Source organism: Dokdonia pacifica (assembly GCF_900188275.1).
In the GTDB taxonomy this organism is placed as follows: Bacteria; Bacteroidota; Bacteroidia; order Flavobacteriales; family Flavobacteriaceae; genus Dokdonia; species Dokdonia pacifica.
The window spans coordinates 1-57,671 of the sequence record NZ_FZNY01000002.1; the positions used below are offsets into that span (position 1 = coordinate 1).

At 32.6% G+C, this 57,671-nt stretch carries 53 protein-coding genes (1 of these 53 running past the window's edge); 24 read left to right on the plus strand and 29 right to left on the minus strand.

The window, feature by feature from the left end:
- Positions 1 to 186, plus strand: a 186-nt coding sequence (locus CHB80_RS07260; protein ID WP_143337069.1) for a T9SS type B sorting domain-containing protein, incomplete at its 5' end; no start/stop codon positions are given.
- Between the two features lie 69 nt (positions 187 to 255).
- Here the strand turns inward: CHB80_RS07260 and CHB80_RS07265 are convergent.
- From CHB80_RS07265 to CHB80_RS07285, 5 genes are all read right to left on the minus strand, one after another.
- On the minus strand, positions 256 to 1,446 hold the full coding sequence (locus tag CHB80_RS07265) for a THUMP-like domain-containing protein (RefSeq protein ID WP_089370793.1): 1,191 nt from the start codon (positions 1,444 to 1,446) through the stop codon (positions 256 to 258).
- Positions 1,446 to 2,534: an AI-2E family transporter gene (locus CHB80_RS07270; RefSeq protein WP_089370794.1), complete on the minus strand. Its 1,089-nt coding sequence runs from the start codon at positions 2,532 to 2,534 to the stop codon at positions 1,446 to 1,448. The genes CHB80_RS07265 and CHB80_RS07270 overlap by 1 nt, the downstream gene beginning before the upstream one ends.
- A 64-nt stretch (positions 2,535 to 2,598) precedes the next feature.
- Positions 2,599 to 3,102 (minus strand): TrmH family RNA methyltransferase, encoded by a 504-nt coding sequence (locus tag CHB80_RS07275; RefSeq protein WP_089370795.1) that lies wholly within the window; start codon positions 3,100 to 3,102, stop codon positions 2,599 to 2,601.
- Entirely contained in the window at positions 3,095 to 3,448 is a 354-nt protein-coding gene (locus CHB80_RS07280; protein ID WP_089370796.1) for a hypothetical protein, read from the minus strand. Before CHB80_RS07280 ends, CHB80_RS07275 begins: the two co-directional genes overlap by 8 nt.
- A gap of 2 nt (positions 3,449 to 3,450) precedes the next feature.
- Positions 3,451 to 4,095, minus strand: coding sequence for a DUF4159 domain-containing protein (locus CHB80_RS07285; protein ID WP_089370797.1), 645 nt, complete (start codon positions 4,093 to 4,095; stop codon positions 3,451 to 3,453).
- A gap of 201 nt (positions 4,096 to 4,296) precedes the next feature.
- Between CHB80_RS07285 and CHB80_RS07290 the strand changes: the two genes are divergently transcribed.
- From CHB80_RS07290 to CHB80_RS07305, 4 genes are all read left to right on the plus strand, one after another.
- Complete coding sequence (locus tag CHB80_RS07290) at positions 4,297 to 5,619, plus strand: M16 family metallopeptidase (RefSeq protein WP_089370798.1); 1,323 nt, start codon at positions 4,297 to 4,299, stop codon at positions 5,617 to 5,619.
- Positions 5,620 to 7,689, plus strand: a complete 2,070-nt coding sequence (locus CHB80_RS07295; RefSeq protein WP_089370799.1) for a M16 family metallopeptidase — start codon at positions 5,620 to 5,622, stop codon at positions 7,687 to 7,689.
- A gap of 184 nt (positions 7,690 to 7,873) precedes the next feature.
- A complete protein-coding gene (locus CHB80_RS07300) occupies positions 7,874 to 8,242 on the plus strand; it encodes a hypothetical protein (RefSeq protein WP_089370800.1) in 369 nt (122 codons plus the stop codon).
- Between the two features lie 106 nt (positions 8,243 to 8,348).
- Positions 8,349 to 9,074, plus strand: a complete 726-nt coding sequence (locus CHB80_RS07305; RefSeq protein WP_089370801.1) for a DUF1223 domain-containing protein — start codon at positions 8,349 to 8,351, stop codon at positions 9,072 to 9,074.
- 2 nt (positions 9,075 to 9,076) lie between these two features.
- Here CHB80_RS07305 and CHB80_RS07310 read toward each other — a convergent pair whose 3' ends face one another.
- Positions 9,077 to 9,589, minus strand: coding sequence for a YceI family protein (locus CHB80_RS07310; protein ID WP_089370802.1), 513 nt, complete (start codon positions 9,587 to 9,589; stop codon positions 9,077 to 9,079).
- Between the two features lie 67 nt (positions 9,590 to 9,656).
- Between CHB80_RS07310 and CHB80_RS07315 the strand changes: the two genes are divergently transcribed.
- Genes CHB80_RS07315 through CHB80_RS07325 form a run of 3 tightly spaced genes read left to right on the plus strand, consistent with a single transcriptional unit; the run spans position 9,657 to position 11,623 of the window.
- Positions 9,657 to 10,058 carry a Dabb family protein gene (locus tag CHB80_RS07315; protein ID WP_089370803.1) on the plus strand — a complete coding sequence of 134 codons (402 nt, stop codon included), beginning with the start codon at positions 9,657 to 9,659 and terminating at the stop codon, positions 10,056 to 10,058.
- A 9-nt stretch (positions 10,059 to 10,067) separates the two neighbouring features.
- Positions 10,068 to 11,393 carry a hypothetical protein gene (locus CHB80_RS07320; protein WP_089370804.1) on the plus strand — a complete coding sequence of 442 codons (1,326 nt, stop codon included), beginning with the start codon at positions 10,068 to 10,070 and terminating at the stop codon, positions 11,391 to 11,393.
- A 2-nt stretch (positions 11,394 to 11,395) separates the two neighbouring features.
- Complete coding sequence (locus tag CHB80_RS07325; protein ID WP_089370805.1) at positions 11,396 to 11,623, plus strand: hypothetical protein; 228 nt, start codon at positions 11,396 to 11,398, stop codon at positions 11,621 to 11,623.
- Here the strand turns inward: CHB80_RS07325 and CHB80_RS07330 are convergent.
- Complete coding sequence (locus CHB80_RS07330) at positions 11,618 to 12,835, minus strand: multidrug effflux MFS transporter (protein ID WP_089370806.1); 1,218 nt, start codon at positions 12,833 to 12,835, stop codon at positions 11,618 to 11,620. The two genes, CHB80_RS07325 and CHB80_RS07330, sit on opposite strands and share 6 nt — an antisense overlap.
- A gap of 211 nt (positions 12,836 to 13,046) precedes the next feature.
- Here CHB80_RS07330 and CHB80_RS07335 point away from each other — a divergent pair, with 211 nt between their 5' ends.
- From CHB80_RS07335 to CHB80_RS07375, 9 genes are all read left to right on the plus strand, one after another.
- Positions 13,047 to 14,039, plus strand: a complete 993-nt coding sequence (locus tag CHB80_RS07335) for a hypothetical protein (protein ID WP_089370807.1) — start codon at positions 13,047 to 13,049, stop codon at positions 14,037 to 14,039.
- 301 nt (positions 14,040 to 14,340) lie between these two features.
- Positions 14,341 to 15,999: a tol-pal system YbgF family protein gene (locus CHB80_RS07340; RefSeq protein WP_089370808.1), complete on the plus strand. Its 1,659-nt coding sequence runs from the start codon at positions 14,341 to 14,343 to the stop codon at positions 15,997 to 15,999.
- A 257-nt stretch (positions 16,000 to 16,256) separates the two neighbouring features.
- Positions 16,257 to 17,639, plus strand: coding sequence for a CotH kinase family protein (locus CHB80_RS07345; protein ID WP_229746870.1), 1,383 nt, complete (start codon positions 16,257 to 16,259; stop codon positions 17,637 to 17,639).
- Between the two features lie 152 nt (positions 17,640 to 17,791).
- Positions 17,792 to 18,478 carry a DUF6090 family protein gene (locus CHB80_RS07350; protein WP_089370810.1) on the plus strand — a complete coding sequence of 229 codons (687 nt, stop codon included), beginning with the start codon at positions 17,792 to 17,794 and terminating at the stop codon, positions 18,476 to 18,478.
- Between the two features lie 578 nt (positions 18,479 to 19,056).
- Complete coding sequence (locus CHB80_RS07355; protein ID WP_089370811.1) at positions 19,057 to 19,290, plus strand: hypothetical protein; 234 nt, start codon at positions 19,057 to 19,059, stop codon at positions 19,288 to 19,290.
- A gap of 57 nt (positions 19,291 to 19,347) precedes the next feature.
- Complete coding sequence (locus CHB80_RS07360; protein ID WP_089370812.1) at positions 19,348 to 20,358, plus strand: radical SAM protein; 1,011 nt, start codon at positions 19,348 to 19,350, stop codon at positions 20,356 to 20,358.
- Positions 20,359 to 20,394: 36 nt separating this feature from the next.
- A complete protein-coding gene (locus tag CHB80_RS07365; RefSeq protein ID WP_089370813.1) occupies positions 20,395 to 22,308 on the plus strand; it encodes a radical SAM protein in 1,914 nt (637 codons plus the stop codon).
- Between the two features lie 38 nt (positions 22,309 to 22,346).
- Positions 22,347 to 23,228: a Rossmann-like domain-containing protein gene (locus tag CHB80_RS07370; protein ID WP_089370814.1), complete on the plus strand. Its 882-nt coding sequence runs from the start codon at positions 22,347 to 22,349 to the stop codon at positions 23,226 to 23,228.
- Positions 23,229 to 23,243: 15 nt separating this feature from the next.
- Positions 23,244 to 24,407, plus strand: coding sequence for a type III PLP-dependent enzyme domain-containing protein (locus CHB80_RS07375; protein WP_089370815.1), 1,164 nt, complete (start codon positions 23,244 to 23,246; stop codon positions 24,405 to 24,407).
- A 368-nt stretch (positions 24,408 to 24,775) separates the two neighbouring features.
- Here CHB80_RS07375 and CHB80_RS07380 read toward each other — a convergent pair whose 3' ends face one another.
- The 12 genes from CHB80_RS07380 to CHB80_RS07435 form a co-directional block, all read right to left on the minus strand.
- Positions 24,776 to 26,398 carry a nuclear transport factor 2 family protein gene (locus tag CHB80_RS07380; RefSeq protein WP_229746869.1) on the minus strand — a complete coding sequence of 541 codons (1,623 nt, stop codon included), beginning with the start codon at positions 26,396 to 26,398 and terminating at the stop codon, positions 24,776 to 24,778.
- A gap of 288 nt (positions 26,399 to 26,686) precedes the next feature.
- Positions 26,687 to 27,739 (minus strand): helix-turn-helix domain-containing protein, encoded by a 1,053-nt coding sequence (locus CHB80_RS07385; protein ID WP_089370816.1) that lies wholly within the window; start codon positions 27,737 to 27,739, stop codon positions 26,687 to 26,689.
- A 316-nt stretch (positions 27,740 to 28,055) separates the two neighbouring features.
- Positions 28,056 to 28,619 (minus strand): DinB family protein, encoded by a 564-nt coding sequence (locus tag CHB80_RS07390; protein ID WP_089371311.1) that lies wholly within the window; start codon positions 28,617 to 28,619, stop codon positions 28,056 to 28,058.
- 206 nt (positions 28,620 to 28,825) lie between these two features.
- The gene (locus CHB80_RS07395) at positions 28,826 to 29,878 is read right to left on the minus strand and encodes a serine hydrolase domain-containing protein (RefSeq protein WP_089370817.1); all 1,053 of its coding nucleotides are present in this window, start codon (positions 29,876 to 29,878) and stop codon (positions 28,826 to 28,828) included.
- 274 nt (positions 29,879 to 30,152) lie between these two features.
- Positions 30,153 to 30,911: a DUF4097 family beta strand repeat-containing protein gene (locus CHB80_RS07400; protein ID WP_089370818.1), complete on the minus strand. Its 759-nt coding sequence runs from the start codon at positions 30,909 to 30,911 to the stop codon at positions 30,153 to 30,155.
- Positions 30,912 to 31,064: 153 nt separating this feature from the next.
- Positions 31,065 to 31,829: a LytR/AlgR family response regulator transcription factor gene (locus tag CHB80_RS07405; RefSeq protein WP_089370819.1), complete on the minus strand. Its 765-nt coding sequence runs from the start codon at positions 31,827 to 31,829 to the stop codon at positions 31,065 to 31,067.
- Positions 31,830 to 31,832: 3 nt separating this feature from the next.
- On the minus strand, positions 31,833 to 32,942 hold the full coding sequence (locus CHB80_RS07410; RefSeq protein ID WP_089370820.1) for a sensor histidine kinase: 1,110 nt from the start codon (positions 32,940 to 32,942) through the stop codon (positions 31,833 to 31,835).
- Positions 32,943 to 33,268: 326 nt separating this feature from the next.
- Positions 33,269 to 34,582, minus strand: coding sequence for a DoxX family protein (locus tag CHB80_RS07415; RefSeq protein WP_143337070.1), 1,314 nt, complete (start codon positions 34,580 to 34,582; stop codon positions 33,269 to 33,271).
- Positions 34,583 to 34,831: 249 nt separating this feature from the next.
- Positions 34,832 to 36,166 (minus strand): DUF6734 family protein, encoded by a 1,335-nt coding sequence (locus CHB80_RS07420; RefSeq protein WP_089370822.1) that lies wholly within the window; start codon positions 36,164 to 36,166, stop codon positions 34,832 to 34,834.
- A 9-nt stretch (positions 36,167 to 36,175) separates the two neighbouring features.
- Positions 36,176 to 37,756: a thioredoxin domain-containing protein gene (locus CHB80_RS07425; protein ID WP_089370823.1), complete on the minus strand. Its 1,581-nt coding sequence runs from the start codon at positions 37,754 to 37,756 to the stop codon at positions 36,176 to 36,178.
- A gap of 892 nt (positions 37,757 to 38,648) precedes the next feature.
- Positions 38,649 to 39,503 carry a LamG-like jellyroll fold domain-containing protein gene (locus CHB80_RS07430; RefSeq protein ID WP_089370824.1) on the minus strand — a complete coding sequence of 285 codons (855 nt, stop codon included), beginning with the start codon at positions 39,501 to 39,503 and terminating at the stop codon, positions 38,649 to 38,651.
- A 66-nt stretch (positions 39,504 to 39,569) separates the two neighbouring features.
- Positions 39,570 to 40,265, minus strand: coding sequence for an aspartate/glutamate racemase family protein (locus tag CHB80_RS07435; RefSeq protein WP_089370825.1), 696 nt, complete (start codon positions 40,263 to 40,265; stop codon positions 39,570 to 39,572).
- A 136-nt stretch (positions 40,266 to 40,401) separates the two neighbouring features.
- Here CHB80_RS07435 and CHB80_RS07440 point away from each other — a divergent pair, with 136 nt between their 5' ends.
- Positions 40,402 to 41,289: a LysR family transcriptional regulator gene (locus tag CHB80_RS07440; RefSeq protein WP_089370826.1), complete on the plus strand. Its 888-nt coding sequence runs from the start codon at positions 40,402 to 40,404 to the stop codon at positions 41,287 to 41,289.
- Positions 41,290 to 41,370: 81 nt separating this feature from the next.
- Here CHB80_RS07440 and CHB80_RS07445 read toward each other — a convergent pair whose 3' ends face one another.
- Positions 41,371 to 42,003 (minus strand): hypothetical protein, encoded by a 633-nt coding sequence (locus CHB80_RS07445; protein ID WP_089370827.1) that lies wholly within the window; start codon positions 42,001 to 42,003, stop codon positions 41,371 to 41,373.
- Between the two features lie 252 nt (positions 42,004 to 42,255).
- Between CHB80_RS07445 and CHB80_RS07450 the strand changes: the two genes are divergently transcribed.
- A complete protein-coding gene (locus tag CHB80_RS07450; protein WP_089370828.1) occupies positions 42,256 to 42,948 on the plus strand; it encodes a hypothetical protein in 693 nt (230 codons plus the stop codon).
- A 218-nt stretch (positions 42,949 to 43,166) separates the two neighbouring features.
- Here CHB80_RS07450 and CHB80_RS07455 read toward each other — a convergent pair whose 3' ends face one another.
- The 7 genes from CHB80_RS07455 to CHB80_RS07485 all read right to left on the minus strand — a co-directional run bounded on the left by CHB80_RS07455 (position 43,167) and on the right by CHB80_RS07485 (position 50,961).
- Entirely contained in the window at positions 43,167 to 44,045 is an 879-nt protein-coding gene (locus CHB80_RS07455) for an alpha/beta hydrolase (protein WP_089370829.1), read from the minus strand.
- A gap of 72 nt (positions 44,046 to 44,117) precedes the next feature.
- The gene (locus CHB80_RS07460; RefSeq protein WP_089370830.1) at positions 44,118 to 44,969 is read right to left on the minus strand and encodes a hypothetical protein; all 852 of its coding nucleotides are present in this window, start codon (positions 44,967 to 44,969) and stop codon (positions 44,118 to 44,120) included.
- Positions 44,970 to 45,101: 132 nt separating this feature from the next.
- Positions 45,102 to 46,355 (minus strand): serine hydrolase domain-containing protein, encoded by a 1,254-nt coding sequence (locus CHB80_RS07465; RefSeq protein WP_089370831.1) that lies wholly within the window; start codon positions 46,353 to 46,355, stop codon positions 45,102 to 45,104.
- A 21-nt stretch (positions 46,356 to 46,376) separates the two neighbouring features.
- Entirely contained in the window at positions 46,377 to 47,276 is a 900-nt protein-coding gene (locus tag CHB80_RS07470) for a TolB family protein (RefSeq protein WP_218823082.1), read from the minus strand.
- A 4-nt stretch (positions 47,277 to 47,280) separates the two neighbouring features.
- Positions 47,281 to 48,198 (minus strand): DUF5050 domain-containing protein, encoded by a 918-nt coding sequence (locus CHB80_RS07475; RefSeq protein WP_089370833.1) that lies wholly within the window; start codon positions 48,196 to 48,198, stop codon positions 47,281 to 47,283.
- Between the two features lies 1 nt (position 48,199).
- A complete protein-coding gene (locus CHB80_RS07480) occupies positions 48,200 to 49,990 on the minus strand; it encodes a serine hydrolase (protein WP_089370834.1) in 1,791 nt (596 codons plus the stop codon).
- Positions 49,991 to 50,028: 38 nt separating this feature from the next.
- Entirely contained in the window at positions 50,029 to 50,961 is a 933-nt protein-coding gene (locus tag CHB80_RS07485) for a TolB family protein (protein WP_089370835.1), read from the minus strand.
- A gap of 155 nt (positions 50,962 to 51,116) precedes the next feature.
- Here CHB80_RS07485 and CHB80_RS07490 point away from each other — a divergent pair, with 155 nt between their 5' ends.
- The 4 genes from CHB80_RS07490 (at position 51,117) to CHB80_RS07505 (ending at position 55,708) form a co-directional block, all read left to right on the plus strand.
- The gene (locus tag CHB80_RS07490; protein WP_089370836.1) at positions 51,117 to 52,799 is read left to right on the plus strand and encodes a histidine kinase; all 1,683 of its coding nucleotides are present in this window, start codon (positions 51,117 to 51,119) and stop codon (positions 52,797 to 52,799) included.
- Between the two features lie 4 nt (positions 52,800 to 52,803).
- Complete coding sequence (locus CHB80_RS07495) at positions 52,804 to 53,502, plus strand: LytR/AlgR family response regulator transcription factor (RefSeq protein ID WP_089370837.1); 699 nt, start codon at positions 52,804 to 52,806, stop codon at positions 53,500 to 53,502.
- A 133-nt stretch (positions 53,503 to 53,635) separates the two neighbouring features.
- Positions 53,636 to 54,556, plus strand: a complete 921-nt coding sequence (locus tag CHB80_RS07500; RefSeq protein ID WP_089370838.1) for an ABC transporter ATP-binding protein — start codon at positions 53,636 to 53,638, stop codon at positions 54,554 to 54,556.
- Positions 54,557 to 54,592: 36 nt separating this feature from the next.
- Positions 54,593 to 55,708 (plus strand): ABC transporter permease, encoded by a 1,116-nt coding sequence (locus CHB80_RS07505; protein ID WP_089370839.1) that lies wholly within the window; start codon positions 54,593 to 54,595, stop codon positions 55,706 to 55,708.
- A 26-nt stretch (positions 55,709 to 55,734) separates the two neighbouring features.
- Here CHB80_RS07505 and CHB80_RS07510 read toward each other — a convergent pair whose 3' ends face one another.
- Both CHB80_RS07510 and CHB80_RS07515 read right to left on the minus strand, forming a co-directional pair.
- Positions 55,735 to 56,433, minus strand: a complete 699-nt coding sequence (locus CHB80_RS07510) for a LytR/AlgR family response regulator transcription factor (RefSeq protein WP_089371312.1) — start codon at positions 56,431 to 56,433, stop codon at positions 55,735 to 55,737.
- Between the two features lies 1 nt (position 56,434).
- The gene (locus tag CHB80_RS07515; protein ID WP_089370840.1) at positions 56,435 to 57,415 is read right to left on the minus strand and encodes a sensor histidine kinase; all 981 of its coding nucleotides are present in this window, start codon (positions 57,413 to 57,415) and stop codon (positions 56,435 to 56,437) included.
- 215 nt (positions 57,416 to 57,630) lie between these two features.
- Here CHB80_RS07515 and CHB80_RS07520 point away from each other — a divergent pair, with 215 nt between their 5' ends.
- On the plus strand, positions 57,631 to 57,671 hold the 5' portion of the coding sequence (locus CHB80_RS07520; RefSeq protein WP_089370841.1) for a hypothetical protein. It continues 361 nt past the right edge of the window; the window shows 41 of its 402 coding nt (coding positions 1-41); it begins with the start codon at positions 57,631 to 57,633; its stop codon lies beyond the right edge, outside the window.

Here is a 57,671-nt window from a genome sequence, read left to right on the forward strand (position 1 = left end):
ATTTACATCTTTGATAGATTTGGGAAGTTATTAAAACAGATCAGTCCAACCAGTGAAGGATGGGATGGTACTTTTAATGGTCAACCAATGATTTCGGATGATTACTGGTTTAGAGTGAACTATACAGAACCAGACGGACTTGGAACACAAAGAGAGTTTGTAGGACACTTTACACTGAAAAGGTAAAAGGAAACCTATAACAAAACATATCTAATAATTCATAAAAAAACTCCTAGTTATATACTAGGAGTTTTTTTATGAATTATTAGATACCTTATGGCAGACTAAAACTACTTTTTTTTCATCTAGCAAGGTGGTGAAGAATAAATACATTTCACCTCCATCTTTAATTTTAAATTTCTTTCTAAGATTGATTACAGATTCTTTAAAATTACGTGTAGTAATATGTGCTTTGTCTGTATTTAATGCCTTTTTAAGTTGTTTGTTATAAGGAAGTACCTTTTCTATAGTAAAAGATCTTCCAGGGAAAGAAATCAAAGTGTTACTAGTATATAATTGAGTATGTGGATGTAATTTATCTAGCTCATAATGTTTACTAATCCAGTTGAATCCTCCAGACTTTAGTAATGAACTATTAGGCTCATATAAATAGGTTTTTGGGAAATCAAAAGTTGCTTCAGCATTACATAGCTCTTCATAGGTAAAAGAAGTAGAAATGATGGTCTCTCCAATGCTATTTGCAGTATGAATGGTACAATTGTTAGTTGCCTCTTGTTCAATGCGCCATAACAATTCTTTTACTTCGTTTTTTACAGCAACAATATGTATTTCAGATACATTTTTGAGTTCTCTTAAACCTGCAGTAATATCTAATAATGGAGCTGTCTTTATCCATAAAGTAGTACATTTTGATAATAGAAGATCTATATGTTCAGGTACATTAGGCAAGCAATCTTTAAGCATAAATACTTTGCCTTTAGCATCGGTACGTCTTCCTGGATCAATATACATAGTATCATAACGCACATCATTATTGAGTAAAAAATCGATAGAATCTCCGGTGATATGTGTTACGTTAGAAACCTCTAAAGCTTCTAAGTTTGCTTTCGCGAAAGCGGACAAAGCTTCATCCATTTCAATATGGGTTACTTGAGAAGCAACTTGTGAAAAATAATAACTATCTACGCCTAGACCACCCGTAATATCGACAATTGTATTGCTTTTTAATAGCTGTGCTTTGTATTGAGCAGTAGCTTCTGATGATGTTTGCTCTAAATTAATTTTAGGAGGAAAAAGAATACCATCTGTTGTGTACCAAAGCGGCAGTTTGTTTTTTACACGGCGTTTTCCATCTAATTGCTGTGCTAATTCCTGTGGTGTAATATCTTGAAAAGGGCTTCCTTTTAAAATAAAATGGGCAATAGGAGTATGCGCATGCGCTGCCAAATATTCTTGAACATCAGGTCGTAATAAGGCTACATTCATTATAAGTCTTTCGTAAGCTTTTGTACAATTTTTATGTCAGGAATAAACTCCTTTGCAATTACTTTTAATGCTGTATATACAGGAATAGCCACAATCATTCCTACTACTCCAAATAAGAGCCCGGCAATGATGATAATTAAAAAAATCTCTAATGGATGTGACTTTACACTATTGCTAAATATAAAAGGCTGACTAATAAAATTATCAATAAGTTGCGCGACAAGATAACATACCATTACTTTAATAGTCGTAGGAAGTATAACGGCTTGAAAATCTGCCCCCAAATTACTAGACATAGATAGCACCATCATGATTACACCACCTATAAGTGGTCCTACATATGGAATGAGATTAAGCAATGCACATAAAAAAGCAATGACAATCGCATTTTCAATATGGAATACTAATAAGATAATCGTGTAGAGTATAAATAACACTAAAATTTGAAGTAAAAGCCCTAAGAAATATCTTGATAATAAATCTTTGATCTTATTGAAAGACTGTGTAGCTCTGTATTCATTCTGATCTTTTACAAATGTCATAATCCCCTGATGGAGTAGGGCACTATCTTTTAAGAAAAAGAAGGTGATAAAAATGACAGAGAATAATCCAATACTTAAGGAACCTAAAGCTCCTAAAACACTATTTAAGAGATTAGGAATAGCACCAAAACTAAATGTAGAGCCTAAATCGATACTCTCTAATGTCTTAAATAAATCAATATCTCTATCTGAAAAATAAGTGTTTACTTGATTAAATAAAGATGATAAGTCGTCTTTTAAACTATCAAGGTTTAATAAAGATAAATTTTGTCCTTGCTCTGCTATCAGTGGAATAAACATAGCCATGATGCCAAATAAAACTCCAAAAATAATGAGCATAGTAACCCCAACAGCAAGTCCGTTTTTAAATTTCAGACGTCGTCTTAGAAAACGAATAATAGGTCTACCAATAAGTGAGATAATAGCAGCTATGATTATGTATGTCAATACACTACGTATTGCATATAAGAAGTAAAGTAGTATAAATACACCAGCTAAAATACCAATAGCTCGTAATATTCCGTATGTAATTGTGTTTGATTTCATTTCTATAAATATAGCAATTTGATTGATGTGATACTGGTTTGACGTGTCCTAGAATGATTTGTTACTATGATCGTAAGGCATATAAAGCAATTGCAGTGGCTTGTGCGACATTCATACTACTATTATCGCCATACATAGGAATATGAAGTGTATGATGTGCTATTTCTAAAATAGTATCGGAAATGCCATAATTTTCATGCCCAATAATCAGCACTAGTTTATTAGCGATAGTGGTATCAAACTCTTGTATTGGGATACTTTTAGACGTTATTTCAAGGGCAATACTCGTATATGATTTGTCGTGCAGTTCTTGGATGGTATTCTTTAGATTTTCGCTTTCGCGAAAGCGTATAAAACGTTGTGTATTTCGTGCTGTTTTTTTGAGTCTATGGCTTGTAAGATCTATCTCTGAACCAAAAAATATAATTTCTGACACTTGGAAAGCATCTGCGAGTCTAAAAATAGCGCCTATATTTGATGGTGCCTTTATATGGTCACAAGCAAGAATAATTTCGGTAGTTACGGGCTTGTTGATATGTTGATCATGTGTAAGTTGATTATTATCCATCAGATACCATCACTTTATTAAAGGCGCTCGCTTTTTTATCTTCTGCTCTCCATGCAATAAATGGAATTCCAAAAACTGCAGGAATTATAAAAACAGTTATAAATAAGGGTAAAAAGAATATAAGCATTAGTGCAATAAAAGTACCTCCAAGACCTCCAATGATAAGTAACCACTTATTAGGTTTGGCATGCACTCTATTAATACGTCTTTTTACAACAGTACCACAATTTCTACAACGTTCATTGATAAAGTTGCCACGTTCTTTTTGGAGATCAAAACGATCTTTAGCTTTTGTTTTAAAACTATTTTCTTCTTGGCATGAACTACAATAGAAATATAATCTCATACTTAGTGTTCAAAGGCGTATTTAATAATATTTGCACCCATTTGAAGTGCTTTTTGTCTCACGGATTCAGGATCATTATGAACTTCGGTATCTTCCCAACCATCACCTAAATCACTTTCGGTAGTAAATAATACCACTAGTCTGTTGTCTGAATATAATCCTAATGCCTGCGGGCGTTTACCATCGTGCTCATGAATTTTCGGGAGCCCTTGAGGAAACTTAAAGGCAATACTAAAAAGCGGATGAGAAGCAGGAATTTCTACCAATTCCTGATTGGGAAATATCTTTTTGAGTTCCTTGGGTAAGTATTCTGACATCCCATAATTATCATCTATATGTAAAAAACCACCACTTTGAAGATAGTTACGAAGATTTTCAGCCTCCTCATCGGTAAAAAATACATTACCGTGACCCGTCATATGAATAAGTGGGTACTGAAATATATCAATACTGCCAGGATCTACCGTATCGGGATTATCATTCATAGCTGTATTGATGTTTTCATTACAGAATGCAATCAGATTGGGTAGGGAAGTGGGGTTTGAATACCAATCGCCACCACCTTTATATTTTAAAACAGCTAGATTTTGTGCTTTTGTAGTTGCAAATGCTACACACAAAACCATACATAAAAAGACGTTTCTCATAGAAAATAATTTTCAGTACTAAAATACATATAATACCAAGATGTAAGCTAGTATTTTTATATAGTAATGATGTGTTAAAATTTTTATAATTCTATTAAAAATAGTTCCCCTCGATCATGGACGAATTATTTTTACAGAGATATGTAACATTTTGTAAAAAAAGCTACCTATCACACTAATTATAATTATAACAAAAAAACTATGAAAAAAACTGTATTTGCAGTTACTTCTCTATTGCTTATGGGAGCATCTATGCAAGCCCAAAAAGTGACGTATGAGGAGTATGATTTAGACAATGGAATGCATGTGATTTTACATCAGGATAATAGTGCTCCTGTAGTAACCACCTCTGTAATGTACCATGTAGGTGCTAAAGATGAAGACCCTTCAAAAACTGGATTTGCTCACTTTTTTGAACACCTTCTTTTTGAAGGAACTGAAAACATTGAGCGTGGCGAATGGTTTAAGATTGTTACCTCAAATGGAGGACGTAATAATGCAAATACATCGCAAGATAGAACGTATTACTATGAAGTTTTTCCATCAAACAATTTAGAATTAGGACTTTGGTTAGAGTCTGAGCGTTTATTACATCCAATTATTAACCAGATAGGAGTTGACACACAAAAAGAAGTTGTTCAGGAAGAACGCAGATTACGTGTTGATAATGCTCCTTATGGAAGATTTCAAGAAGAAATCGGAAAATTATTATTTACAAAGCATCCATACCGTTGGTCTACCATTGGATCGTTAGAACATTTAGCAAGTGCATCACTTCAAGACTTTAAGAACTTTAGTAATACGTATTATGTTCCTAATAATGCAGTATTAGTAGTTGCTGGAGACTTTGAAACAGAAGCTACAAAAAAAATGATTCAAGAGTATTTTGGCCCTATTCCAAGAGGAAAAGAGATTGCTCGTAATACGTTTGTAGAAGATCCTATTTCTGGAAACATTAGAAAAAAAGTCTATGACTCAAATATTCAAATTCCAGCCATCTTTTTAGGATATAGAACACCAGCACAAACAGAACGTGATGCCTATGTACTTGATATGGTATCTTCTGTTTTAAGCGATGGACCAAGCTCTAGATTGTATAAGAAGCTTGTAGACGACAAGAAGAAAGCATTACAAGTATTTGCATTTAATAATTCTCAAGAAGATTATGGTTCTTACCTTATTGGTGGGCTTCCGTTAGGAGAAACAAGCCTAGATGATCTTATTGCAGAAATGGATCAAGAGATTGAAAAAATGCAGACAGAGCTTATCTCTGAGCGTGATTATCAAAAACTACAAAACAAATTTGAAAATCGTTTTGTAAACTCTAATAGTAGTGTAGAAGGTATCGCTGGTTCTCTCGCTACGTATTATATGTTATTTGATGATACGAGTTTAATCAATAATCAAATAGATATCTACCGTTCTATCACAAGAGAAGAAATTAAGGCAGCAGCTCAAAAATATCTTCAGAAAGAACGTCGTATTATTTTAGAGTATTTACCAGAAACAGCAAAAGAAAACTAAATGAAAAAGATAATCATACTAGGTGCCTTTTTACTACTGGTAACGGCATCATTTGCACAAATAGATCGTAGTAAGCAACCTAAACCAGGACCAGCACCTACCATCAATTTACAAGACCCAAATACATTCTCATTAAAGAATGGATTAAAAGTATTAGTTGTAGAAAATCATAAACTTCCAAGAGTTTCTATCCAGCTTACGATGGATAATCCTTTAATTGTAGAAGGTGACAAAGCTGGAACATCAGATCTAGTGGCAGCTCTTTTAGGAAAGGGATCACAGAATATATCAAAAGATGATTTTAATGAAGAAGTAGATTTTTTAGGGTCTTCTATTAATTTTGGATCGCAAAGTGCTTTTGGAAATGGACTTTCAAAGTATTTCAATCGCATTATAGAGTTAATGGCCGATGCGGGATTAAATCCAAATTTCACACAAGAAGAATTTGATAAAGAACGTGAACGTATCATTGAAGGAATCAAGAGTAATGAAAGTAGTGTTTCTGCCATTGCAGGACGTGTACAAAGTGTACTTGCCTATGGTGCAGATCATCCTTATGGAGAATATACAACAGAAGCGACTATTAATAATGTAACCTTAGCTGATGTAAAGAAATTCCATAATGACTATTTCCGCCCTAATAATGCGTATTTAATTATCATCGGTGATGTTAACTTTAAAGATGTTCAGAAGGCAGTAAAAAAGAATTTTAAAAGCTGGGAAGAAGGGAGTATTCCTCAAACCCCATTTGGAACACCCCAAAACCCTTCTGAAGCCGAGATTGACTTTATATCTATGGACAACGCAGTACAATCAGAAATTGCAGTTCAAAATACGGTATCACTTAAAATGAGTGATCCAGATTATTTCCCAACACTTATTGCAAATAAAATCCTTGGAGGAGGAGGAGAAGCTCGTTTATTTAATAATCTTCGTGAAGATAAAGGATACACGTATGGAGCATACTCTAGTATAGGAAGTAATGAAAAGACTGTGAGTCGTTTTAGAGCTTCTGCAAGTGTGCGTAACGCTGTTACTGATAGTGCTGTTGTAGAGTTTATGAAAGAAATAGAAAAGATTGGAAATCAGTTTGTTTCTGATGAAGAACTTGCGAACGCAAAAGCAAAATATGTAGGCGATTTTGTATTGGCATTAGAGCGCCCTCAAACCATTGCTAATTATGCATACAATATTGAAACAAGAGGGCTTTCTAAAGATTACTATAAAAACTACTTAGCAAACCTTAATAAGGTTTCTAAAGAAGATGTAAAGAATGCGGCGCAAAAATATTTCCAAGGCGATAATGCACAAATTGTTGTAACAGGTAAAGGAAGTGAAGTTGCAGAAAACCTTGAAAATATCGTGATTAATGGAAAAAAACTCACTGTAAATTATTACGATAAGACTGGAGCAAAAACTGCAAGACCAGATTTTAATAAAGCTATTCCTGCAGATATGAATGTTGCTAAAGTGATGGAACGTTACATTGAAGCCATAGGAGGAAAAGCTACCTTATCTAATGTAAACTCTGTATTTATAAAAGCAGAAGCTTCTATACAAGGGCAGACATTAAATCTAGAGCTTAAAAGAACCACCAAAAATCAATTTGTTCAAGATATTATGATGGCTGGTAATTCTATGTCTAAACAAGTTATTGATGGTAATAAGGGATATGTAGTAGCACGCGGACAGCGTAAAGATCTTTCTGATGATGAACTGAAAAAAGCACAAGCTTCATCGTCACCATTTCCAGAAGTAAATTGGATCAATGGAGGAGCTACACTTGAAAAAATAGAAAAAGTACAAGGTGAAGATGCGTATATCATTAGAGTATCTAAAGAAAAAACCATTGCTTACAGCATGAAGTCAGGTCTTAAATTACAAGAAACTACGACTACCGAAGCTGGAGGGCAGACCGTACAACAAACCCTTTCTTATAGTGATTATAAAGATCTAAATGGAATTATGTTTCCATTTACACTATCACAGTCTTTTGGACCACAATCACTTGATTTTAAAGTAACAGAAATCAAAGTTAATGAAGGGATTTCTGATCAAGATTTTGATTAAATACGTATGTATATGTTAATGAAAAGGGGTCGCTTTTAGCGATCCTTTTTTGTTTTATTCACCTTATGATGTGCTAATGTTGTGTATACGCTTTCGCGAAAGCGTATTTAGAAAAATACCCTTAACAAGAGTATTTATAATATTTTACTATATTTACAACACCCAAATTATAAGTACCTACATTATGAAAAAAGTTATTTTATTTGCCATAGCATGTCTGGCATATGTATCTGTTCAAGCACAAAGTGCAGCTTCTCCAGAACAAGTTAAAAAAGTTATTGACACAAAACTTCAAACAATTACTTCTAAAGTTGATTTTTCTGAAACACAAACGGCATTTTTGAAAGATTATGTTGCTTTCAAGGTAAAGTCAAAAACTAGAGGTTTTCAAAAAGAAGCAAAAGCAATGCAAATGAAAGATGTAAATATGGATACATTTTTTACAGAAGAACAACGTGTTGTTATTCAGAAAGAACTCATGAAAATTCCTAGTGTTGCAGTACCATCTAAAACGTTAGTAGTAGAGGAGAATAGCTCTAGTACAAAGTTTTAATTACTACAAAACATAAAATATATCAAAACCTGACGTTTGTCAGGTTTTTTTAATGCATCCCGTAAGGCATTTTAGTTTCTAAAGACTTAAGAAAATAAAAAGAACTATGATGCGTACTTCCTATAAACTGTTATTACTCTTTACCCTTTTACTTCAAGTTACCCTATACGCTCAAAATACACCTACAGTGATAGAGTTATTTACATCACAAGGATGTAGTAGTTGTCCACCTGCAGATGCATTATTAGAAGAGATCAAACAGAAATATGGAGATCAAGTAATTACACTTTCGTATCACGTAGATTATTGGGATTATATAGGCTGGAAAGACCCTTTTGCAACCAAGGGGTTTACACAAAAGCAATATACCTATGCAGAAAAATTTAGATCACGTAGTGTTTATACACCTCAAGCAGTGATTAATGGGCGTTCACATTATACGGGTTCTGATAAAGCGACTATATACAACGTTCTGAATAGTGATAACAAGATAGCCCAGCCTATAGCTTTGACTATTACTAAAACAACTCAAAATGGAAATACGGTTGCCATAGATTATAAAACCAATACAACAACTGACGCTAATGAACTGACGTTTGCTGTCACTATCAATGAAAAAGTAACACAGGTAAAGCGTGGTGAGAATAGAAATAAAACTTTAAAAAACACACATATTGTTGTTGCCGAACAAACATTACAACGCTATGCGTCTAATGGACAGATATTATTACAACTCCCTGATTGGATACAATCTACAGATCAACTCTCTGTAGTTGCTTATGCTACAAAATCAAATGTTGGGATTATTGATGCTGTAACAGCATCGCTATAACGTTACTTGGTGTATGGCAGTATCATTTTAATGGATACTTCATTACGTGCTTTTTCATCATACACTTTAATATTGTAATCATGAGTATTAATAGAAGTGGTTCCAGATAAGTTATTTTCTTGTATTGTAAAATTCCAAATACAATTTTGAGTAATTCCTTTAATGGTGAGTTCTCCGCTTACGCGAAAACCAGCTGTCGTCTTTGTAATTGTCTTGCTTTTAAAATACAAACGCGGATGCTCTTTTGCAGCAAAATATTTCTTACTTCGCAAATGTCTACTTCGTAACCAATTATGAGTATCTAGGCTTTCTGTAGTCACAGATCCAGAAAAAATGGCTGTTGCAATTGTATTTAAATCAATTGCCCCTGTAAATTTAAAACCACTGAGTTCTCCTTCTACATCTTGATCTATAAACGTAAAATAGATTTTTGTAAGTTCCTCATTTATGGTGATTTGCTGTGCATAGCATCCAAAAGAAAGTAGAAAAATAAATGGTAAAAGAGATAATTTCATAGTGATTATGCTATTATTGAAATGATAAATGTACTACATTAGAGGTATGAAATCATAAAAATCAAAAATGAAAAAAATCATTACACTCCTTTTTATTACTTACATAATCTCTAGTTGTTCTAACCAAACTACTACAACTTCTATGCCTATTCAAGGTGATTTTGCTCATACCGTTTATTTCTGGCTTCATCGTCCAGATAACCCAGATGACAGAAAAGCTTTTGAAGCTTCTTTGACTTCATTTATAAATCAATCTCCTTATATAACCACCAAACATATTGGTGTTCCCGCGGCAACTAATAGAGATGTTATTGATAATAGTTATACCTATAGTTTACTACTTACATTTAAAGATAAAGCTGCCCAAGATCAATATCAAGACGAACCAGCCCATAAACAGTTTATAGCAGAATCTTCTCATTTATGGTCTAAAGTATTGGTATATGATAGTGAAGATATACTAGAATAAGGTAGTATTATGGATAAGCATACTCCAGAGCATATTACACAGTATCGTTACCAAAGTTGGCAAATTGAAATGCTTATTGCCGGCGGTATTTTATATGGTCTTTTTACCAGTGATAAAATATTACAAGCCTTTTTTGTAGATAATTACGCAATAACTGATCTTACAACGAATAAGATTATTTTGCTCTTTGGCTCATTTACCATTACTAAAATTTTATTGATAGGATTTGCTGCAAATCTCTTTCTAAGAGCTGTATGGTTAGGGTATTTAGGCATTTCATTTTGGTTTCCGAATGATATCAATTATGATCGTCTCATTGGTACTGATTATTATAAAGAAACATTAAAAACAAAACCTACAGCCTCAGAGCGCTTATTGATATTAGAAAAATGGTGTAACCTTAGTTTCTCCTTTGCTGTTTTATTGGGGTTCTTGTCTATAAGCTTATTTATAACGGTTTCTGCAATCATTTGGACATTAGGATTGTTTTCTACAGGTTATACCATAGCAGATACCCCTACATTTATCTATATACTCGTATTTGTACTTATTTTTATTCAAGTTGGAGTACTAGATAAATTCTTATTACGTAAGAAGAAAGATCGATTTCAATTTATTACAAAATTAAAAAGAGGTATTGTACGCTTTTTCTCAATGATTACATTATCCTATTTTATACAAAGGGAATTCTTAGTATTACGTACCAATACTAACAAATGGTTACTCAGCAGTTTTATTATTGTCTATCTCTCTATAGCTATTTTAGCAGCAGCCAGTTCGATAGGTAGTTTTTATAATAGTGATGCTGCTTTTGATTTTTCTTTTTTTGATGATAGAGAAATGTACGATGTTGCAAGTACTCCTAGAACACTCTATAATAGCTATATGAATAATTTATCTGATGGTAATAAAATATTTTGGGGGGCTATTCAAAGTGATATTATTTCAGATGATTATCTTCAATTATTTGTCGTGTCCTGGAATGATTTTGATTATTATTTAGAAGATCGGTATGCACATTATGATGTAAAACAAAAATACCCTTCATTACCTACTGCAAAAGCAAGAGATTCTTTTAAGCTAGTAAATACCATTAATTGGCAGAAGTCTATGCGAGATTTGCTTAAAGTGAAGATTGATACCACAACCATCCCTAATCTTGATTGGGCCAGATATAGGCATCCTATTACAAAAGAAGAAGGATACATTACGTATATCAATATTTCAAATATTTCGCATGAAAAGCATGATTTAGAGCTTATTGTACATCAAAAATTTAATAATAATGCTGAACGAGATCAGCAATGGTTTAAATTTCCATTTTGGAAACAATAACTATGGAAAAGAAAAGACTTAAAAGACAATGGTGGCTATATGGAACTATAGGAGCTTTGTTTTTGGGAAGTGGTCTTTCATTAATTTCAGAAGCAGGACATTGGAAACATCAAGAGATGATTTGGTATCAATGGATAGGAGGGGGTATTATAGGATTAGCCCTTGCTATAAGTGGTGTGGTATTCTTAATTAATGCAGGAATTCTTAAAGAGCGTATTCGTAAACTATGATTCTGAAGTTACGATCTGCTTATTTTGCATCCAATGTAACCACCCAATAATCCCTAGAGAAATAATTCCAGCAATCGTAAAACCTATAAACAGTGGGAGGGAAGATGTTTTTACAAAGCTTCCTATGTAAATACTAATAGGCACTGCCATCATTGTAGAGATAAATCCCGTAATAGCGGCTGCCATTCCTGCAATATGCCCAAGTGGCTCCATAGCCAGCGCACGTATATTTCCAAATAAAAACCCTATAGCAACAAATTGCGCACAAAAGAAACCTATTAAAACGCCTACTGGAGGATTGATACCTGAAGAAAATAATACAACATATAAAAGCGAAATAAAAAAGAATGCAAACAATGCGGTATTCACTAATCGTTTCATACCCAATCGAAGTACCAATGTACCATTAAGGTATATAGCTGTTCCTATAGAAAAAGCAGTTGCCGCAAAGATATAGGGAAACTCTTCTTTTAACCCATATTGCAATTCAAATATCTGTTGTGATGCACTTAAATATACCAAAAACGAGCCCACAATAAAGCCCGAAATAATGGTGTATGCCATGGTAGATTTTTGTAAAATAACTTCCTTAAAACCTTCAATAAATGATTTTCCAGAAAAAGGAATTTTATTAGCGTTTGTGAGTGTCTCGGGTTGCCTACGCCAAAACCAAATCCCTACGATGATACTAAAAATCACTTGTACGTAAAAAATACCTTGCCAATCATATTGTGTCATAATAAGCTTCCCTAAAGCAGGAGCAATGACGGGTACAAGTATAAATACCACTGTAATAAAAGACATAATTCGAGCCATGTAATCACCACTATACATGTCACGTATAATAGCAATACTGATCGTTCTTGGAGCTGCCAGACCAATACCTTGTAATACACGCCCTATCAACATTACTTCAAGACTTTGCGCATACACACAGATAAAACTGGCAATAATAAATAATGTGAATCCCATATAAACGATAGGCTTCCGTCCTATACTATCTGAGTATGGACCAAAGAAAAGTGGTCCCACGCCTAAACCTAAAAAAATGGCAATTACCAGTAATTGATTATCCACACTTTCTTTAATCCCTATTACAACACCAATCGTATCTAGAGCAGGCAATAAAGCATCTAGAGCTAATGCAGCAATAGACATTAATGATGCCATTAAAGTGACAAATTCAAATTGAGATCTTTTCTGGTTTTGCACGCTGCAAATGTAGCTGTTTAGAAATTGAAAAGAGTATCAATTTTGCTAATAAAGTAGAATATTATACATCTTTATCTACTGATAAAACGAGTGCAAAATGGAACCCTAATTTTCACACAATAGTAAGTGCTTTTTAGAGCTGTTTAGTTAACTATGATCGGTGTACACTTTCATTAAAAAATATGGTGATACCTTAATACAAACAACCAAAATGAAAAAAATATATCTTGTGATGATGCTTCTAGGAAGCGTCATTTCTTGTAGTGATGATACTACGACCAATCTACTTATAGATGATGCCATAAGTAGTGGTGGCTTTATAAGAACCCTTCAGTTTAATAATTCTGATTTAATACTGAATGACACCAACAGTACTTTTAGTGTTGATATAGAAATACAAGATGAGCAACAAGGCGCTCTACTAGACAATGTAGAAGTGTATGCACGCTTTAAGGATCATAATCCAGATAATGGTGATCAATCCTCTTCCGAAGTGTTTGTAAAAAGAGTTGAAGAAACTGTTTTTACTACGGGGGCAAATAACCTACCGACCACTACATTGGAGTTGACATATGCAGAGTTAATTGGAGCTACACAAATTTTGAATGAAAACATACAATGTAAAGATCAATTTTTAGTGCGATTGGTATTGAATTTAACAGATGGAAGATCATTCTCTATTAATGATGGTGCGTCTTCTTCTGTGATTGCTTTTGATACTATTTTTAGTTCTCCGTTTTGTTATACCCTTAATATAGTAACGCCTATCGCTGCCGATAGATTTGTTGGAACTTATCAATACCAATCTACTGTAGATGGACCTATTGGCCCCACTTTTGGCTTACCAAACACAGTAGAAATACGCGTAGGAGAATCACCAAATACGAGAATATTTGAAGCCAATTATATTGTCTCTCGCCTTAATGAACCCGCGCGAACATTTCGATTTGTTGTTAATTGTGATGAAATTATATTTAGAAAAAATCAACTTTCTAGCTTTTTTAGTTGGTGTAGACCAGAGGAAGGAGGTGGTTTTTCTTTTGGAGGTCCGCCTATATTGTTAGGCCCAGATACAGAAAATGCAGTGGTAGATAGTAATGATGATACAACTTTTGAATTACGATTTGTAGAAGGATATCTAGGATGGGACGGAGATTGTGATTTTGGAACGGTAGGCGTTAGTGTGTTATTTACAAAACAATAAACACATACCCTTATAAGAAATTGAAAAGCTATCAGATGTATTCTGATGGCTTTTTTGTTGTATACGCTTTACCATTTCATTCTCCCTTCGGTCGTGAACCAGCCTGCCGGCAGGCTGGTCTCGCGAGCTCGATTTACCGCTTCGCTCTCCCTACGGTCATGAATCTCACGAGCTCGATTTCGCGAAAGCGTATAAAAAACAATTCAAATAGCCATAGTGACAATTCAACGTATTGTGATATGATTATATGTAACAAAACAATTCTTTTGTACTCTAGTTAGTAACAATCAATCAAAAAATCATGAAATCAATCACATTCAAATTAATGGTATGCGCTCTACTAGTGTTCATCAGTACTGGAATTCTTAGAAGCCAAGAGGCATTAACTACGTCACAATGGCAAGAAGATTTAAAATATCTACAAAAAACAGTGCATGAAAACTATCCATTTTTATTTAAAAAAATAGATCGTACTACTTGGGATGCGGAAGTAGAAAAGTTGTATCATCAAATCCCGACATTAGCATCTCATGAAATCAAAGTTAGTCTCACCAGAATGGTCTCTCTTTTTGAATATGGGCATACACAAATACCCTTTAGCACTTTAGCAAAAGAAGCCGTATTACCTATTAATCTATACCATTTTGAAGATGGTGTTTTTGTAGAAGGGGTACAAAAAGAACATCAAAACCTTTTAGGAGCTAAGGTGATCAAAGTAGGGGATATGCCTATAGAAGATGCTTTAAAAGCAGTACGACCTGTTGTTCCTGTAGAAAATGATAGTTACTTTAAAGCTTATGGACTTCGTTTCTTAACGGTTCCTTCTATTTTGCATGCCCAAGGAGTTGTTTCAGAATTTTCAACGAGTATCCCATTAACGTTAGAAAAAGATGGAAAAACCTTTGTATATACACTTACGGCTGTAGCGCTTAAAGAACTCTCTAGAGATTATGGATTTACCATTCCAAATGAATCATGGGTAAGCGTTAGAAAACAAAATACAACCCCTTTATTTTTGAAAGAGTTAAACGAAAAATTTTACTTCTTCGAATATCTAGAAGCATCAAAAACAATGTATGTGCGTCAGAGTTCTGTGTTTAATGATGAAAAAGAAACCTTAGCAGATTTCTATAAGCGTTTGTTTGCTGCTATAGATACTCATGATGTAGAAAAACTTGTCTATGATGTCCGTTTAAATGGAGGCGGAAATAATTACAATAATAAACCACTCATTAAAGGGATTATGGCGCGTCCACATCTCAATAAAAAAGGAGCCTTTTTTTATATCATAGGTCGTAATACGTTTTCTGCTTGTCAGAACCTTACCAATGAGATAGAAAACTACACAGAAGCCATCTTTGTAGGAGAACCCACAGCTGAGAATAAAAACTTTTATGGAGATGCCAGACGTGTGACCTTACCAAATTCAAAAATGAATGCGTATTTATCCTATGCATGGTGGCAAGACATGCCACAATGGGAAAATAAGGATTGGACCATCCCACACATTGCAGTAACGATGACTTCTACAGATTATATACAGAATGAAGACCCTGTTTTACAAGCCGCTTTAAACTATACAGATACAGATTTTATACTAGATCCTACCAAGCATTTAACACAGCTATTTACAGAAGGGAAGATGGAGCAGTTTGAAAAAGACGCATTAAAAATAGCAAAAGACCCTTCTTATAAATATTCAAATTTTGAAAAAGAACTTGGCGAAGCCGGCTATCGTTTATTTTCACAAGGGATGACAGACGCAGGCATCTATATCATGCAAATTGTAACAAAAGCATACCCAGCATCTCCAGGAGCCTGGTACAGCCTGGCAAGTGCGCAAGAGCAAATGCAACAACTGGATCAAGCAAAAAAGAATTACAAGAAGATTTTAACCCTTGACCCGAGTAGTACTTTAGCGACTACGGTGAAGAAACGATTAGCCAAGCTATCTAATTAATATGTTTTTTTATACGCTTTAGCGTTTTACTCTCCCTATGGTTGTGAACCTGCCTACCGGCAGGCAGGTCTCATAAGTACGCTTTCGCGAAAGCGTATACAAGAAATTCTATACAAAAGAGACGATCTGGTAATTGCTAGATCGTCTCTTTTGTAGGAAATTAAAAGTTTAGTAGGCTATTTAAATTGTTAATAATTAGGATTCTATTTCATTAAAAGACAATTATCCTTATTTTTAAGAGTCTAATGACTCATCTTATGAAAATGATGTTGAAACGATTTTATAATACACCATTCTTATTCTTTCTGCTCGTGATTGCCTGTAATGACGATCCAGATGTAATTACAGGAGAAGAAGAAATGATGCCTGAGGTTGCTGTTGAAGATTTGTTACCACAGTTTCTGATCAATACCAATGGCGCTACGATTGTAGACGAACCAAAGATAGATGCCGAATTAGTGATTGTAGAAGCAGGAGTAGAGACACACAGAGGTGCTATAGGCATTGAGATTAGAGGATCATCGTCACAACAATTTCCTAAAAAATCTTTCGGATTTGAAACCCGAGACGAAGCCAATGAAGATCTAGATGTCTCTTTACTAGGGTTTCCCGAAGAGGAAGACTGGATTTTATATGCGCCTTATAGTGATAAGTCATTGATGCGAAATCATTTGATTTATGAATTATCGAATGATATGGGACGTTATGCAAGTAGATCAAAACTCGCTGAGGTTTATATCAATGGGGTTTATAATGGAATGTATGTCTTTATGGAGAAATTGAAACGTGATAGTAATCGTATAGACATCAATAAATTAAAAGATGATGAAAATACGGGAGAAGATCTCACAGGTGGGTATATCCTTAAACTAGATAAAGCTGACGGTACTAACGAAACCCTATATACCGATACAAATTCATTTCCTTCTCAAATAGATCCGCCTAATTCAACAATAGGGCAGGAGATTCATTTTTTATATGATGATCCAGATGATGAAGATATTACTCCTGAACAAAAAGAGTATATTTCTACATACGTAAATGGTTTTGAAACTGCACTTGCTTCAGATACGTTTACCGATCCTGATGTAGGCTATCGTGCTTTTATTGATACCGATAGCTTTATAGATTTCTTCTTGCTGAATGAGTTATCTAATAATGTAGATGGCTATCGTCTCAGTACTTGGATCACCAAAGACAAGAATGAAAAGTTGAAAATGGGACCTATCTGGGATTTTAATTTGGCTTTTGGAAATGCCGACTATTGTAGTGGAGGATCTAATATGGTGTGGGCATATCGTTTTAATGAACGTTGTTCTAATGATACGTGGCAAATTCCGTTTTGGTGGGAACGTCTTTTGGAAGACCCTGCTTTTGTTACTCAATTACAAGAGCGATGGACTACATTACGCGCAAGTACATTTTCTGAGGGATATATCACAGAAAAGATTGATGATTATGTGACAGAAGTACAAACCAGCGGATCTGCGCAAGCCAATTTTTCTAGATGGCCCGTATTAGGTGTCTATGTATGGCCTAATAACTTTGTAGGATCTTCATATGATTCAGAAGTTACCTATCTAAAAGATTGGATTACACAACGTTTAAATTGGTTAGATACAGAGATAGAGAGTCTGTAGTATTGAAATTATTTTAACGATACTACTTTGTTGCTACGCTCTTTCTATGGTTGTGAACCTTTCTGCCGGCAGGCAGGAGTGTATAAAGACATCTTGAAAAATTGATAAAAAGTGTATCTTAGAGACAACATATGAATTGAGTCTATTTGTACATGAAAAAAGGAATTAAAGGGTTTTTACTATACGGCATACGAGAGATTGTCTTTGTAGTGATAGGGATCTTGATAGCCGTGAGTATTAATAATGCTAATGAGTCACGGAAATCCAAGAAAAACCTAGAAGGAATCCTAACCACCTATAAAGAAGATCTTAAAATAGATACGTTAACTATAGGACAAGTCTTAAACGTATTAGAGCAAAAAGAAAAGTTATTTACGCGATTTTTGAGTGATACGGTAACCATTGCATCTTATGAAGAGAAACCAGTAGCATTTGGTCTGGTATTATCATATACGCCATTTCAGTTACAAAAAAAGGGAATCCGGTCACTAGAAGGATTTGAGAGTTCGAGTAAAGAGTCTGATAGTTTGGTGATTCGTATTTTGGCAAATCATAGCATATTTGATCATTTATTGAATACGACACATGAACGTATTGGTGAGGATATTGATGAGAATATGTATTATTTAAAAACAAATCATCCTTGGATAGGAGATTTATTAACAGGTAAAATAGATAATCCAGAGATGCTAGATTATTATATGAGCAAATCCTACAGAGCACGATTAGCAATTCATTACAATCTAGTATATAAAAATTTACAGCCTTATTTACAACAATATCAGATCACAGCAAGAAAAACGCTAGAAGATTTAGATAAGCGATTACAGGAGGAATAGGGTTGTATTGCAATTATTCTATTTGACATAATATAAATTATAGTACAAATATCTCATTTTAGAATTATATAAGATTTTCGCTATTTGATAGCTATAATTAGACATTATGTAAAATTGCCGCTCACAAACGCTCGATTGTTTTATAAAATAAATTGCTCTAGCAATTTATTTTACACACAATTATCCAACCGCATAGCCACCGCCAAACGAACTTGCGTTAAGAAAATGTCCAGTGGACATTTTTAGGAAATTGCGAGATAATGTGGTTGGAAAGCCTTTTAGGTTTGCTTAAAATTCGCGTATATGATAATAATCCTGCAAGATTTTTTTCTACGGCATTCTTGCAAGCTAGTCACAACAGCTTAAAATTTCTCTGTGAGTAAATTTCTAAGCCCTTGTTCTAATTGTGCTATGATTCAACTTTTTTTTATTTGCACTGTTCAATAGTATTTAGAACTTGCTTTAAAACCTGTTATTATCAAGAATATGTAAGAATAATTATTATTTAGTTGAAAAAAAGTGTATATTTAACTAATTGTAAGTCAGTTTTTTAAATTAACCAATTAAATATTTATAACATGAAAATTGAAGTCAACACTGATAATGTAGATGCTTTGAAAGATGCTGCATTAGAATTCTCTTCCCGCGAAACCGTTACAGAATCTCTGTCAAAAAACGCTCAGGAAACTCTTAACAAATTAGGTATTAGCGTAGACGCCGTTACAGCTAAAGCGATCGAATCAAAAGCAAAGTCATTAAAGGCTAGTGATCTTTCGAAATCTGCTGCATCAATTGTACATATTGATCTTTAAAATATTAATAAACAATTTGGTTTTTTTAAAACCAAATTGTTTAAACTATTCGTATTTATGTTTTCTAGAACACTAGATGAACTAGTAGTTCATCTTACGAAGTTTTGTCCACTTGAATGTGATCATTGTAATGTAAGTGCTAGTAAATTATTGAAAGAAGATATTGAATTTAATAAACTTATGTCTATAATAAAAGATGCTAAGGAATTAAATTTCAAAACAATAAGTTTTGCAGGTGGTGAACCTTTTGCTAGGAAAAAATTACTCATTTCGGCTATAGAATATTCAAATTCTCTTAATCTTAAAACAAAAGTAGTTACTAGTGCTTTTTGGGGAATAAATCCAGATCATGCTATAAATTACCTTTCAAAGTTCAAAAATGTGGGGTTACAGGAAATTATATTTTCCTATGATGACCCTCATGCGGCTTATTTAAAAGAGAATATTGTTATAAACGCTGTAAATGCAGCATTACATTTAGGAATTAAGGTTACAATTCAAGTTGCTGTTGAACCAGATTCAGTAATTGATAAAGAATATGTTCAAAAATTGCTTGATGAAAATTGCAAAAATTCTGACCTAGTAGTAATTAGTCAAGCACTTATCAATAGCACCGGTAGAGCGTTAGATAGTTCTGATATTGATCGTCGATTATCAAGGAGAAAAGATCATAGAGCTTTTAAAGGCCCATGTTCCTCTGTAATTAAACAAACTACAGTTCATACAGATGGTTCAATTGTTCCGTGTTGTGGAGTGGTTCCTAACCTTGAAACAATGCAAAAAGGTACTTATGGTAAAAAATCTTTATCCAAAATAATAGAAGATTCTCGAAACGATAATTTATATCGTTGGATAGCCTTACAAGGACCTGTGAGTCTTTTATGTCAAATAACAAAAGATAATGAATCTCCTCTTACCGAAAATGACTTTGACGGTATTTGTGATGCCTGTAATACTTTATTTACCTCCCCTAGCCTATTGAAAAAAGCTAGAGATATGTCAGAGATTATGAGCTCTACTTTTGAACTTCAAGAAAAAATTTATAATGCAATGAACTGGTCTCATTAATTCATTAAAATTTAAAAGGAAAAATAAAATAATAATATGATCGAAGTACGACCGTATGGTGTAAAATGTAATATTCGTTGTAAATATTGTTATCAAGAAAATGAACGAAATTATGAAGGAGCCATACCAAAAATTGACTTAGATTTATTAAAAAATAAATTAATTAATCTAGATCAACCTTTTTCTCTTTTTGGAGGAGAACCTTTATTGATGCCTATAAATGAAATTGAGAAACTATTTAAATGGGGATATAAACGGTTTGGTGTAAACCAAGTTCAAAGTAATGGAATACTAATTAGTGATGAGCATGTAGATTTATTTAAACGTTATAATGTAAAAGTAGGTATTTCTGTTGATGGACCATTAGAACTAAACCATGCAAGATGGGCCGGTAGTTTAGAAAAAACAGATAAAGCATCAATAAAAACCCATCAAGCAATAGAAAAGCTCTGTGATGAAGGGATTTTTACTTCTATTATATTAACATTACATAAAAATAATGCATCTCCCAACCTATTAAATAAATTATCTGATTGGATTTTAAACTTAGAAGAAAAAGGGATTACAATGGTTCGATTACATTTATTAGAGGTCGATTCATTGATAGTACGTGAACAACTTGCTTTAACAGAAAGTGAATCAATTGAAGCATTATTACATTTTCAAAAACTAGAGCAAAATCACCTTAAAACTCTTACGTTTGATATTTTTCAAGAAATTGAAAAATTGCTTCTAGTAGATGATGATAACACAGGTTGTGTATGGCATGCTTGTGACCCACTAACTACTAATGCAGTACAAGGTTTAGAGGGGAATGGATATTTATCAAATTGTGGACGATCTAATAAAGACGGCGTCGGTTTTTTGAAAAACAAAGATATTGGTTATGATCGTTATATTTCACTTTATCAAACTCCACAGGAAGAAAACGGCTGTAAAGATTGTAGATTTTTCTTAATATGTAAGGGGCAATGCCCTGGTACATCAATTAATGGTGATTGGAGAAATAGAAGTGAGCATTGTGAAATTTGGAAAGAAGTATTTGAGGTTATTGAACAAAAGATTCAATTTTCAGGACAACTACCAATATCTCAACATCTGAAAAGAAAAGAATTAGAAAACCTTAATTTATCCCATTGGATGAAACAAAAAAATGTTCTTTTAAAAGACCTTGTAAAGGAATGGAAAGAGCAAGAAAATATAGTGGGAAATATCAACTTGAATGAAGGTTTTATAAACCCAAGTAAATTGAGACTTTCATGGGCAAGTAAAGCCGCACAAGAAAAGTACGAACATGCTCTTTATTCTTTAGTACAAAGAATCAATAACTTTAAAATAAATGCTGTTTACAAAAAAATCCTAGATACTGTATCTATAAGAATTCCACTTGAAAAACTGAATGAATACAGTTCAAAAATAAAAGATCTAGGTTTAAACAGTAATGCTATAGATTTAACAAAGAATTTGTTTTCATCTAAAACTTCAAATGAAACACAACTTGATATTAATCTTCAAGTTTCTAATAGTCAATCAGATAAGAATAGTAATATAGACGATAATTTTAATAAATTACTTTCCCCTAAACAAGAAAAAGTTTTTGATTATGAAAATCAGTTATTTAATATTTTACTAGCTCCAATTGGTCTATCCGTTATTCCTTGGGATTTGACAAACTATAAGGATTCTGATGATACCTCTACAAAATTAATAGAATTCTTTATGATTAATGAAAGTGAAGAAAACATTCAATTTCTTAAATCAATTTTAAGTTGGCCCATTGAGCTTTCTTGTCTTCACGGGATTGCAGAATGTAAAACGCCAATCTTCAAATTTACATTTGGAACAGAATATACCTCTACCCTTATCAAACAAAAACACTACGGTAAGGTATGGCCAGATAAAGGTGCTAACGGACTTAGATTTCCATTTAGAAACACTAGATTTAATTAATTCTATTAAAATCTAAAACTATTTTAATAAAAATAATTATGCATGATCCATTAATTGATAAAACAATTCAATATTTAAATTGTTTAAGAGATGATAATGATATATCAATTAAACATATTGTTTTAGGTTCTTATTTTACGGTCGTTGAACTTTCTGACAATAATGTTGGTGCGGTAATGTCATACTATAATGCGAATCACTTAATTAATGGTGGTTTAATGCATATTATAAATGATGTAATAGCAAACGATCCACAATTACTGACTTCTAAAGACGGCTTCTCCCATTCAATTTTTAATGATTGGAAAAATGATCATCAATTCAGTTTAGCTTGTGCATGCATTCTTTGTGCCCTTACGAGCGCTTTATCTCAACCTTATCTAAGCACAAATAAAACCAACGAATTTATTATACATAAAGAATTTCCTTATCATTCTAAAATTTTTGATAGCAAGTCTGCTTTAGTAATTGGTTTTGGAGGGTATTTACCATTTTTAATTAAAGAAACATCAATAAATAATATTTATGTGTGTGATTTATCTTACAAGACGCGTTATGAAGAAATGAATAGTATGTTGCGTGATTGGCTTATAGATCAGCCTGAAAAAAAGATTACTTTTTTTGATAGTTTTGAAGACCATGCTGATAAAGAATACGACTTATTATCAATTACAGGATCAAGTCTTTGTAATGGCACACTTTCACAAATACTTAATGCACATAAAAATAGTTTTAATATTGTGCAAGGGCAATCTGCTGGTATTTTTCCAAAATTCCTTTTTGAAGCTGGTGTAGACATGGTTTCGACAACTATAAAACCCAGGGCTATTGTCAAAGATGCTCAAAAAGACTTAAGTGGAAAATTTTTAACACAATACTTTGAAGGAGGATTACCTTTTATTTACCTATTACCAAACTAATGTATTATTAATAAAATGCAAAAAAAACTAGAAATTTTACCTTTTATAAATGATTCTGACACTTATTCAGGTGATGTGAATTCAAGATTATTATTGTATTGTTGTTCATATAAAAATCCAGAACCAGCTTTTGTTTTTGACTTAGAACGAATAAGATCAAATTATAAAATCATTCAACAAGCTTTTGAGGGGTGCAATGTTCATTATGCTCTAAAAGCAAATTCAGAAGTAAGAATTTTAAAAACACTAAAAGATAATGGTGCTAGCTTTGAAACAGCTAGTATTGGTGAAGTGAAGAGACTTCTCGAACTAAAAGTTAGCCCTAAAAAAATTATTTTCAGCAACCCCTGTAAAAGCAAAGAAGATATTGTGAATCTTGCTAATATGGGAATTAGATACTTTAGTTTTGAAAATACAAAAGATTTGGATAGGTTAATAAATCTCGTTCCAAAAGGGGTTTTTGTATTACGTCTTAACCTCAATGAAATAGATCCTATTCATATAAATTATGGAGCTACATGGGACTATATAAAAACTAAAATTATACCTAATCCTAGATATGCAAGCGCAATTCAAGGAATTACGTATTATGGTATACATGATATAGGTCTTAAGTCTTGTGAGAAGTTACTTTCAAAAAATAAATTGCCTAATGTTAAATTTATTAATATTGGTGGAGCAATTCAATATGATGGTCTAAAAGAAGATTTGGATGCTGGTTATTATAATGGGGGATTAATTTTTTTTACAGAAAAATTAAGAATTCTAAAAGAGAAATTTAAAATAGATATTATTGTTGAACCTGGTACAGCTGTATTATACAATGCATGTAATGCGATAGGTAGAATAAAATATGTAAACAATCTTTGTACAGGAACTTTGAATTATCATCTAGATTTAGGCCCAACTATAGGGCTTAGAAAACCACCTAGTGTTGCCTATGTTTTAAGGGAAAGCTCTTTAGAAATAATTATGAGTAAAGCAAATATATTAGATGCTGCATGTTCTCAGAGGATTATTGGTAATATAGGAAGTCATGAACGTTTTCATGAAGGAGATCGATTCATTTTCCCAAACGTAGGAATGTATTCTATTATGTATATATGTGATTTTCACCTTTTACAAATTCCTGAAATATTATTTTTGCCATTAAGAAATACTGCTGTAAATAATAATTAAAATTAGTTATTAGATTACACATAATTTGAATACAATCTATGATTTACTTTAAAGTTATCAAGCTTGAATATGAGATTTTTGATAAAAAGAGAGTTAATTATTCAACAGGTAAGAAATAAAGCCATTCCATACACATTTTGCCTCCACGCTCCTACCCTTTTAGCAAAAAGAGTATTTACTCGCATCTCTCCTATTTTAATAAATAAGTGCTCGTGAATCCTAAAGGGTTTCATTACAGTTGTAGAAGAAACTTTTAGAAAGAAAAAAAGAAGAAAATTGGGGTGAAGAAATCCTGCACTCCACCCTACTCCTACTTCTAAGGTCTACTTGATCTTTTTCATTGAGCTGTACAAAAACAAAGACCTAGTCTATTTTTTCATTGCGGCTATTAATTCTATAACTTTTAAAGACACAGGCTTTGAAGATTGAAAATTCTGCCCAGTAACGAGACGTCCATCTACCTCTAAAGTAAATTTTCCTCGTTCGGAAAATTTAAAATCACCGCCTCTTTCTTCAATTGTTTTTTTGATTAAAAAAGGAAATGTTTTAAAATATGGGGCATCTTTATTTTCATAATCATCAGGATACCCACTTACGCTTTTACCATCAACTACATATTTTCCATCTTTTGTCTTTAAATTAACAATACCAGCGGTTCCATGACAAACTGAAGATAAAATTCCATTATATTTTTCATAAATATCCATGGCTATCGTTTGAATTTCTTTATTATCTGGAACCCCAAACATCGCAGCTCCACCTCCAATATATTGGATAGCCTTATATTTTGAAGCATCAATTTCTGAAGGTGACTTTGTATTCTTCAAGGCATTCATAAATTGGGGGTCATATAGATATTTTTTACTCATCTCGTCTGATGTGTTAATATAAGCTAATGGTACCGCACCTCCTTTTGGACTTACAAAATCAATAGTATAATTTGCTTTTTTAAAAACATCATAGGCATTTACAATTTCAGAAAAACTATTACCTGTAGGAATGTCTGAATTTGCATAATAATGAGCGTTAGAAACTACAAATAATACAGCATTCTTAGGAGTTTCATCTACCCTTGTTGCTGTTTTACTACTAATTTTCCACTCATTTTTAAACTTTTTAAGCAAGAACAAATCAATATATACCCATGCCCTATTAGGGCCGGCAATTTCAACTTTGGCCGTTGCTATATCTTTTGTAATGGTAATATCTAGAATTTTAGCGACTCTCCCATTGAATGTGCCTTTTTCATCATTTTTAAAAAAATCGGCATACGCACTTGGTGAATATCTTTTAAAATCCCCATCACGGTTTGTGAGGTATAATGTGGCATTGTCTGCAAAGGCACTAAGGAGCATTTCTCTCTTATTATACGAACTGCCATCCATATACTTCTGAAGTGTTTGTACTACAGCAGGATCATATGATGCTTCTCTATAGGTAGATGGGGCACTTATGGGGTAAAAATCTTCTGTCATTTTTGAAGTAATTTTTCCGTTTTTTCTATCTACTAAAAAAGAACCTCCCCAAACAACGTCGGGATATGCTATAATTTGATTTACCATTTCACCAATAGCAGGAAGTGTACCACTCAATTTTTCAATAGCTTCTTCTTTTGGTGCCCAAATAAATTCCACGTTTTTGTTTGTGGGTAACTCATTAGTCGTAGATCTTGCCACATAAAGTTGCCTGATATAGGTGGTGTTTTTAAAGGCATATTTGTGCGTAAAGACACCTTTAAGGTTGGGTTGAGATATGGAAATACCATATTTAATAGAAAGACTGTCAATTACTTCGTTTATGGTTTGTCTTTTCTTAAATGCAGTATCTATCGTAAGCCAACCAACGGTTGCTTTCTTTAATAAAATGTCCCCATTATCATTCAATATAATTAATCGTATGATGGTGGTATTTACATCTTCATCAATAGTAGATTGGGCATTTATACATTGAATTGTAAGTAGCATAGCTACTACTTGGATATACTTTTTCATCGTGACTGTTTATAAAATTAATAGGCTGTAAATGTCTATGGTATAGACACTACTTCCTACTTAAATCATGATGTTGGCATACAAAATGGGCAGATTTACTATATTTTATAGGATATGTTATATGAAGATTAGTAAGGGATGTGTTATGCTTTCGCGAAATCGAACTTGTGAGATTCACGACTGGAGGGAGAATGAAATGATAAAGCGAACTTCTGAGACTTGCCTACCGACAAGTAGGTTCACGATCATAGGGAGAGCGAAGCGATAAAGCGTAACGTATATATACTATTACTTTTGTTTTGAAGCATTGCGATACTGTACCGCAGTAGTAGAAGTAATACTCTTAAAAGCCGCATTGAAAGAAGATAAACTGTTGAAACCGCTATCGTATGCAATGGCCGAAATCTTTAAATTACGATACTCGTCTGCAACCAATCGTTTTTTAGCTTCAGCGACTCTATAATTTGTAATGAATTTTGAATAATTGATATTTTCAGATTGATTGATGACCTGTGAAAGCCGTTTGGATGAAATACCCATCTTCTTACTTAATTTTACTAACGTCAAATCTGGATCGAGATAGAGGTTTTCTGTAGTCATTAATTGCTTTAAAGTAGCTGATAATTGGGCAATTTCACCTTGCTCTAATGTAGACTGGACATATTTTTGGGCTTCAATTTTAAAAAGAAATGGGTTTTGTAACCACCATATACAAAATGCAATAATCACCGCCGAAAACAGGAATGCCATTCCCATATAATATGGGATTATATTTTGCATAATAAAGAAATAGAGAATTACGACGATTAAGGTCGTGTTTACAAAAAATCGTAGCCAACTATCAATTTTACGTTCTCTATGTGACGTTCCTTTTTTGCCATCTTTAAGTAGCTCATAAAGTGTGTATCCCGAATACGCAATAATATGACCTATGAGTCCATAGTGAATGAATCTAGCTAAAGTGCCTCTATCGTTTGGAATTATCCAACATAAGGCCATAAATAAAAGCATGGGTAGGTAATGCCATAGATATTTTTTGCCAGAAAGTTGCTGTTGTGGATGTTTCCGAAGAGAAACATACAACCATAGCGAAGGCCCAATCGCTAATAGTACTGCTAAAAATACATTTCGAATTACTGGATCTATGGGGAAATAGTTATAAAACATAGATTTTCCAATACGTAAACTAAACGCCAATAAATATATTGATAAGAAGAAATTGGCTTTGTGTCGCTCTGCTCTAGTAACTAATAAGAATATACCAAATAACAGACTAATACTAACACCGATACTGCCTACAAGTAATTCAATATGTTTTAAGATGTCTGCATTTACTTCCATGCCATAAAGAAAATAAAATATTTTCAGCTACTTATGTGTTAGTCAGTTTTAATTTTAATAAACTTGATCCCATTCCATACACATTTTTATCTCTACTCTTCCACCCTAACGTCACGTAAAATAGTATACATATAAATATGATGTATACGCTTTCGCGAAAGCGAACTTGTGAGATTCACGACTGGAGGGAGAATGAAATGATAAAGCGTATAATTGCTTTTAATAAAAATAACAGTAATGCTTTTGTCAAGAATGATGTCACAGCCGTTTTACAACCTAGATATTATTACTGTAAGTTGTAAAATTGGTGCTGGTTTTATTTGGGCAATCGGTTTTTTACGGTTGCAATTTGCCCCATATGATTTGCCGAATGTTCCATCACATGATACCAGACATAATGGTAGTTAAGTCCCTCTTCTATATTGGAAACAAACCAATCATCATCTTTGGTTTTGAGTAGTTTTAGGGTTTTCTCACGGACTTCATCCCATAAATCCAAATAATACGTAATCGGCTTACCTTTAAGTATGTTTTTTACTTCTTCGTTAAGCTCACCAGCAATACCAAATCTCTTTAGTTCATCTTTTGTCCATTCCCGTCCCTCCAATGTCATGGTCTGATAATAGGATTCTGTAGACACCAAATGCATAATCAATGCTCCTATGCTATTGGCATTAGTATCATACATGAAGTCAATTTGTGATTGATCTAGGTCTTTAACTTGTTCCGTAATTCTATCTTTTAAATCTTCTAACATGTATACCATTAAGCCAATCTTTGGTGAATAGCCATCGACTGATTTCAGCTCTCCTTGAGCGTTCAAAAGGATTATGGGTAGTAATAGTAATAAAGAGGTGATTTTTGTTTTAAGCGATTTCATAGTGTCCATTTTAAGATCAAAACCTATACTTAAAGATACTATTTATAATCATCTGTTATTCTTAATAAAAAATTAATAGTGTAAGCTTATCGATCACTTAGAAACCATTATATAGCATTTGTAATATTCCATATTCTATCTCTCGCCTGTGCTGAACTTGTCTAAACATAAAATTGTCGTTGTCTCTTTTACATCTAAATATTTTCTCAGCTTTTTGCTTTACGTAAGATTTTAACGACGCGTGAATGTGTTATTTGTAACAAATTCCATTGATAGCCTTCAAAATCGGTTGTATTCATAAATTGAATAACAACAGCATCTATATCCTTATGGTATTCTGTCATACTTTGGTAACCTGGAGCCAATCCTCCATGATTAAATTCATACATAGAGGTATAGATTTCCATTTCGCTTTCATTAAGTAATGTCCCATCATTTAAAGCTCTTAAAAAAATACCTACATCTTCTGCGGTAGCGATCATCATTCCTTGATTCTCGTTTTTAAAATCTTTCTCAATACCAACATAATAACCACTCATTACATCGTCTAGATTTACGTCATCAAGTGAACCAAAAGTATTGTTGAGCCCAAGCGGTATTAAAATTTCCTTTTTGAAATACTCTTGACGACTCCCTCCTGTAACTTGCTCTATGATTCTTGAAAGCAATAAATAGTTTGTGTTTGAATAGCCATAGTCTTTATTTGGCTCAAAATCTGCGGGTACATCTAGTACATATTCAAGCACATCGATATTTGTGTTAGGTTGGTTTTTCCAAAAATCAGGATTATCTATGAAATTAGGAATGCCACTCCTGTGTTGTACCATCATTCGTAAGGTGATTTTATCTACATTTTCTATTCTTCCTACAAGTTCTGGAAAGTAGTCAGCTACTGTTTTATCTAAAGACACATGATTGTCATGAGCCAATTTAGTGATAGCAACTGCAACATATAGCTTGCTAATGCTTGCAATTTTGAACAATGCATTAGGATTGGCTGGTATTTTAAGTTCTCGGTTATGATAACCTGCTGAATAAAACGCGGGTGGTTTTCCAGCTTCATCTACATATACAATAACTCCATCAAAACCATAACTTAAAGTTTGATCTACTTGAGCCTGAACCGTATCTGGTAATGGCACTATCCATGCTTTTACTAATATCCAAGGTACAAACCATAAAGAAATGAATGTCCCAACAAATAATACAATTCTAAAAATTTGTTTTGCTTTAGTAGTTTTACGTTTGGTCTTTTTCATGATTCCAGATGATCTAGTGGCTACTTTCTTTTATTTACAGGACAAATGTATGTAAGATTGCAATGCAAGTAAATTATAGATAACCGAACTGTAATATAGTATGGATGAATTGATTTTGTTTGTTTAATGGGATATAATCAAAAATGGAGTAATAAGTACAAGCGCCTCACCTCTCTCCTATTTCAAGAGATCTACCAGACCTTTTTCATTCGATTGTATCAAAGCTCAAGTTACATCACACAGCACATAATAGCACATTTGTAATATTCTACAATCATTCATCACTTAAATGAATATCACCAGTAATTGTCGAAAGAATGATAGCATGATTTTCATTACTTAAATTCCTTGTAGCAAAACTTCCTACTATTTTTTCACCAATTATGAGTTTAGGAATTTGTCCTTTTTTAAAAATGTTACCCAGTGTTGTTTTTGCATCTATAGCGTCAGTAGCATCAATTTTTATAGTAATACTCCCACTCACTGTTTTTAATGTCATATCTCCATGATGCGTTCCTACCTGAATAGTTCCACTAATAATATCTGTGACTAAATTCCCATCAAATAATGGTATCGTGACATTAGCTGAATTACTATTAAGTTCTACATTCAAATTTTGTGGGACAAAGATTGTATAAACAGTCTTTATAGAAATACCATTCACACTGTTTTGATTCCCATTTTCTTCATTACCAATTTTGATAATAGTACTCGCATCTTTATTTGATAAAAAACTAAAAAACCCTTTTTCCTTTTTGAATAATTTGCCATAAGAGGCTTCTATGTATAATGTATTTAATCGTTTTTTTACTTCAAATTCAAAATGATCATTAAGCTTACCATCATCAATCGTAACCGTAGCTTTTATATACACTTCATCTTTTGCCCAAGTGTTGATATCAATAAAACTCGCATATGGAAAATCAATAGATATGTTTGTTGCGTTGTCTATTGGGATTTTCTTTTCAATAGATTTCTGTGCATTTAATTGAAAACCTATTACTATGATTACGACTAGAATTATTTTTTTCATTTGAATACTATTTTAAACCGTACGTTAAATATGTAGGTGTTGTTATACGCTACAAATATGAATTCAAATACCAATAGTAAAAAGCAGATCTGAATGAGTTATGGTATAAACACAATGAAACGGGTTAAAATATATGAGAGCGATTCAGAAGAGTTATGAATCTAGCCAAATCCTGAATTTTGCTGTAACACTAGAACTAGTCGTCATTTTTTCTTTACTCCCTCGCATCTGAAGTAAAAGTCTATTCTTGAAGTAATTATCCATACGCACGATATGGCTAATATTAATAATCCGACTTCGGTTAATCCTAAAAAATTGTTTTGGATCAAGAGTTTCATTAAGTGATGTAATGCTTTGAGAAAGCAAATGAGATACTCCCTTATCATCTACCAACTTACAGAATGTTCCTGAAGCTTCTATATAACTAATATCATGTGTAGACAGTAGGTGCATTCCTTTTGGAGTTTTAATAATGAATCGAGATTTATAATGGGTATCCTGAGATAATGCAGAAGTTATATATTTTAAAATGGTATCATTTATTTGATAGTCTGATGTTTTATTAAAAAGGGTATTATATTTATGTAAGGCCTTGCTGATATCTTCCTGAGCATATGGTTTTAAAATATAAGCAATCCCATTACTCTTAAATGCATCCAACAAATATTTATGATATGCAGTACAAAAGATGATAGGGCAATCTATTTTTATTTCCTTAAACAATTCTATAGATATTCCATCTAATAATTCTATATCAGAAAATAGAATATCATACTTATTTTCATGAGTTAGTAGTTCTTTTGCTTCAACTATAGTACGACACCAATCAAAGGTATATGGTTCACTAAAATATATTTCTAAATGCTCAGAGAGTTTTTCATAAGCTGGTATTTCATCTTCTAGAATTAATATATTCATAAGTTAGCTATCATATTTCATAAATGTAATAATCGGAATGGTCACTTTGAATTCTTCTTCATTTTCTTTGATATCTATTGTTTTATCAAAAATTAAAAGATAACGTTCTTTCAAATTTTGAAGTCCAGTTCCAAAGGATATATCACTATTTACGGTATCCGTCTTTGTATTTGTGATCGTTATGTCTTCCTTTTTGACATCAATATTTGTAACAATAGGATTTTCATTTGTTGTTTTATTATGTTTTACAACATTTTCAACAAGTATTTGTAACGCTCCTGTAGGTAGATACTTATTATCCATGTCTACACGTTCCGATATGTTAAACTTATATGTATTTCCAAAGCGTGTTTCAATAAGGTAGAAATAATGTCGAATCATTTCTATCTCTTTTTCTAGACTTACAATTTCTTCATCTTTAGATTCAATTAAATACCTATACAGAGAAGATAAGTTTAGAATGTATTGCTTTGCTTTTTTTGATCTATCATCTATTAAAGCATCTAAGGTATTTAGATTATTGAATAAAAAATGCGGATTTAACTGTGCCTGTAATAATTTCAATTCGCTTTCTTGTTGTTTTTTTTGAATCTGAACAATATGCAACTGACTTTCATAATACTTTTTTGCCAATAATATTCCTAAGGGTAAACCTGCATTTTCAGCACTTAATCCTAATCCATTTAATAATACAGTAAATAATTTAGGATAGATTTCCCAGGGCTTATTTTCTGACCAATGCCATGCTGTGAATGCAATGACTCCAAAGGTTGTAGCAATCAAGATAGCTAATGTGAAAAACAGAAAATAGTTCTTCTTTTTAATTAAAAATTTGGGAATAATCCATAAAAAGAAAAGAAAAACGACTAAAAAGGTTGCTATTAATTCTACGGGTATGGCAATGATATATCCTTTTAGAGGAGGTGATATATTTTGTATCGTACGACCGTCTGAGAAAATATACTTCGTAATATCATAATTAACTACGTAATCATAGATATTGAATAAGCAAAAAATGACTGCATATATGCATATGAAAAGGTAATCCGTTTTATTTAGCTTAATAGTTAGCACACCGTTTATAAAGATGATAAAATAAAATAACATCTTCATGTTATTGAAATAAAACAGGATAAAAAAGAATTAAACCAGGTTAAAATTAGTACGAACCATTCCATACATCATGTTACTTTTACTTGTTTTGAGAAAGTACAATACACTAGTTTTATATATTCTTATACGCTTTATCGCTTCGCTCTCCCTGTGGTCGTGAATCTCGCAAGCTCGATTTCGCGAAAGCAAAAAATAAATGAGATCCTTTTAAATTCAGTGAAATCTATTAGATTTTGAAATCATGGATGAATCTGAAGAGTTGTAAAAACAACATAATAACACAAAAGGAAAGGATCTAGGGTGCGGTATATTCACAACCCTATACACTATAAATCAATGAGCCAACGACCCCGGCGTTTCATGAGCGGATAATCTTCTAGACGCTTCACAGATGTTTCAATATATAGAGTGTCATTTTTAAAAACCCCTTTCAAGACAGATGATGTATCGCTTTGTTTTATATAGTGTAATGATTTCCATGTTCTATGCTTCTCGATGCTATCATCTATTGTAGCAAAAATATCATACTGTGGTGTCGGATCTATAAAATCACTGTAGTTTAGGGTGTTTGTAAGTGTATCTATTGTAAACTCAAATCGTTCTGTCTTTTTATTAGCATAGGCAATTTCAAAACTATTAGGGTAGATGTTTGACGTATTAAAACTGATTTTTTCCCATCGTTTGTTAGGAGTATCTTTTGAAATAGTATCCCCATTATGGATAAATGTTTGCACCGTTTGTTTATTTTGAAACCAAGATTGATTTTTCCTCAAAAGACGATCATATGTAGTAAACTGATACATCAATACACTAAGCATAGTGATTAAGAGTACTGCTTTAAAAATTCTAGCGCGTGCATAGTGTCTATCACTTATGAATAAACGTTGATAACGAACAGGAGTTACCGTTTTATTGAGCACAATATACTTGTAGATTCCTAAGAATTGATCACTCAATAATATGAGCATAAGCACAAGTATATATATCGCATAAATGGTCACGGAAACATTATATCCAATGTCTAGAATCACCACATTTGCCATAACGGTAACCAATAGAATTAATCCTAAAAATGTTGTCCTTCTAAAAAATAAAAGCACCCCTCCTATCACCTCAAGCCATCCAGAAAATTGCGTAACCGTTTGGGAATAGCTTAAAAAATTCCACATAAAACCCATAGGTGATGACTCTCCTATAGTTTGATCTAAGGTATCTATGCTTAGTAACCCAAATTGAACATTAAATACTTTAGAGAGACCATAGGTGAGGATTATAAAAGCAATGTGATAACGTAATATAGTTTGTACTAAATTTTTAAGCTTTTGATCATATGTAGTTTGATACTTACGATCTAGTAAAACCCAAACAATGCTCCCTATAATCGCTAGCAATATACAAAGCGTATAACGCACCACTTCATATTTTGAATCAAAACCTATGTAGCGTGTATCTGCGTTTAATTCCCAGCCAAATAATACGTCGGCTAACCAAAATATAGGCGTATCCCATATCTTCCAATCTTCTAACGCATAAGTGATTCCATAGGTCATGTCATATGGGAAACAACAGAAAAGCAAAAAGAGTAGTGCAAATCGCCATAGATATTTTTGAGAGAGTGACATGTTTGATACTGAAGTCATAGGTATTACAATGTTATATACTGCTAATATAACTTAAGAAACCATATGAGTAACATACTTTTTCATGCGGAGTACGCTTTCGCGAAATCGAGCTTGCGAGATTCACGACCAACGGGAGAGCGAAGCGATAAAGCGTATAAAGTCACCTTTTAATTAAGAAAATGGTGTTTGTAGTGTTTGAGAAGAAAAATAAAAACATGTGATACAAACTCTATCTACCGCTTCTATTTTTCTAATACAAAGTTCTCTTTAGGCGAGTACCGTGAGTACTTTCCTAGCGGCAAACAAAAGGATTCTCTCATTAACCATATGAATAAAATCTGCTATATCAGCATCAGTTACATCGTCGTCTAAATACGTTTTGAAGGTCTCTAGTAATTGACTGTAGTCCATAGGTTGTGTTATTTCTGATAGTAGCAATTCATCAATCTGATCAAGAGGTAATGCGAAATCGTCTCCCAAACGATCTTTTACTATGATTTCTTTAAACTCACCAGAGATAAAAAGTTTATTACACGGTAATTTATAGAGTTGAAAATTTTTACCAGTATCCATTAATGTACGAATACGTGCTGATAAGCCAATAGAATGTATATCCCGACTTAAAAAATAATGGGTATGTATAGTTTCTTTAGTATGGTGCGTTGAAGCAAATTCGGCAATTAACTGTTTGTTATTTTGCATCGAGAAATCATAGCTAAAATCACCTACAAAATATGGATCATCAAAAATGGTTAATAACCGTTTGTAATACTCAGGATAATACCTCATGACGTAGTCTTCCATTGCTTTATATGTAGGAATATCTCTTTTATAATTTCCTAATAAGTGCAGATACGTCTTTTCATTTGGCACTTTGTCAAAATCACCAAAACCTACATATTTATTATCATCTGGGATATCTTCAAATAAATAGCTTACTTTTTTAGTGTGTTTTTTTGCCAATTCATAATATAAAAGTTGTTCAAAAAACACATTAAAATTGTTATTGCTTATTTTAGTCCAAGCTGTTCTGTTTACGTCTACAAACTTAAAGGCCTGTTCTGCATAGTATTTATAAAATGCTAGGTCTACACCACCCACAATTCCCATATTACAGGCAAATCCATTCTTAGTATTTGTAAAATCATGAAACTCTTCAGGTATATAGGAAAGATGCGGTTCGATACTACTCCACATAGATTGATAATAATCTGTTGTCCGTTCTAAGTTTTGAGTAATTAGATGTGCTTTCATGAGATCATCTGGAAATGTATCCCAAATAAACACATCGCCATCTACGTGTAAAAAAGGTTCCTTTTGGAGGGAGTATGTTTTAATTTTTGCAACTGCCCATAAATCACGATCATAGCTGTCTAATTCATTTAACACAATATGAACTTTTGAATAAGGTAATTGAAGCGTGTCTATTAGTATTTCTGCTCCTAATGCATCTGTATATAACTCTACCCTATCGTAATACTTTCGTAATTGATTAGCACTTAAAATCCAACCGATTAAATTGTATTTGGATGATACCCATCCATAATTATTTTGAGTTATTTCTTTTATATTTCCTGTCCAAAAACTTTGAATTATTTTCATGTAGTTCTATTAAAAATTGACATCCTCTATAAGATCGTTTATATAAAAGGCTAAGTACTCTTTTTCATATTCACTGGGGTATTTAAAACCATTAATATAAATTTCTGGGGTGTAATTGATTTGATTTTCTAAACACCAATGATTCATGGAGTCATATATGTCATCTACAGCTTTGTTATTTGTGTCAATTTGATACACTTGATTCCAAGCTTTTACATCTTTAGATTTAAAAAAATCATGCAAGGCATTTGTAAACACTTTTTCTCCATTTTCTAAATATAGGGTCATTAATATTCGAAAAAACCTCTTTGTTTCTTCATTGTCTAACTCCAAAGCTGTTTTAAATAGGATTTTAACTTGTATCTGATCTCTGTATTTATCTAAAATCGTATTTACAATCTCATGTACTTCTTTGCAATGACCACAGAAGGGGTTTGTAATTATAGTTATATGAGTATTACTTTTAGGATTCCCCAGTATCATACCAATGTTTTGGGGTATGGTAACTTTTGGAGTGATGACCAGTGTATTTTTAAATACCGAATAATTGCGAAGTAAACGATTGGTTTTGATTTGAAATTCTTTGAGTTTTTTTTGTTTGGAGAGCATCTTTTTTAAGACCATCCAAAGTATGATAGTCACCAAAAGAATATATGCGTATATAAATAATGACTTACTAGAAATAGTAATACCTACATCTACAAGTAAGAATAAATATATGATCTCTAATAGTACAATACTTGCAATCGTTAAACATATGGGGCACCATTTTTTTTCTATAAATTTTTGATAATATAAAGAGAGCACTATAACTGGAATCGAAGTAATGAGTACTATTTTTTGAATAGCAAAATATTCTAAAAAATTCCCCAATAAAAAGAAAGTAATGAGCCCAAAGATTTGTGATGAAAAAAATAATATGCTTAAGTCACTAAAATTAATACTATTAAAAAACTTCCATTTATTGGAAGATACTACAGATGTACAGTTGGTAGAAGCAGTTATATTACAAAACTTATTAATCAACGTGCTCTTTGTTCCAAATAATTCCTTCAAAGCAGCTACTGAGAATAAAATTCCAACACAGGGAAAGAGTATAAATAGTAGTTTTGAAATGGTACTATTACTCGTAAAGTAAAAAAGTGAAAATAATGCAATACATAAAAACGATAAGATCATTACTGTCTTATCTTTTTTGATAACAGTTGTATTTTCAATATCAGGTTTTTCAACTAAAAATATAAGATTATACCACCTTGACTCTAAAGTTTCATAGTCGATTTCGAAAGGGGTCTTATCTTTAATAGTAATATACTTGTCATCTTTTTTCTGGATGTAATAAAGCTGTGGTTCGTCATTTGCTTCTCTCATTATTCCCATAAATTGATCTGGCAATAGCTCTATCTTAGATGCTTCAAAAGGAATAGCTCCATTATCAATATTAAAAAATGCTAAGGTGTCTGAAATGGAAAGTAAGGTTGGATAATCTGGATGTGATTGAATTTGAAATAAAAATTCGTCTTTATCGAAAGCTATAGATTCTTTTTCTAAGTAAAGAAAAACGTGATTGAAACTAATATTTTCTGCCATTTATAAGGGTGTTATTAGTAGGTTATTACCTCTCGGTAAATAATCAATATTCTATTTTTGTATTTCCAGAAATTTTAGGTGTATATACGAACTAAGGGAGTCGTATATTACATATGACTCCCTTAGTATATTTTAAATGATTAACAACTTCTCAAAACACCTTGCGTACAAACAGTACCACTATTACAACAACTACAATTATTAGTACCAGCCCAACAACACTTATTTCCTGAGGTACCAGAACCACCATGTATTGCTCTCAATTCATCTCTTTTTAGACCATTTTTAATGTCTTTTAAACTAATTTTCATAATAAAATAATTTTAATGTGCACCTACTCTATTCGAGGCTTTTCGGTATACGCCTTTTCTTTATGTACTGTAAAATATAATTACTAAAAACATGTAAAACTCTAATTATCAGTATTTTAAATTTTATAGTAGTACATGCCAGTCTAGAGAACTAAAATTCTCATCTACAATTTTATTTTTCTATACAACTAGTAGTTTATTTCTGTGACTATACTTCACATTTAAGTGATTCATTCTTGAACTAAGTATAGTTTCTTATTGATTTATCTCACTATAGGTTATTATTATTTCAGAGCACTATATGGATAGGTAATCGGTTAGATGAATATAGGTTTTTATATTGTAACTAATTGATTACGAGTATAAAGTTAGCGAATTTCGTTAAGACTGATGCTGTGTAAAACCACAAAAAAATTATGGAAAATCCATAATTTTTGTCGCTTTTCTACTAACTTTTACCTTAACTAGGTTTGATGTAGACTTTCCTGAAAAGTCCAATAGTAATGAAAGTTAATTTTTCATTTGTGAGGTATATATGATACATTCATAAATTATATACCATTTTCAACATTTTTAACGAATCAATTTAATAACTCTTTTATGCCATTTTTAAGTTCAAAAATTGCTGTAATTTCTTTATGGTCTAGTGGTTTACTAAAAATGGCAAGCTCATCCATTAAACCAATATAACCTAAACCTAACATGATTTTTCCATTTTCAGCTTGCCAGGTAAATGGATCACTAATATTTTTTATCTCACCTTTAAACTCTCCATCTAAGTATAATTGATAAGTTGGCTTTATTGTATTCACTTTTGAAAAAGTAATAACGACATGTGTCCATTTTCCTTTTTCAAATGGAGGTTGCTTTACGGTAACAGTACGTTTTTCCCACTTAGTTTCGTCATTTTTATTTTCTGGATTCCAAACGTCTAGATCTCCCATAGCACCTAATCGAAATTGCCTTGGGTTATGATCTGTAAAATCTACCCATATTGCGGCATCATTGTATCTAACATCTGTAATACATATGGGATCACAATATCCAGGTGCTAAGTCTCTATTGGCATCTAATTGTAACCAAAATGATATGGTACCACTCCATGATCTTGTATTATATCCTACATTTTTAAACGCTTTATAAAAGATAGCAGAAGTATTTGCCTTTTTAAAATGAAGTGCATCGCCAGTAATACCTTTCTCTTTTGCTAAAACTACATTAGGATTATGCAAACCAGGCTGTGCATTTGCTGCTTTCTTATAATTTTCTGCGGTATACATCTTTGCATCGCCATTTGCTACATCTGCGGATAGTTTTCCGTCGAAAGAACTATAAAAAAGCAGATGATCTTTTAATTGGTCTTCTTGAGAAAAAGAAATCGTAGTTATAAGAATAAAGCATGTTTTAATTATCGATGCGTACATGTTAGTTTTCATAATTTCTTATTGTAGTATTAAAACGTATGGTATTTGTATGATTTATTATATGCGTTAATAGCGTGATCAGTCTTTTAAACTCCATTCAACGGCTTTGTATGCATGAATTTTACTTGTGTCAAATATTGGGATATCAGTATCTAATGCTGAAATTAGAATTGGTAATTCAGTACAACCTAAAATAACACCTTGCGCCCCTTGGTTTTTGAGTTTATTAATGATATTTATATTTTTTTGCTTTGCAACATCTGTAAATTGTCCTTTCACCAATTCATTATAAATGATATCATGTACAATTTGTCTATCATTCATATCAGGAATTAAAATTTCAAGCCCAAAATCATTCATAAGAGTTTTGGTGTAGAAGTCTTTTTCCATTGTAAACTTAGTACCTAGTAAAGCTATTTTCTTTAATCCCTTATTTTTTATAGAATTTCCGACAGTAGTAGCAATATGTAGAAATGGAATCGTTATACTTTCAGAAATATAGGAGCTTACTAAATGTATCGTGTTTGTACAAAGTAAAACAATGTCTGCTCCAGCGCTCTCCAACTGTTGAGCAGCTTGTTTCATAAGTTCTCCAATGGCTTCCCAATCACCTTTAAAAGTTAAGTATTCTATCTCTGCAAAATTGACAGAAACCATAATGCATTTTGCAGAATGTGATCCTCCCATTAGTTCTTTTACTCTTGTGTTTAAGAACTCATAATACAATTTTGATGATTCCCAACTCATTCCTCCTATTAGTCCTATTGTTTTCATGTTTTTTGTTCTGTATATTTTTGATGAAATTATAAATTACTTCTTCCATTTTTTAGAATCTTCATTGAGAGATTTTAAGAGCATCATTGAAAAATAATCAACGATAACTTTATATAACCCTCTTATCTTTGCTATTATGGAACTAAAATATTTTAGATTAATAAAAGCAATCCAAGAAGAAGGAAGTCTTGCTAATTCTTCTGAACGCTTATTCTTAACACAATCAGCTTTAAGTCACCAATTAAGAGATTTAGAAGAACGTTTAGGATTTAAAGTATTTTACAGAAGTAGAAATAAGTGGGAACTTACTGATGAAGGAGCAGAATTGTATTCATTGGCGAATAAACTTTTTAACTCAATAGATGAAAGCTTTAGTAAAATTAAAAATATTAAAGAGGGGTCAAAAGGCACTATTAAATTAAGTGCAGAATGTCAATCGTTTTTTCACGCTATCCCTCCTTTTATCCAAAAAATGGGGATTCTCTATCCAGAGATCGACATAGAGGTAACTCTTGGGGCAACGCATCAAACCATATCACAAGTACTATCAAATGAGATAGACATTGCTATTGTAACCTCAAAACCAGTATCTGAAGAGCTTTCTGTGAGTCCAGTTTTTAAGGATGAAATCTTTGCGATTATGCATAAAGAGAACCCATTAAGTCATTTGGAATTCTTAGAAGCAAATCACTTTTTAAATGAACACTTATTCATCAATTCTTTTCCTTTAGAGGGTGTAGCTGTTTATGAACATTTCTTAAAACCCAATAAAATAAATCCTAAAAAGATTTCTGCTATACCATTTACAGAGATTAGCTTATCAATGATACAAGCAAACATGGGACTCATGTGTGCTCCAAAATGGCAATTAAACCCATTTAAATTATCTAAAGAGTTGGCTTTTAAGCGTATTAGTAAAAATGGATTAAAACGAACACATTACTTGGTGGTGAAAATGGAACATCGAAATAAAAAATATATAAATGATTTCATATGTAGTTTTGAAGAGGATTTTTTAGATTAATGTATCATTTTACTTTATACAAACTTCACTCCTATTTTCATTTCAAGTAAGACGTAATGCAATAAAATGTAAGATCGAATACTACAATTTCGTTATCAATCCAAATATGATTTCTGAATCTTCTATATCAATACGTTTTGATTTGCACAAATACGTATGCTCGTTAAGTACTTCTATAATCTCAACCGAAATAACAGTATTTTTTTTATGCTTAATTTTTGAAGGTAATTTTTCAGTTTTCAGTATATATGTATGATCGTCAGTCCATTCAATACTATAGACTTGTCTGCCAGAAGTTCCTTTTTCTATTTGACGGTTTTTACGACGTTTAATGATAGTTTCACTATAAGCAGGGTTTTCATATTTAAAGTTGCCAAGATGAAAGGCTTTACATTTTGCACGCTCTTGTTCGGGTAACTCATAGTCTTTATAAATTGAATTTACAAAATAGTAAACCGATTGCCAACAATGATTCGTTAGCTTCATAGGATAAAGTAACGTACTCTTTTTAAAATGATCTAAGCAACCTTTTTGCCAAGCTTCATCCTTATACGAACTTTTTTCTTGGTTAATTGTTATATCATAACGTTCTCCATTTTCGTTTACACAATAATCAATGATTACTACTGCTACTCTATCAATATCATTCACAAATATTTGTGCATTTGAGTAAGATGAAATACATAAGATTCCTAAAAAGAGTAGTTTTTTCATAACATTCATTTGGTACTAATATAGCTCAATAAACCAAATACACTGTATATGATGTGAGCTTACTTTACTCTTTAAGACCCAATTTTTAATAGCTAACTGCATAAAATATAAATATTTAACTTTTTAATAGCTAGATATTGAGATATATTTGAAATTAAAATAGAATAATTCAAATATGGCAAGAATATTGTTGCTGTTATAAATGAATTATACACAGAAACAAGGCCTTATTTAATTATTTAAAAAAGTACTATGAAAAAAACAGTTATTTTATTGATATCTATGATATCTATTTTTACCACCTTAGCTCAAGAAACTACTACGGATAAAAACCCGAGAAATAATATACGACAAGGATTCGGAACTCATAATTCTTTTGATCTGGGACTTGGTTTTGTGAACCCTAATTTTAGAACAGATGGTTCTGCTTACTATTTTGAAGATTGGAATACAGAAGGCGTTATATACACCAAAGAAAATGGAAATTTTAAAATAAAAAACATCAATATAAACTTGTATAACAATACACTTGATGCGCTTTATGACGAAAACTCTGTGTATACTTTTGATGGTGATAACTTACTCAAAATAGAAATTAACGGTAAAGTATTTCGCTTAATGAATATGGATGGGGAGTTAAAAATGTTTGAGTTATTTTATAGAGGCCCTTTTTCTGTATATAGACATTATGATGTACTTTATTCTGAAGCATCTATAAATCCAATGCATGCTAGAAGCTCAAATAAGTATATTAAGAAAGAAAAATATTATTTATACAGCAATCGTGAGTTGACTAAAATTAAAATGTCTAAGAAAGGTTTTTCTAAACTTTTCCAATCAGATAAAATTAGCCAAAGCACTATTAATGAGTACATAGAAAAAAGTAAATTATCTCTAAAGGATGATGAAGACCTAATTAAGGCTTTGAAATTTGTTAGTAGATAATGTACCCTACCTCCTATTGTAAAGACATGTATACTTTATAATGAGGTCACATAATTTTATAAAAAGGTGTAATGATTCATTATAGATCATTACACCTTTTTATTTGGATATAAGGGATTCTATCTTAGTACGCTTTCGCGAAATCGAGCTTGCGAGATTCACGACCAGCGGGAGAGCGAAGCGATAAAGCGTATAAAACAGCTATTTTACTATTATTTTTAGTTATGAGTGTTTTCATCTTGACCTTTATTCAAACTTGCTAACCAAGTAACGCTACGTATTCCCGTCAAAGGAAATGCTGTCTGATGATTCCCTTCAATAATTACAGACTCTACCGATAAACTCTTATCATTTCTATTCTTTAAGAGTGTAATAAACTCCTCAACATGTTTACTAGATTCTTTTTCTAATGATCCATAAGAAATAAAAACATTAGCGTTTGTATTTTGATGAGACGTAAGCTTAGAAAGCATAGGAATATCGCCTTCAAGAGCAGGACTACCAAGAATGTAATTTTTAAAGGTATCTGGTTGTGCTAGTAATGTATATGCGCCAAACACACCTCCAAGTGAATATCCAAAATAGGTTCGGTTATCTGGATCGGTTCGATAATGGGTCTCCACATATTTTATCACATCATTGCGAATAAAATCTAGATGATTTGCAGCCTGTCCAAATTGATACTTTGCTTGATGTTCTTCATTACTTGATTTCCTTACGGAGTAATCTCGAAACCTACTCACATGAAACCTTCCTGCTTTCTTAAATTCTTCATCTATATCTTTTTGCCACGATATTCCTACCAAAATGGCTTCTTCCACAATGTATTCGGCAGCTCCAGACAATATCTCAACATGCCACATGGCATCTGTGTAATAAATTACGGGATATTGAATACTATCATTCTCTGAATATCCATCAGGGAGTTCTACATACAGTTCATACTGTCTATTGGTTTTCGTTTCCTTTATAGGAATTACTTCTGTTTTTGGTAATTCCAAAAGAGATTTTTTGCCTGTATGAGCATCATTATTTTGAGCAAATACCGTATTAAGTGATATAAAACTCACTACTATTAATAATTGAAAAGTTTTCATGTTTTCTTTTTGTTTATAATTTTACCCACTAGCGGGCTATTTTGTTCATTACATAAGGTCAACTTGGTCTTTTTATTTAGGTCTAAATTTTTCAATAATCTGAGCATCTACCCAATAAGGGTTTCCTAATAAAACTCTACTTCCATCTTCTTTAGTTTTAAAATATCCCCTCCAAAAGGTAAAATACTTTCCATCTGGGGTTACTTTAGGCCGTTGTTCATAAACTGAGGTGTTTATCTTATCTCCCATATTGATGGCAGTTCCCCAAGAACCATCTTTCTGTCTAAAACTAATGTATACATCAGGCCTGTCTTCATTTTCTTTTTCTGCATCCCACATCAAATAAGATTCATCTGGCGCTATGAAAGGATGCGCAATATACTTTCCTCTATTAATTGCGCTACTCATTTTTTGAGGGGTTTCATATTTGCCATTTATAAGACGTGAATACCCCATATAACCATTACCGTCTGGATTTAAAACATAAAAATAATATGTCCCTTTAGCTGAGAGCGTCCCTCCCCAGATGGGGATATCTTTAAAAGGCTCAAGACTATTAAGTTCTATAAAACTAGGGCTGAAACGTTCTCTGTAATTATCAACATCAGACTGGGGGACAGATTTCCTATTCCAATTTTTATTGTTGTATTCCATAACAATTAATGTTGCTGATTCGCCATTTTTTCCACTAGACCTATTAAAAGAAAATTCTGTCATATCTGGTAGAAACAAAACTTCAGTTTCAAGATGTTCTTCTGTTGCAACCATACCAGGCGCAAACAACTCAGGTGTTAAACCAGGAGGATGTAATCCAGCATATGGATCTTCTATAGTGGGTGTATCATTGTTATCTGGATGCTGTTTCTTAGTCGTACAGGCATTTATGACGAATACGAATAGCAATGCATAATATATTTTTTTCATGGCTTGGGCTTTTTTAAATAGATCAGAACAGTAGTTTTTATAGTTGATTGGTCTTATGGTATTGATTCAGTATACGCTTTCGCGAAAGCGTATAAAACATTCTTATTCATAGATAAATTATGTAATTGCATGCTATCTAGTTTTATTAAGATCGAACAACCCAGATTTGGAAAGCTGTCGGGCAATCAGATTGAGTTGATTTCTTTCACGATTAGTATTGGAGGTTCCGAAATAGGCAATGACCAAATCTTTTGATGGAGAAATATAAAGTCCTTGACCTCCATGTGCTCCTTTATAAAAATCGCCATCTTCAAAGACCGCTCCCCATTGATAATTACTATAGAATGTTTCTTTTAAAGAGCGTGATTCAATTTTGAGATTTTGATTGACATTTTGAATTTTTGATAAGTGAGCATCAGAAATTATTGGATTGGGACCTTTTCTACCACTAGGTGTAAAAGCTAGACCAAATCTGCCAAGATCACGAAGTGTTGATGACATGCCGTCTACATAGGAAAGAGATGTTCCATTCTTATTTTTTCCTAAAAGGGCACTATATTCTGCCCCTATCTTTTCCCATATTTCTTGTTCTACAAAATCATTGAATGTAATGCCGCTAATTTTTTCAACGAGTAGTGTTAATACCATAGCATCAGCATTCGAAAATTGATATTCTGTTCCTGAAGGCTTGGCTGATTTTGCAGTTGCTAAGTCTTTAATGGGATCAAAACTTACCTCATACGTTTCTAATGGAACATGGGCAATTCCAGAACTCATGGAAAGAATATCAACTATAGGAACACCTTCCCATCCTGATCCTTTAAGCGAATCAAAGTAGAAATCAATAGGTTTGCTCGTATCAATTAAACCTCTATCCTCCAAAATGGCTATTGAAGTACTCACATAGACTTGGGTTATTAAAAAATTTACGTGTAAATCGGTGGGGAACATTCTTGGATACCCTTCAAAAACGATGTTGCCTTTATGAATGATAATCAACCCGTTAACTTCTACTTGTTGTACATAGTCATTTAATGATAGTCCGCCGCCTTTTTTTAAATCTGTTGATGTAATAAAATTTTTCACATCATCTCTCGGGGTTTCTTTAAGAATTTTTGGCGTATCTGATCTCTTGATACGTGAATGTTCCTTTATTTGGGAAAAGTTTAGATAAAAATACCGTTCTAAATCACCGTATTCGGTCCAATCGCCTCCTTCAAAAATGTGTTTATGGTATGCATACATCTCTTCTTTTGTAAATCCAGCATAATTATACGTTTCATATTTTGGACCTTTAGTACTGATGGGATCGGTATCTTTTTTTGGCTCATTTTTACATGCGAGAAAGAGAGACACGGCGAAGAGAACTGAGATACTATTTTTCATAGTTAGAACTTTTTATATGAGTTATTGTTGATGCTTTAGTGTGTCAATAATCTTTGCATCCACCCAGTAGATATCCACATTCATATTTTCATTGTTACTACCGTCATCTATAAATCTATTAAAGAGTATGTATTTGCCGTCTGGAGTAACGCTCGCATAAGCATCCCATTTATCAGAGTTGACCTTGTCACCCATATTAATAGCAGGACCCCATGAGCCATCCTTTTGACGGAAACTAATGTAGAGATCAGAGTCTCCATAACCTCCTTCTCTTTCACTATCCCAAATCAAGTAACTTTCATCAGGGGCTATAAAGGGATGAGCTGTCCATTTTCCAGTGTTCACTATTGGTCCCATCTTTTTGGGTTTTTGACGTTTTCCGTCTTTAAGTGTTGAGATACGGATCACATCACCGCTTTTATAATCGTCAAAAACATAGGTGCCTTTTGATGAGGCTGTTAGACGCATAATACCCCAGTCTTCACGATTAAACATAACACCAAGACTTTTGCGTTTTGACCAACCATCTCTCTTACGATCTTTATAGCCTTTGGCCATATGCATGCGTGAACCATCAGGAGAGAACGATATTTCACCTTTGCGCTTGAATTCAATGTATTTTTTCCAAACATTGTCTTTTTGCCGGAAACCAATTACGGTAATAGGTGTGTCTTTACCGCTTCGTGTAGTGAAATAGAATTCTTTCATGCCTGGTGCGAATACGCCCTCAATTTCCCAACCTTCTTTTGAGATGATACCTGGAGCAAATGGTTTTGCGATCATGCCAGGTGGTTTTTGCCCCATGTAAGGCCCTTCTATGTATGGAAAGTTGAAATCACTCTCTTTGTTTTCTTGTGCAAAGCCACTATTTGTTTGTATAAAAAGTATTAAGAGTAATACCCCTATTTTATTTCTCATCATTTTACTATTTTGTTGTTTTTAACCATTCCGCTTGTGAACCATGCGCTATAAATTCTCTTATTTTTGAGCCGTCTTTATTCATAATGTAAATGGTTCTATCTTCTTTATTTTTTCCTGTAGCAGTAGAAAAAATTAATTGAGAACCATCAGGAGACCAGGACGGATACCAATTATCAATGGAACTATTCGTCAATCGTTTTTGATGAGAACCATCTATATTCATTACATAAATTTCATAGTTCCCATCTCTATCAGACATAAAAGCAATTTGTTTACCATCTGGAGAAACTTCAGGATGCCACTCTTTACTATTATTATGAGTTAGCCGAGTTATGTTTCCTCCATCTAGATCTGCGATGCTTATGGCACTGTTCTTGTCATTAATTTCCAAGGAAAAGACAATTTTTTTGCCATCAGAAGTAAAATAGGGATTACTCCCTTTTAAGGATTTTATTTGATGCTGTTGACTACCATCAGCATTCATGATCCAAATTTCTGGACGCCACATACCTTCAGAGTCTTTATACGCTCTAGCGAAAACAATTTTCTTCCCATCTGGCGACCAATTAGGAGCACTATCCCATTTATTTTTTGCATGTGTTAATCGTTTCCTATTCGTACCATCGCTATTCATGGTATGAATAGACCATGTTTTTTTGTCATCATATTTTGCATAAAACGCCATGCGTTTTCCATCTGGAGACCAAGCTGCATATCCGCCTTTTTCATGTGTACTTTTGATGCTTGATGTTCCAGTTTTATCACTAGAATAAATTTCTATATTTCCTGTTTTTTTGGAATTATAGGCAATGGTATAGAATTTTGATTCAGAGGAGTTACTGTGTTGACAATACGTATTGAAAGATAAAAATGTCAAAAAAACAACTGCCATTTTTGCTTGAGTAAAATTTTCAGTTTTCATATTATTTACTTTCTTGTAAATTCTTCAATTTTTCTTTGCTACGTTTATTTTGAGGATTCAATTCAAGTGATTTAGAATAGTTTGAGATTGCAAGGTCTATTTTCCCTGCTATCTCGCAGTAGTTGGCATACCTATCGTACACTTGAAAGCGATTAGGATAGAGCTTAGTATTTAACTTGAAAGCATCTAAGGCTATTTCAATTCTATCCTGACCATAGAAAAGTTCACCTAAATCATCTACATATTCTTCATCAATGGTAGGATGTGTAGGATTTTCTTTCATTAAATACTTGTAAGCTTGAAGCGCTTTTTCAAAATCTCCTTCCACAAGAAATTCTACAGGTTCTTTTGTAACAGTGTTAGATTTGGCTAATTGGGATGTAATTGAATGGTCATTTCTATTGAAGTACAATAAATTAATTTCCTCATTTTCAGGATTTGGTTTGAATTGAATCAATCTACTAGAGTTTCTTATCACATAAGAGCTATCTGAGATTCGTACCAATTCTTGGGCATCGGGATAAAGTATACTTTTAGTGTAAAGCTTATCGTCGTTTTGAAAAACAGTTACTACGCTATTTGTACTTTGATATTTACCGCTAATTTCATCTACAAGGGATGGCGTTATTTCTATTTTTTTATAAACGGGTATATATTTATCCCAATCATAGGCCAGCGCTACAGCGCGAATCACTTCGGCATTAAAGCTTGGAAAAGTAGAATTACTCATTACGACTACCCCATAACCCTTATCTCTGTGTGCCATTATCTCAGCATAAAAGCCTGTATTCCATCCGTGATGTCTTAAGTAGATTTCTTCATTTTTATTAAAAAGCTGAAAGCCTAGGCCTAATGTAAATGACCATCCAGAATCATTCACCCCATATGGTTTACCCATTAACTCTGTCAGATGTTTTGATTGCTGGACGTGAGTTATAAATTTTGCATAGTCTTCGGCAGTTGTCCATAGTCCACCTGAAGCCATTGCGGGTTGGATATTTCTTCCGCCCTTAACCATAGAGCCATCTTGTAAATAACCAGTTGCTGCTCTTGCTAATTGCTCAGGAGTAAGCGTTTGATTAAATGTGCTGTTATTCATTACTAATGGTTGTAACACGAGTTCATGCATGATTTCAGGGAACGTTCCTCTCTTCACATCCAGCATCATTTGCTGAATGGGTACATAGCTAGCGTATGCAAAACGGACACTTTCACCAGGCTCTTTATTTACGCTAATTGGTTCGTTTAAAGCAGGAGGTGTTCCGCTTAATATCTCTACAAGTGTTGGGATTTTTTCATTTATACCATATGATCCTGTTCCACGAGGATAAATTCCAGCTGAATGATTTAGAAGATTTCTTATGGTAACCTTTTTTTTACTGGTAAAATCATTTTCGGGTACTTGCCAAGATTTTAAATACCTATTGACATTTTCATCTAAATCTAATTTATTCTCTTCTACAAGTCGCAATGCTCCGTAGGCCGTTACTGGCATACTGGTCGCTGCTGCTTGGAAAAGTGTTTCTGTCGTTACGGGAGCTTTACTTTCCTTATTTGTAACTCCATATCCTTTTGCCCAAACAACTTTTCCATCATGTATTACAGCAATACTAACTCCAGGGATTCCGTAGTGTTTCATACGTTCTTCAATAGAAGATGTTGTATCTCCTTCTATGTATACTAAATTTGGTGTGAGACCATTTTCTACCTTTCTAATTAAATTAGTATTTGATTGCGCTGTACATAATTGAATAAAAATGATACTTACTAGTAATGTGATACTGTTTTTCATATTTTTTATTGAGTTCTTATTAACTGTTTATTTCGCTTTTAAAAATTATTAGGCCGTAGTTCTTCAATTACTTCAGTGCTTACCCAAAAGATATTTGACAATCCAGGTTCTATGTCTCTTTCGCTTCTGCCAAAAAATAAATAGTTACCGTCTGGAGTGATTTTCGGGCTTTTTTCATCAAAATCAGAGTTTACTGTACTTCCTAGGTTCATTGGTTTAGTCCACGCTCCGTCTTGCTTTTTGAAATAAACATAAATATCGTTGTCTTTTCTACTGGGATCTTCATTGTTTCGACCACTCACCAATAAATAATCTTGAAATGGAGAAATAAATGCGTGATGACCAAATTTAATTTCAACCTCCTGCACTCTGGGAAATGCACCATTTATATTCGGCGCATGATTAGTTTTTATTAATGGTAAATATGAAATATTGGTATAATACATATCTCCATTTTTCGCTTGATTAGGAGAAAATACCAGATCGTCATTTATAGGTGAATCCAGTTGTATAGCATCACTCCAGGAATCTTTTAGACGGTTTACATACCAAATTTTCTCATCGACAAAACTAGAGTCCAAGGCTGTGAAATAAATCCTTTTACCATCAGGGCTAACAAACGGATGCATTTCTTCCTTTTTTTCTCCATTTGTAAAATTGGCTCTTTTAATAGAAGTCCATTTATTATTTTTAAGTTTTGAGAAATAGATAGCTGTTTTTTCGTCTTCATCAGAAGCTCCAAAATAAATTTCTTTTAAATCTGGAGAAAACGATACACTTCCTTCAAACCTTCCATTGATTGAAACAATTCCTTGAGCAAAAATTTCTGGTATTAAACCAGGTGGCTTTTGTCCAAAATAAAATTGTTCTGTAATTGATGTGCTATCAGTTCTTGAGTCCTGCTTTTTAGTATTACAAGCATTTAAGAATAAAATCCCTACAATAATCAAAATGTTATATGATTTTTTCATGTATTTTCAATTCGATTTAAACTCTTTATCTTACAAAAGATGTATTTTTCTGTCACGTATTCAATGTAAATCTTGCCAACTGCTCTATAACCTAATGAACTGCTCTAAATTGCTATTTTATAATAGTTAGTTTGCATTTATAAAACCAAATCAAAATGAAGTTGAGAACTTTATTATATTTTCTATGTATCTGCTTCACGCTACTTACAGTTTCGTGTTCTCAGAAACCTAGTTTTTATAATAAATACACAAGCGTATTCAAAATTGGAGATCAACAAGAATGGGCTACTAAAGAATTTAATGATCAAAATTGGAAACCAATACTAAGATATGTGCCAGATGGCCAGGTGTTTTGGTCCAGAACTAAAATTGATATTTTCGAAGATTCAGATTCATTAAGGCCTTATGGTATATATCTACATGTATATGGAGAATATGAAGTTTTTTGGGACGGCGTATTGATTGGCAAAAATGGAAACCCAGGACAGGAAGCTACACTTGGTAAAGTTGGTAAAATGTGGACTACACATAGCATCCCTATTGACCTTACTAAAAAAGGAACGCATGTATTGGCGATTCGAACTAGTCTTTATTATTTTCCAGACCATTTAAGAATATCTGGATTAAAAATAGACACTTATGACGATCTACTAGCAGATCGACTTATAGAAACCTCTTATATGCATCTCTTTGCGGGTGCTTTTCTTATTGCTTCTATCTATTTTTTCTTTCTCTTTTTAAGTAATAAAAAAGAATATGCAACACTCATTTTTAGCATCTGCTGTTTTCTGTTTTTTGCTCTAATATTTGCAGAGTTTATTAAAGCCTATATGGCTATCCATTACAGTATGCATTTGGTGCGATTACAGATCATAAATGTATTAATGGTCTGTATTTCATTTTTAATACCGTTTTATTTTTCCACACAATTTCCATTTCCTAAACGAAAATTATTGTTAATCATATATGCAGGTTTACTATTATACATATTCTTGTCAAGACATATTATTGAATTAACGAGTAATAATATGGCATTAAGTATGTTGGTGTTCTCTTTTGTAATTGTAGGGTATGGTGTTTATAAAAAAAGGAAAGGTGCTCTTCTCGTACTTTTCACCCTTTTACTATCAGTACTTATAGGGGCTGTCACTCCATTTAATAAAAGCATATTTTCAGGTTTTACGTTTATACTTTTAGGAATGTTTTATTTACTTTCTTTAAGAATCAAAGAACAAAGACTGGCTTATGAAAATTCTTTAGTTCAATCTACACGCCTGCGTCTTGAGTTACTGAAAAAAAATATTCAACCTCATTTTTTGATGAATACGCTAACCTCATTAATAGATTGGATAGAAGAAGCCCCTAAAAAAGGGGTGTTATTTATAGAAGCATTGGCAAAAGAATTTGATCTTTTTAATCAGATAGAAAATAAAACATTAATTCCTATTACTCAAGAAATAGCGCTTTGTCGTACGCATCTTGAGATTATGGAGTACCGAAAGGAAATCAATTATTCTTGGGAAGAAGAAGGTATAAATTATGAAGAAAAAATACCACCTGGGATTCTTCATACGTTATTAGAAAATGGGATTACGCACAACTTACCTTTGGAAGATAATAGCATTACATTTAAACTAACTTTTGAATCAAATAATGATTATAAATGTTACACATTTTTAACGTTTGCGGCTCCTATTAACCATGAAACTACTAAAAAAGAAGGTACGGGTCTAAAATATATAAAAGCACGACTTACAGAGAGTTATAACAAACAATGGGATCTCACCTCTGAACCAATGAATAACGGTTGGAAAAATACCATAAAAATATATTGTTAAGGAGATGAATATTTTAATAGTTGAGGATGAATCAAGAATTGCTAAAAGAATAGAGCGAATGACGCGTGATATTCTTGGAGATGCATTGCAATCCATAAAGCATATGAATACCCTTTATGAAGCTATACGATACATTGAAAATCACTCATTAGATCTAGTGCTTCTAGATTTAAACCTTAATGGAAATAGTGGTTTTGATCTTCTTACGACTGCCGTTTCAGAATCATTTCATACGATTATTATTTCGGCGTATAATGACCAAGCTATTACCGCTTTTGAATATGGGGTTTTAGATTTTGTATCAAAACCTTTTAATAGAGAACGATTACAGCAAGCGTTACATCGAGCTATTTCAAATGAAAAAGGAATAACGAATCCGATTAAATTTTTAGCAGTAAAGAAAAGACACAAAGTACAGTTATTACCTGTTAAGGATTTGCTTTATATTAAAGGTGCTGGTACATATACAGAACTATTTTTAGTAGATGGAAGAAAAGAACTGCATGATAAATCACTCGAAAAGCTAGAACAGTTATTAGCACCTTCTTTTGAACGAATTCATAAATCATATGTAGTAAAGATGTCTGAGATAAAGGAGATTATAGTAGAATCTGGAAGCAAATATATGGTCGAGCTAAAAAATGGAGAGCACATTCCTATTGGAAGAACAAAATACAAAGACATCAAAGCTAAGTGGTTTTAGGTATTCTATTGCTTCTATACTTATTTAGTTTTTGCAAATACACAATTCATCCTTAAAAAAGTGCAACTCAGTACAATCATTTCTGTAAATACTATTGCTTTTATGACATTTGAATAACTGAAAATGGTTATTTATGATTCAAGTACAAAACCTGTCGAAATCCTTTCAAGATATAAAAGCAGTAAATGATATTAGTTTTACCATAAAAAAAGGTGAAATCTTCGGACTTTTAGGACCTAATGGCGCTGGGAAATCTACTACACTCAATATGATGAGCGCTATATTAAAAAGTGATGAAGGACATATTCATATTGATGGTAACCTTATTAATGGTCATGCAAAAACATGTAAGCATTTGATAGGAGTTGTGCCTCAAGAAATATCATTATATGAAGATCTTTCTGCATATAAAAACCTATTGTTCTGGGGAAATTTATATGGGATTCCATCTAAAGAATTGAAAGATAGAATTAATAAGACACTAGCACTTATTGGATTATTAGATCGAAAAAACGATTTAATAAAAACGTACTCAGGAGGAATGAAGCGAAGGATCAATATTGCTGCGGCATTGTTGCACCATCCAAAAGTATTGTTTATGGATGAGCCTACTGTGGGTATCGATCCGCAAAGTAGAAACCATATTTTTGAAGTTATCGAGACCTTAAATAAACAGGGAATGACCATTGTTTATACTACTCATTATATGGAAGAGGTTGAACGTCTATGTAATCGTATTGCTATTATAGATTCTGGAAAAATCATTGCGCAAGGAACACAAGCTGAATTAAAAGAATTGATTCCTACGAAAGAAAGCATTCAATTTGAATTTAATCTTCTCTCTGAAAACGATGTAAACCAACTAAGAGGACGACTCCCCTATCCCCTATCACAAAATAAAAATAAGTTATTGGTAGAATGTACTGTACAAGAACTTTCTAAAGTGATTACAACGTGCAATGAATTGCAATTGAGTGTCGAAGATATACAACTGAATAAAGTAAACTTAGAAGCAATCTTTTTAAGCTTAACTGGGAAACAGTTAAGAGATTAATCAATCTTTCAAAAACCATTTATAAAATCTACTAGTATGATACTTACTATTTTAAAAAAAGATCTAAGATTATATTTCTCGGATAAAAAGGGAGTTCTTGTTACCTTTTTATTACCTATTATTATGATAACGCTATTTGCTTTTGCATTTGGAGGTGTCGGAAAAAAGAAAAGTACTCCTAAACCTTTAGGGATTCTGGTTGTTGATAAAGATTCAACATCTACTTCTCAAGAGTTTATCACAAAATTAAACAGTCTTCCTACTATTCGTTTGATTTCCTCAGAAGAAGAAAAAGCATTAGATCTAGTTAGAAAAGGTGAAAATGTCGCTGCTCTAGTTTTTGAAAAAGGATTTTCGGAGGCTATTGCTACTAATGCTGATGTGCCTGTAGAATTGAAATACGATGCTGCTAGAGATATACAGATGCGAATTGTACATACAATTTTAAAAGATGGTTTTACGTATCATTTAGGGAAAGGAGATGTGATTAATCAAGTTCAACTAAAAACTACTTCCGTAATCAAACAGAGTTCTACGAAAGCACATCCAGGTTTGGTACAAGCAGTAGGCGGTACAGCTATTATGATGTTATTATTTAGTATCGCTGCTATAGGTGGCGGGTTACTAGATGAAAAAGAAGCAGGCACTTTAAAACGTCTATTAATTGCTCCTATAAAACCATTGGATATTTTATTAGCAAAAATGGGAACAGCTATGATAGTTTCAATTTTGCAATTAACAGTTATGTTTATTTTTGCTTGGGTAGCATTTGGATTACCCATTTTCATGGATGCTTCCTCATTGATTGTATTGATTTTATGTATCTCGTTTGCGGTTTCTAGTTTTGGGGTTTTCTTGGTGTCTACGGTAAAAACACGACAGCAATTACAAGGAATGAGTACTATTATTATCATTCTTATGTCGGCGATTGGAGGAAGTATGATTCCTATTAGCATGATGCCTGCATTCATGCAAAACATTGCCATAATTAGCGTAAATTATTGGGGTATTGAAGGTTTCTTTGATATTTTTTGGAGACAATTACCTTTTATAGATATTCTTCCTAAAATGGGAGTTTTAGTAGCTATAGGTTTTGGAATGACCTTGGTTTCTACGGTATTATTCAAAAAGAATATTATAGAGATTGCGTAATTTATGTTTAATCACTGTTATAGTATTTAAATCCTATCTAAAACTATTTTTCTATACGATTTTCCGATGGGAAGTTTAGTGTCATTTTGTAACACAATTTGGTTACCATCTATGAGTTTCAGATGATTAAAATTGATGATATATGATTTATGAATTCGTAAAAATTGCTCAGGCAATTTTTCTAAAAAATCAGATAGTGTTTGTGGAGTTAAAATCATTACATCTGTAAATATCTTAATGTAATTTCCATAAGCCTCAATATGATATATGTTTTCAAAATTGAGCTTTATAATTTTCTTATCGCTTTTTACAAAAATAGCATTGTTTGCAGGTTCGTTTTCAACTACAATAGGTTGATTTTGGGTCGTAGTTTGTTGTTGTACTTTAAAAACTGCCTGTATAAAACGTTCTAATGAAAACGGTTTTAATAAATAGTCGGTTACAGAAAGCTCAAAACCTTCTACAGCATATTCAGGATAAGCAGTAGTTATGATTACATGGGGTTTTTGCTGTATGGTCTTTAATAAACTTAAACCTGAAAGTTTAGGCATATTAATATCTAAGAACAAGATGTCTACAGGTTTTTCTTGTAATATTTGCATTACTTCAAATGCATTTTTACAGGATGCGACAAGCTCTAAATTTTGAATTTCTTGTATGTAATTTTCCAAAATTTGACGTGCAATTGGTTCATCATCAGCTATTATACATTGTAGTGCTTTCATACTATACTTCAAGAATTAAATTAACACTATAAATCCCTTCCTTTTTTTCAATAGTTAATGTGTGTTGATCAGGATACATCAATGCCAATCGTTTTTTTACGTTTTGTAAACCTATCCCATTCTTACCTTTCTCTAAATTTTCATGTAGAACATCCATTTTTCCAATGGTATTTTGGCATTTAAAGTATAATTTGTTGTTTTCTTGACGAATAGATACAGATACATTTTCTTTTATATCGGTAGATGTTTCCAAGTGTTTAAATGCATTTTCTACAAAAACAATAAATAACATAGGTGCTATTTTTTGTGTTGAGATCTCCCCTGTTTTAGAAAATAGAATATCTGTTTTTTCCTCTAATCTTATTTTTTCCAGGGATATATAATTTTCCAAATACTGAATTTCTTTTTCTAGAGGGACATATACATCTTTAGTTTCGTACAGACTGTAACGTAGTAAATCTGATAATTTCAACATTAATTCAGGTAATTTATCTGATTTTATGACAGATAGCCCGTAAAGGTTGTTTAATGTATTGAATAAAAAATGAGGATTTAGTTGTCCTTTTAATAATTTTAATTCAGCATCTTTTTCTTGTTGTCTTCGTGTAAAACTATCTCTTGCAATTTTAAGGGATGATGCAAATAGAAGTGCCAAGATCATAATGCCTAAAAAGTTTACAAACATACCGAGTTGTAAAGTTTCTCCTGTGGTGTTTTTAACAATTAGATATACTGAAATCGCAGTAAATACTATTGAGTTTGCACTAAACAATAAGAAAAAAATAGAAGGCTTCTTTCTGAAAAATGGAAGAATATAGAGGTTATTAATATAAACAGCAGGGGCTAATAAAAGAATAACATAGATAGATGTTAAGGCTCTAGCTCCATCTTGTATGGTGATTAATAGAATAACATAAAAGAATAGCCATACAAATAAGTTTTGTATAAGTTTATTGTCTATTAAACGATCAAATTTTGACATTTTAATTGTTTAGAATTCACTCCAAAAATAACCTATAGTCTCTCAATTATGTTTTTTTAATGATGAAAGCCCCTATTTTCTATCTAAAGGTATTCCTTTTCATGATATCCTGACTTTTGGCTATATATCATTTTTTTAGGCTCCTTGGTCATTGTTTATTTTTTGGGTTGAATAATTAAAAGAGTTTTGAAGTGTAAATCATAAAAAACAATATCATGAAACACGTAATTCAAATCACAACAGCACTTTTTTTATT

What these genes read in the sequence shown, in the direction of transcription:
- CHB80_RS07440 (WP_089370826.1), top strand. Translation starts at nt 40,402, where the DNA reads ATGGAACTAAAATATTTTAGATTAATAAAAGCAATCCAAGAAGAAGGA.
- CHB80_RS07415 (WP_143337070.1), bottom strand. Translation starts at nt 34,582, where the DNA reads ATGACTTCAGTATCAAACATGTCACTCTCTCAAAAATATCTATGGCGA.
- CHB80_RS07385 (WP_089370816.1), bottom strand. Translation starts at nt 27,739, where the DNA reads ATGGAAGTAAATGCAGACATCTTAAAACATATTGAATTACTTGTAGGC.
- CHB80_RS07370 (WP_089370814.1), top strand. Translation starts at nt 22,347, where the DNA reads ATGCATGATCCATTAATTGATAAAACAATTCAATATTTAAATTGTTTA.
- CHB80_RS07390 (WP_089371311.1), bottom strand. Translation starts at nt 28,619, where the DNA reads ATGAAATCGCTTAAAACAAAAATCACCTCTTTATTACTATTACTACCC.
- CHB80_RS07420 (WP_089370822.1), bottom strand. Translation starts at nt 36,166, where the DNA reads ATGAAAATAATTCAAAGTTTTTGGACAGGAAATATAAAAGAAATAACT.
- CHB80_RS07500 (WP_089370838.1), top strand. Translation starts at nt 53,636, where the DNA reads ATGATTCAAGTACAAAACCTGTCGAAATCCTTTCAAGATATAAAAGCA.
- CHB80_RS07435 (WP_089370825.1), bottom strand. Translation starts at nt 40,265, where the DNA reads ATGAAAACAATAGGACTAATAGGAGGAATGAGTTGGGAATCATCAAAA.
- CHB80_RS07515 (WP_089370840.1), bottom strand. Translation starts at nt 57,415, where the DNA reads ATGTCAAAATTTGATCGTTTAATAGACAATAAACTTATACAAAACTTA.
- CHB80_RS07295 (WP_089370799.1), top strand. Translation starts at nt 5,620, where the DNA reads ATGAAAAAGATAATCATACTAGGTGCCTTTTTACTACTGGTAACGGCA.
- CHB80_RS07425 (WP_089370823.1), bottom strand. Translation starts at nt 37,756, where the DNA reads ATGGCAGAAAATATTAGTTTCAATCACGTTTTTCTTTACTTAGAAAAA.
- CHB80_RS07465 (WP_089370831.1), bottom strand. Translation starts at nt 46,355, where the DNA reads ATGAAAAATAGTATCTCAGTTCTCTTCGCCGTGTCTCTCTTTCTCGCA.
- CHB80_RS07460 (WP_089370830.1), bottom strand. Translation starts at nt 44,969, where the DNA reads ATGAAAAAAATATATTATGCATTGCTATTCGTATTCGTCATAAATGCC.
- CHB80_RS07495 (WP_089370837.1), top strand. Translation starts at nt 52,804, where the DNA reads ATGAATATTTTAATAGTTGAGGATGAATCAAGAATTGCTAAAAGAATA.
- CHB80_RS07325 (WP_089370805.1), top strand. Translation starts at nt 11,396, where the DNA reads ATGGAAAAGAAAAGACTTAAAAGACAATGGTGGCTATATGGAACTATA.
- CHB80_RS07480 (WP_089370834.1), bottom strand. Translation starts at nt 49,990, where the DNA reads ATGAAAAACAGTATCACATTACTAGTAAGTATCATTTTTATTCAATTA.
- CHB80_RS07445 (WP_089370827.1), bottom strand. Translation starts at nt 42,003, where the DNA reads ATGAAAAAACTACTCTTTTTAGGAATCTTATGTATTTCATCTTACTCA.
- CHB80_RS07355 (WP_089370811.1), top strand. Translation starts at nt 19,057, where the DNA reads ATGAAAATTGAAGTCAACACTGATAATGTAGATGCTTTGAAAGATGCT.
- CHB80_RS07360 (WP_089370812.1), top strand. Translation starts at nt 19,348, where the DNA reads ATGTTTTCTAGAACACTAGATGAACTAGTAGTTCATCTTACGAAGTTT.
- CHB80_RS07430 (WP_089370824.1), bottom strand. Translation starts at nt 39,503, where the DNA reads ATGAAAACTAACATGTACGCATCGATAATTAAAACATGCTTTATTCTT.
- CHB80_RS07275 (WP_089370795.1), bottom strand. Translation starts at nt 3,102, where the DNA reads ATGGATAATAATCAACTTACACATGATCAACATATCAACAAGCCCGTA.
- CHB80_RS07490 (WP_089370836.1), top strand. Translation starts at nt 51,117, where the DNA reads ATGAAGTTGAGAACTTTATTATATTTTCTATGTATCTGCTTCACGCTA.
- CHB80_RS07310 (WP_089370802.1), bottom strand. Translation starts at nt 9,589, where the DNA reads ATGAAATTATCTCTTTTACCATTTATTTTTCTACTTTCTTTTGGATGC.
- CHB80_RS07485 (WP_089370835.1), bottom strand. Translation starts at nt 50,961, where the DNA reads ATGAAAAAATCATATAACATTTTGATTATTGTAGGGATTTTATTCTTA.
- CHB80_RS07270 (WP_089370794.1), bottom strand. Translation starts at nt 2,534, where the DNA reads ATGAAATCAAACACAATTACATACGGAATATTACGAGCTATTGGTATT.
- CHB80_RS07395 (WP_089370817.1), bottom strand. Translation starts at nt 29,878, where the DNA reads ATGAAAAAGACCAAACGTAAAACTACTAAAGCAAAACAAATTTTTAGA.
- CHB80_RS07335 (WP_089370807.1), top strand. Translation starts at nt 13,047, where the DNA reads ATGAAAAAAATATATCTTGTGATGATGCTTCTAGGAAGCGTCATTTCT.
- CHB80_RS07380 (WP_229746869.1), bottom strand. Translation starts at nt 26,398, where the DNA reads ATGAAAAAGTATATCCAAGTAGTAGCTATGCTACTTACAATTCAATGT.
- CHB80_RS07400 (WP_089370818.1), bottom strand. Translation starts at nt 30,911, where the DNA reads ATGAAAAAAATAATTCTAGTCGTAATCATAGTAATAGGTTTTCAATTA.
- CHB80_RS07475 (WP_089370833.1), bottom strand. Translation starts at nt 48,198, where the DNA reads ATGAAAACTGAAAATTTTACTCAAGCAAAAATGGCAGTTGTTTTTTTG.
- CHB80_RS07280 (WP_089370796.1), bottom strand. Translation starts at nt 3,448, where the DNA reads ATGAGATTATATTTCTATTGTAGTTCATGCCAAGAAGAAAATAGTTTT.
- CHB80_RS07510 (WP_089371312.1), bottom strand. Translation starts at nt 56,433, where the DNA reads ATGAAAGCACTACAATGTATAATAGCTGATGATGAACCAATTGCACGT.
- CHB80_RS07470 (WP_218823082.1), bottom strand. Translation starts at nt 47,276, where the DNA reads ATGATGAGAAATAAAATAGGGGTATTACTCTTAATACTTTTTATACAA.
- CHB80_RS07305 (WP_089370801.1), top strand. Translation starts at nt 8,349, where the DNA reads ATGATGCGTACTTCCTATAAACTGTTATTACTCTTTACCCTTTTACTT.
- CHB80_RS07320 (WP_089370804.1), top strand. Translation starts at nt 10,068, where the DNA reads ATGGATAAGCATACTCCAGAGCATATTACACAGTATCGTTACCAAAGT.
- CHB80_RS07455 (WP_089370829.1), bottom strand. Translation starts at nt 44,045, where the DNA reads ATGAAAACTTTTCAATTATTAATAGTAGTGAGTTTTATATCACTTAAT.
- CHB80_RS07410 (WP_089370820.1), bottom strand. Translation starts at nt 32,942, where the DNA reads ATGAAGATGTTATTTTATTTTATCATCTTTATAAACGGTGTGCTAACT.
- CHB80_RS07285 (WP_089370797.1), bottom strand. Translation starts at nt 4,095, where the DNA reads ATGAGAAACGTCTTTTTATGTATGGTTTTGTGTGTAGCATTTGCAACT.
- CHB80_RS07405 (WP_089370819.1), bottom strand. Translation starts at nt 31,829, where the DNA reads ATGAATATATTAATTCTAGAAGATGAAATACCAGCTTATGAAAAACTC.
- CHB80_RS07290 (WP_089370798.1), top strand. Translation starts at nt 4,297, where the DNA reads ATGAAAAAAACTGTATTTGCAGTTACTTCTCTATTGCTTATGGGAGCA.
- CHB80_RS07365 (WP_089370813.1), top strand. Translation starts at nt 20,395, where the DNA reads ATGATCGAAGTACGACCGTATGGTGTAAAATGTAATATTCGTTGTAAA.
- CHB80_RS07505 (WP_089370839.1), top strand. Translation starts at nt 54,593, where the DNA reads ATGATACTTACTATTTTAAAAAAAGATCTAAGATTATATTTCTCGGAT.
- CHB80_RS07315 (WP_089370803.1), top strand. Translation starts at nt 9,657, where the DNA reads ATGAAAAAAATCATTACACTCCTTTTTATTACTTACATAATCTCTAGT.
- CHB80_RS07375 (WP_089370815.1), top strand. Translation starts at nt 23,244, where the DNA reads ATGCAAAAAAAACTAGAAATTTTACCTTTTATAAATGATTCTGACACT.
- CHB80_RS07300 (WP_089370800.1), top strand. Translation starts at nt 7,874, where the DNA reads ATGAAAAAAGTTATTTTATTTGCCATAGCATGTCTGGCATATGTATCT.
- CHB80_RS07340 (WP_089370808.1), top strand. Translation starts at nt 14,341, where the DNA reads ATGAAATCAATCACATTCAAATTAATGGTATGCGCTCTACTAGTGTTC.
- CHB80_RS07350 (WP_089370810.1), top strand. Translation starts at nt 17,792, where the DNA reads ATGAAAAAAGGAATTAAAGGGTTTTTACTATACGGCATACGAGAGATT.
- CHB80_RS07345 (WP_229746870.1), top strand. Translation starts at nt 16,257, where the DNA reads ATGAAAATGATGTTGAAACGATTTTATAATACACCATTCTTATTCTTT.
- CHB80_RS07450 (WP_089370828.1), top strand. Translation starts at nt 42,256, where the DNA reads ATGAAAAAAACAGTTATTTTATTGATATCTATGATATCTATTTTTACC.
- CHB80_RS07265 (WP_089370793.1), bottom strand. Translation starts at nt 1,446, where the DNA reads ATGAATGTAGCCTTATTACGACCTGATGTTCAAGAATATTTGGCAGCG.